This is a genomic window from Paractinoplanes abujensis, from assembly GCF_014204895.1.
Classification (GTDB): Bacteria; Actinomycetota; Actinomycetes; order Mycobacteriales; family Micromonosporaceae; genus Actinoplanes; species Actinoplanes abujensis.
The window spans coordinates 7,675,542-7,731,150 of record NZ_JACHMF010000001.1 but is presented as its reverse complement, the minus strand read 5'-3'; the positions used below and the strand labels follow the sequence as shown (position 1 = coordinate 7,731,150).

Sequence of the window (55,609 nt, the reverse complement as noted above, 5' to 3'; positions counted from 1 at the left end):
CCTTCCCGGCAACGGACGAAATGGAGCCCGAGGAGAACCGTACGGCAACTTCCGGCCGACATTTATAGCCGATCGTCCAGGTCATTCCGATCGACCGCGTACGCCTGCGAACGGTTGTTTCGGGGCCCGTGCACAGACGCATTCATCGGGCTCGGGGAATGCAACGTCGTCATCATATTGATGATTGATTGGGAGGCGCTGTCGTATCCGGTGCGATAAGCCTGATCGCGTTCCCGGCTCCGCTTGTGCCATTGGTGGATCCGGCCGAACGCATAAGCCCTGGACAGGAGGAAACCGAGCGCGAGCGTCAGCATGACACTCTCGTTGCCGGGGGCGATCATCGTTTGCCAGCCATGTGGTGAGCCTTCGATCTTTCTCGGACGGGGACGGGCGAACCGGGTGGTCACCGACGGCGGCGGACGACACAGCTCCGGAGCAGCATCCGGTGGCGGCGCACGGGTTGACGCCGGGGCAGCACGCCGCCCAGCGGGTATTGCCCGCCGCAGTCCGGCCAGACGTCACGGGGGCCGAAGACCGGGCGGCCGGCTGACGGCCGCCGCCGGCTCCGCAGCAATTGACTCAGCGCGACAGCCGACAGCAACAGCGCCAGAATCTCCATTTTGGTCATGAGCCCGCCGTCTTCCTTTCCTGTATGCGCAGCGTGCTGCAACCGGGGGTTCCCTCACGGGGGGACGTCGGGAACCCCCGGCGGGTCCGGCCGGCCATCGATTTCGCCGGCGAGCCACCGGCGGCGCCGCCGGGAACGGGCTGTCGTCCGGCGAAGGAGCATCGACGGCTCGGCGAACCGCTTCTTGCAGGAGATAGAACTCGCGCACGGCGACGCCCGAATTCGGTCTCGGGGATGCCCGTCCCAGCGAATGGATAACGCCCGGCTGACCGATCGGATGAGCGCGGTCGTGGAGAACGAGCCGGTCCGGCCGGGCACCCCGCACTTTCGTGCGAACGTGGGCCCGCACAGTTTCCTCGGAGGTGTCCGGATCGTCACCATACTGAGCCGCCGGGGCCCGTCGTTCGCCCGGCAATCCGAGAAGCTCTGCTGAGGAGTTCCCATGCCGTCCGACACCTTCGCCTCGCGGCGGGTCTTCCTCGTCTGCGCGGTGATCGCCGGCACTTTCTTCGCCGGCTTGATTGCAGCCACCTGGCACTTTCGCGGGCGGATCGACCACCCGGCTCTGCTCACTTTCTGGTGGATCAGCAACGGCGCCGTCATCTACTCCCTGTATCCGCTCGTCAGAGATCGCCGGCGGCCGCCCTCCCCGGCCGCGGTGACCGGCCGCGTGGTCGCCGTCGTCGGTGTGCACGAGCCCGACCAGGCCGACCTGCGGGCCTGCCTCTGGTCGATCCTCGAGCAGAGCCGCGTCGTCGTGGACGAGGTTCACGTGGTCGACGACGGCTCGACCCGAATGCCGGTGCAGCCCTTCGCGCACCCGCGGGTCCGGTGGCATCGAACGGAACACGGCGGCCGGCGCTCGGCTCAGCGCTACGTCCTCGACCGGCTCGACCCGGACGACTGGGACTTCGTGCTGGCCGTGGACGGCGCGTGCGTGCTGGACGAGCACGCGGTGGACCGTCAGCTCCGGGAGTTCGCCGAACCGAACGTCGTGGCGACCACCGCGATGGTGCTGATGCGCAACGCCGGGCACAACCTGCTGACCCGGGTAGTCGACCTCAACACCGGTACCGGCGTCACACGCCCGACGCGCCGGTCGGCGTTGCGGGCGGTGCAGATCAATCCGGGCGCGCTGACCGTCTACCGGGCCGATGTCCTGTTCGAGCACGAGCGTCTGCCGCGGGATCCGGCCGCCGACGGTGACGACCAGTGCCTGGCGATGTATCCGGACCTGGACGGCGAGGTGGTCCCGGTGCCCGAGGCCATCGCCTGGACTGCGGCGCCGGTCGACGTCGCGAGCGCCTACCGGCAGCTGCTGCGCACGGCGACCAGGCGGTGGCGGGCGCTGGCAACGGCTCTGGCGCCGCGGCACCCGCGCCGGACCCGCGCGCTCGTCCTGCTGGGGCTTCTGCGGACGCCGGCCTGGATGGTCTGCGCCGTCGTGTTGCTCGTCGAGGCCGCCGTAGGCGGAACGCCGCAAGCGTCCTGGATCATCCTCTACGCAGCGCTCTACCTGCTCGTGCGTTACGCCGAAGCGGGCCACTACCTGGCCGGTCGGCCGGCCATGAGCCGGTCGGAGAAGCTGAGGACCTGGGTGCTGCTGACTCCGGTGGAGGCGGTCTACAACCTTCTCGGCATCGGCGTGATCAGGTGCCTGGCGCTTCTTCCGTCGCGTGCGTTCCGCCGGGAGGAGCCGTTCCACCGGCCGGCTCCGGAGCCGGCGAGGGCCGACAGCGACGCGGTGGCGCCGGTCGGCTCCAGCACGGTCTACTACAGCGGATACATGTCCGAGAAGACGAACTCCTGATCACCCGGCCCTCTTCTGGGCCGCCCCTATGAACAAACTTCGTTGAAGAATCGGCGTCCGGACTGCGTGATCGCGGTCCGGACGCCACTGTTTTTATCGACCGGCCCGAATTATTGCCGCAGGCTTCGGCGCCGCAGGTCGATCTCACGCCAGTTGTCGGGGATGTGCGCGATGAACAAGGTCTGCACGGGAGAAAGAAGGCCGGCCGCCGCCATCATTTTCTGCTCCCGGATCCACCGGCGCGTGTCGGTTCGCATGCGCTGCACGCGGGCCCGGGCCCGGGCGTCCTGCGGGTCGTTGTAGGGCTTGTCGCTCTCGAGGAGCTCCAGCGCCGCCTTGTACGCCGCTCGCCACCGGCTCGGCAGGGTGATGTTGCTCGTTCTCATCGGGCCTTGTCCTTACTCATTCAACGAAGATCGCGGTCGGGCGGCCCGCGATAAATCGAGCGATAACCGCGGCTCGGGCGACCAAACCTGGTTCCGCTCGTTCCGGCTCAAATTCAGCCGGGCATGCGACAAAAACCGGTCGGCTTTTGGATCTTTTACCGGCAACCGATGCGAACCGGCACGACGCGCTCACTCCGCGTGCGCATCCGGATCCGAATAGCGGGGCGGATGGCCGGCCGCGCCATTCGAGCTTGCGATCAGGTCCGCGCAATGCGGTTCTTCTCGCAGAATCGTTCCGATCGCCGCCGCCGGTCCACCAGAAAGATCAAGGTCGGCAAAGCAGGAATCCGGCCGAAAGACCTTCTGGCATTCGACATGCCAAGGATTTTGCCAGAAACGTCCGACGGAACCGCCACGCACCGTTGCCGGGATGCAACGACCTGCTATCAGGGCGACCGGCGCAGAGCAATAGGGCGCGGAACCTCGTCGGCAATCATTTCGAGGGAGGAGCTACAAGAATGGTCGACCGGCGGCCAGGGAGCGCATCGGTCGTTTGCGTCCGGCGAGGGCTGATCGGCTCGCGCGGAGACATCCGAAGGTTTGCGCCGATGAACCCGTCGCACTAACCCGAAGGAGTGCCGGCGAGGCAGCGGCCCCGACGCCCGGCCGGCCGGTGCCGCCGACTTCCGGGCGAGCGACCGAAGCGGCGTACGGGACCGGAAGCGGCGACCAATTCGATTTAGCGCAGGCAAAGCCGCCCGCGGCCACGGCCTGGCCCGCTCCAAGCACTCGGCCCGGCCCCGTCCATGCCGTCCACTGAGGCGCCGGAACGCCCGGACACGGTGCGCGACGCCCCGGCCGCTCTGGGCACACAGCGCCGGGCCGGAGCCGGTCACCTTACGTGCCCCCGAGTTGTCGCGGTGTCGCCGGAGCGGAGCCGTCGAACCGGCCCACCGGACACTTGCCCAGCGTCCACCCGGAAATTCATCGACTCCCGTTCTCGCAATGGTTCCGGGGTTCTGTGCCGGGCCCTCAAGAAAGGTCCGCCGAACGGCCATCGGGCGACCGTCATTCCGGCGCACGACGACATACGCGCGTTCGACTTCCGGCGTAGGCGGAAAGCGGTTTTCCATTCCGTAAGTCACCGCGCAACACGGTACGAAAGGAAATGCGATGAAGAAGCTCACCCGCGCCCTGACCATGGGAGGGTTCGGCGTACTCGCCGCACTGGCCGTCGGCACCGCTCCGGCCCAGGCGTCGGCCACCGCCGGCCCGGCCGTGGAGAGCAAGTCCGGGGCCGGCCACGTCGCTCAGTGGCGCGATGGCACTCAGGTCGTCGGCTTCTACCGGTCGCTGCGGGCCTGTGAACTTGCGGGACAGTTCGGCGAGCGGAGCGGCGCCTGGGACGACCACGACTGCGACCTGGTGCAGCTCGGCGTGCGCCGGGGCGCCTGGGCCCTCGAGGTCGAGAGCGAGGACGACTGGGGCCCCGGCGGTTTCAGCCGTCCGTTCGCGCTGACCCGCGGCTTCCCGGTCCAGTTCCGGCCGGGCTGGTGGGGCCAGATGCGTCCGGGGCACCGGGGCATGTTCCGCCACGGCCACCCGCGTCCGTTCTTCCGTCCGGGTCACCCGGGCCCGATCATGCGCCCCGGTCACCCGGGCCCGATCGTCCGTCCCGGTCACCCGGGCCCGATCGTCCGCCCCGGTCACCCGGGCCCGATCGTGCGCCCCGGCAACCAGGGTCCGATCCCCGGCAACCAGGGCCCGATCGGCCGCCCCGGTCACCAGGGCCCGAATGGCCGGTAACTGAGTACGGGCCGGCGGATGCCGAGATTTCCTTGCCGTCATCGGATGTGGGTCAGAGACCGGTAGGGAAATCGCCGCGCAACCACGGCCCTGATCGTACGGATTGTTTGGGCTGACCGGCCTTGCTTTACCCCTGTGGTGCCGCTGGGTTACGCCTTTCGCCCGGCGGCACCACCCCTTGAGAGGGACGGGAGACACCCGTGAACGACAAACCCGTGACCGGACGCGTCCGGTTGCTGCTCGGCCGCGCCTCCGTCGACAGCGTGACCGCGATTCATCCCGTCGTCTCCTCGATATCCCCGGAAGACCCGGCCCCGCCGGCATCAGCCGAGCTGCCCGGTGAGGCCCTGCAGGTTCTGACCTTGGCGCAGCGAACCGCCGAGGAGTACGTCGCCGCGGCGAACCGGACCGCGCAGACGGTGCGGGAAGAGGCGGAGAAGAGCGCGGAACACTGCCGCGCCGAAGCTCGCGAATACGCCGAGCGGATGCGCGCCGAAGCGGACGCATTGCTGACCGCGGCCCGCGCCGAGGCGGAACGCATCATCGCCGACGGCAACGAAACCGCCGAACAGCTCGCACAGCGGGCACAGCGCCGCTACGAGGACGCGGTCGGCGGGCTCGCGGTCAAGCGGAAAGCATTACAGGAACAGATCGAGACGCTCGAAGTCTTCGACGCCGAATACCGCCGGCGGCTCATGGCCTTCCTGCAGGGTCAGCTGCGCGCGCTCTGGGCCGACCAGCCGCAGCCCGTCGAATTCCCTTCGGTGGAGTTGCAGCTGCCGGGCGGGCCGTCCTGATCAGCCCTGGATGATGGCGATCAGGTCGCCTTCCTGCACCACGTCGCCCTCGTGCACGGCGAGTTCGGCCACCGTGCCGTCGGTCTCGGCGACGACCGGGATCTCCATCTTCATCGACTCGAGGATCACCAGGGTGTCCCCCTCGGCCACGGTGTCGCCGCTCGTGGCCACGACCTTCCACACGTTGGCTACCATCTCGGCCCGGATCTCGTCGGCCATGGGGAACCCTCCTCGGTCTGTCGGTACCGGTATCAAACCACGGATCCTGGTCGGGCGAGTCGGAGCCGAGCGGACGCGCCGACTACCATCGGCTCGGGAAACACGGCACGAACAAGGAGTCACTCGATGGCGAAGAAGGCCCGCAAGAAGAAGGCTCGCAAGAAGAGCAGCGCGAACCACGGCAAGCGGCCCAACAGCTGAGCTTGTGCTCGAACGAAGAAAGGCCCCGCTCGCGCGGGGCCTTTCTTGTCGCCGTACACGTGCCTCAGGGCAGGTATTCCCTGGTTTCGACCTGCACCTCGAGCTGGTCGAGCTTCACCCGCAGCCGCTCACGCAGCTCCCGGGGCGCCTTCTCGTCGCCGCAGCAGCGCGACACCAGCGCCTTGACCTCGTGCTCGATGCCGTACTCGCGCAGGCAACCGTCGCAGTCGTCCAGATGCTTCTGGATCAGCGTGCGGCGGTCCTCGCTGCACTCCAGATCGAGGTAGAGATAGACCTCGCTGATCACGATGCCGCAGTCGGTTTCGTGATCCTCGCCGTTCAGGCCGCTCATCTGGGTCAGGCCTCCTGCGGTTCCGAAGCGGTCCGGGTGATCCCCCGGTCGGCAGCGTACTGCTCCAGGGTCTTGCGCAGGTTGCGCCGGCCGCGGTGCAGCCGGGACATGACGGTGCCGATCGGCGTGCCCATGATGTCGGCGATCTCCTTGTACGAGAAACCCTCGACATCAGCGAGGTAGACGGCCAGACGGAAGTCCTCGGGCAGAGCCTGCAGGGCTTCCTTGATGTCGCTGTCGGGCAGCCGGTCGAGCGCCTCGGTCTCGGCCGAACGCAGGCCGACCGACGTGTGCGACTCCGACGAGGCGAGCTGCCAGTCGGTGATCTCCTCGGTGGGAGCCTGCACCGGCTGACGCTGCTTGCGCCGATACGAGTTGATATAGGTGTTCGTGAGGATGCGGTAGAGCCACGCCTTGAGGTTGGTGCCCTCCTCGAACTGGTGGAACGCGGAGAACGCCTTCAGATACGTCTCCTGCACCAGATCCTCGGCATCGGCCGGGTTGCGCGTCATGCGCAAGCCAGCCGCGTACAGCTGGTCCACGAAAGGCAACGCGTCCCGCTCGAAGCGCGCCCTGCGCTCCTCGGTCCGTTCTGTTTGGGCCACCCTGAGATCTCCCCTCGACCGCCCCGCCGAGGATACGGGTAGTGCCCCTTCAACGCCTTTGAAAACCGCCGGTGTGCTGACACTCACCGATGGCGACACTTTTGTGGTCTCGGTGGCCGGCCACTCGGGAGAACCCAGCAAGTTCCGCACCCGGTCGACATCCCGGCCCTCACGCTCGAGGCTCTCGGTTCCGGCTCGCACCAGTAAAACCCCTTCCGACTTACAAGCTCCGGGGCTTACAACCACGCAGGCGCAAGTTGCATTCCTGCCAGCCGCCCCGTGCTCCGCTTCACGTGGCCCACCCGTGCCGCCGCAGCCACCCCACCGCCAGCGTGGCCGTCTCGGCGACACCTTTACGCAGGTCGTGAGTCGCGCCCGGCCGCACCAGCACCTCGACGAGGCCCGAGCCGGTGGGCACCCCGAACGCGTCCCGGTCCCCGTTGAGCACGACCGTCGGCACCTCGGTGGGCAACTCGGCGGCCCGGCTCTTCTCGGGCTTGCCCGGCGGATGCAACGGGAAAGCCAGTGCCAGCACCCCCACGGCCCCCAGCTGCGCTGCCGTCCGGCACGCCACGCGCGCCCCGCTCGACCGCCCGCCCACGATCAAAGGAGCCTCTCCCCGTACGGCTGCCGCCACGACCGACCAGGCCTCATCGAGCTGGGCGGCCGGAGCGGGCGCACGCCGACCGGCCACGCGGTAGGGCTGCGTCACCAGCACGACCCGTACGCCGGCGGCCACCGCGGCATCGTGCACGGCCTGGAGGTCGGGCGCGTCGACCCCACCGCCGGCACCGTGCCCGAGCATCAACGTGCTGACAGGGTTGCCGGCGGGCTCACTGATGCGCACCTGGGCCGGGCCGCGGGGCGTCTCGATCTCGGTCACGCCCTATTTCACCAGGTCGCGCCTTCACCGGGCCGCCTTTGTCCGGCCGCTCGCCTCTTCACCGGGCCGCTTTGCTTGGCCGTCTGCTCTTCACCGGCCCGCTCCTGCGCCGGCCCGCTCTGCTCGGCGGCCCGCTCTGCTCGGCGGCCCGCTCTGCTCGGCGGCCCGCTCTGCTCGGCAGCCCGCTCTGCCTGGCCGGCCCGCCCTTGCGAGCGTGCCGGCCGGCGGACGACGAGCGGGTCAGCGGCTGATCGGTGTAAGGCTGAGCAACCTGCGGTCTTCTTCGTCGGTTTCGTCGTCGACGGTCTCGCCGTTGGGACCGACGCGTTCGCGCCAGGCCACCAGCATCGCCCGGCGTTCGCGCGGGGTCGTCCCGCCCCAGACACCGTGACAGTCGCCGACCTGCAACGCCCAGGCCAGGCACGGCCCTTGGACTGTGCATGAGCCGCACAGCGAAACCGCACCTTCGGACGGTTCATTTGGCGCCGGAAAGAACGTCTCCGGATCGACCGAACGGCATGCGCCGCGGGTCCGCCAAGCCTCGTCGCTGCGACGTTCGCTGATCGCTTCGAGCAGGCGCGGATCCCTCCGCGCGATGGCTACCTCATGTGGACGCGGCATACGAGCCCGTGTCATCAGCCCACCTCCCCCGTGGGACCGGTACTGCGTGTGGCAACGGGCTCGCACCGTGCGAACCTGCACCACTCCGGCGCAGTTTTGTATCGCAGGGTAGGAGATCAGAACAAGGGGCTTATCTATCTTGAAACAAAGTTGCCAATATAAAATGCGGACATCCATTGACAAAACCCAGTCTTGATCTTGCCGCAGCTCAGCCCGATGGCCCACGGTCCAGCCACTCGCGAGCCCGACCGCCCACACCCGAGCCGCCACCCGCCACGACTCACAAAACGGCCCAAATGACGCCGCGGACGGCGGTCGCGACGACACAGCCACCACGGCGGCGCAGCGCGCCGCTCAGTGCCCTTCACGATCGTCGGCACTCACGGGAACGCTCGACGGAACCACCCCGCACATAAGCCCGTCAGCGAAGCGCGAGGAACGTAGCAGAGCCCTTCCCATCGCTCAGCGCCGGGAGCACAACTCCCACACGCGCATTACCCGCCCTCCCAGGGGGACCCCCACCGCCGACGATTGTGTCGGAATCCGCCGATCTTCGATGTCCCGGCGACGCCGCCCCTGTGGACAGCACTCGATTGTGGATAACTCTCCACCGGACGGATCGGCCCTGAGCTGCGGAATCATGACGATCTCACGACGGTCGATGCCGACCCGACGGCTGAAGTTGGCACATCCGAGACAGACCGGGTCGTGGTTGGACGGCACGCGACGGCAGGGCGGATGGATGGGCGTCGTCGCTGAGGCGACATCGTTCGGGTCCTCGCCGCGGGCCGCGCGCCGATGGGAGCCGACAACGCTAAGGCCCCCGCCGGTGGGGACGTCACCGCCGGAGGGCGTTGCCGCTGGAGGGCGTCACCGCTGGAAGGCGTTGCCACTGGAGGACCAAGCGGTGGGTGAAGACACGCGGCCGAAAGGGCGGGCAACGGCAGGGGCACGCGATGGTCGAGGCACGCGGCCGGCGGCGGCAGGAGCACGCGGCCAAAGGGGCGAGCGCGACAGGAACAAGCGGTAGTTGAAGCACGCGGGGGGCGGCAGAGGGAAGCGGCCAAAAGGACCGGCGCCAGCAGGGCAAGCGGTGGGTGAGGGCGGGCTCGGCGTCAACAGCGCGAAACGGCGCCGGCCCGGTGTTCAGAAGAGGGTGGCGGGGGTGACCTCAGGGCTGGCTGGGGGTTCCAGCAGATGCGGCCCGTTGTTGCGGACGTTGCCGACTTCGGGGCGGACCGGCCGGATCTCGATGGCTTCCAGTTCGGCCGGGCTGAGCGGGGTCAGCAGTTCCGCCGGGTCGCCGCCACCGGCCAGCCAGGTGGGCCAGCGGGAGGCGGGCAGGATCAGCGGCATGCGGTCGTGGATGCGGGCCAGGCCGCCCACCGCCGCCGTCGTGAGGACGCTGCAGGTCAGCACCGCGTCGGGGCCCCACGTCGTCCAGATGCCGGCGAAGGCCAGCACCGAGCCGTCGGCCGGGGTCATGTAGTGCGGTTTGCGCTCCACCCACTCGAACCAGCCGTCGGCGGGTACGAGGCAGCGGCGGCGGGCGAAGGACGGGGCGAACGCCCGCGAGGTCGCCACGGTCTCGGCGCGGGCGTTGATCATGCGGGCGCCGGTGCGAAGGTCCTTGGCCCAGGGTGGCACCAGGCCCCAGCGTGCCCGGTCGACGACCCGGGCCTCGTGCGTGGCCGACACGCGGATCACCGGGACGGGATCCGTCGGCGCCACGTTCCAGCTCGGGGCCGTCTGCTCGGCCACACTCACGGCCTCGAACAGGTCTTCCAGGTCGGCCTCGCTCCTGGTGGTCGCATAACGCCCGCACATGCGGTCAACGCTACCGGCGGACGCGCCGTCCCGGTTGCCGGGAAACGTCCGCAAAACTGTCAGCCCCCTTCGGCACAATGGCCCCCGTGACAGCAGAACCCCGCCCTTGGCTCGCCCCGTCCGCGTCCGGCCCGGTCGGCGCCACCGTGCGGCTGCCGGGCTCCAAGTCGATGACCGCCCGCGCGCTCGTGCTGGCCGCCCTGGCCGACGGGCCGTCGGTGGTCGAGCGGCCCCTGCGGGCCCGCGACACCCAGCTGATGGCGGCCGGCCTGCGTGCGCTCGGCGTCGCGATCGACGCCGGCGACGACGAGCGGTGGCTGGTCGAGCCGGGTCCGCTGCGCGGTCCGGCCCGGGTCGACGTGGGCCTGGCCGGCACGATCATGCGGTTCCTGCCGCCGGCGGCCGCGCTGGCCGAGGGCATTGTCGAGTTCGACGGCGACCCGCATGCGCGCAACCGGCCGCAGCGCCCGATCGTCGAGGCGCTGCGGTCGCTCGGCGTGTCGATCGACGCCTCGGCCACCGGCGGGCTGCCGCTCACCGTGCACGGCAGCGGGCTGGTCGAGGGGGGCGAGGCCGTGATCGACGCGTCCGGGTCCAGCCAGTTCGTCTCGGGGCTGCTGCTGTCCGCGCCGCGCTTCACCAAGGGGCTCGTGCTGCGTCACGAGGGCCCGCCGGTGCCGTCCGCGCCGCATCTGCGCATGACCACCCACATGCTGCGGGCGGCCGGTGTGGGGGTCGACGAGTCGGTGCCCGACGTCTGGGTGGTCGAGCCGGGGCCGATCAGCGGCCGCACGTGGGTGATCGAGCCCGACCTGTCCGGCGCCGCGCCGTTCTTCGCCGCCGCCGTCGTCACCGGTGGCGCCGTCACGCTGGGCGGCTGGCCGGCCGAGAGCTGGCAGCCGGTGGGCCGCCTGTCCGAGCTGCTGACCGCGCTCGGGGCCGAGGTCACCCAGTCGGCCGACGGTCTCACCGTCCGCGGCACCGGGCAGATCCACGGCATCACGGCCGACCTGTCCGAGGTCAGTGAGCTGACGCCGGTGCTGGCCGGGCTGGCCGCGCTGGCCGACGGGCCGTCCGAGCTGCGCGGGGTCGAGCACATCCGTGGCCACGAAACCGACCGCATCGCCGCGCTGGCGGCCGAGCTGACCAAGGCCGGCGCCGGGGTCACCGAGTTCCGTGACGGTCTGCGCATCGAGCCGCGCCCCCTGCGGGGAAGCACCTGGGAGACGTACGCGGATCATCGAATGGCGCACGCCGCCGCGGTTATCGGACTCGCCGTCCCGGGCATCACTCTGACCGACGTAGGTTGTACGTCGAAGACGTTGCCCGAGTTCCCCGAACTCTGGGCGGGACTCGTGGCGAGGAGTTAGACCCTGCCAGCACGCAAGCGGGAGTACGACGAGGACGACGTCCGGATCCGGCCGGGTCGTTCGTCGCGCCCACGCACCCGGACGCGCCCGAAGCACGACGACGCCGTGGACGCCCTGGTGATCACGGTGGACCGGGGGCGGTACGGCTGTGTCCGCGAGGAAGCGCCGCCCGACAGCCCGGTCATCACCGCGATGCGCGCCCGCGAGCTGGGCCGCAAGTCGGTGGTCGTCGGCGACCGGGTGGCCCTGGTGGGCGACGTGACGGGTGCACCGGGCGCGCTGGCTCGCATCGTGCGGATCGGCGAGCGCACCTCGGTGCTGCGCCGCACGGCCGACGACGACGACACCACCCCCGAGGGCCGGCTCGAGCGGGTGGTCGTGGCCAACGCCGACCAGCTCGTGATCGTCAGCGCGTTGTCCGACCCACCCCCGCGTACGGGGTTCATCGACCGCTGCCTCGTCGCGGCGTACGACGCGGACATCGAGCCGCTGCTGTGCCTGACCAAGGCCGATCTGGCCGGCCCGGAGGAGATCCTCGGTTACTACGCCGAGCTCGACCTGCCCTACGTGGCGATCCACCCCGGCAGCGATCTGACCGAGCTGCGCAAGCGCCTGGCCGGCAACATCTCGGTCATGGTCGGCCATTCCGGGGTGGGCAAGTCCACCCTGGTCAACCGGCTGGTGCCGGACGCGCTGCGGGCGGTCGGGGTGGTCAGCGCGGTCGGCAAGGGCCGGCACACGTCGACCAGTGCTGTGGCGCTGCGGCTGCCCGCGGTCGGCAAGAGCCGCAAGGACCCGGGCTGGATCATCGACACGCCCGGCATCCGCAGTTTCGGGTTGGCCCATGTGAGCGCCGAGAGCCTGCTGCACGGCTTCCCCGACCTGGTCGAGGGCACGCTGGAGGATCAGCCCAACTGCGGGCACACGGCGGCCGACGTGGGCTGCCGTCTGGACGCGTGGGTGGCCGAGGGCAAGGCCGATCCGCGGCGGCTGGAGTCGTACCGGCGCCTGCTGGCCTCGAGAGCCGGCGACACCGACCCGCGCGAGAGCGAACGCGAAGCCGAACGAGCCGACGAAGCCGACCGGCGCGAAAGCGACTACGAAGCCGAGCGGGCGAACGAAGCCGACCGGCGCGAAAGCGAGAGCGCAGGAGAGGCCGAGAGCATGGGCGGCGAGGCGGAAGAGGACAGCGCGATCGGCTAGCGTTCGGGCATGGCCGGTTACGCCGACGATCTTTCCCTCGCCCACCTTCTCGCCGACACCGCCGATTCGATCTCGATGGGCCGGTTCCGGGCGCTCGACCTGCGGGTCGAGAGCAAACCCGACCTGACCCCGGTCTCCGACGCCGACACGGCCGTCGAGCAGGCGATCCGGTCGACGCTGGCCCGGGCCCGCCCGCGTGACGGGGTGCTCGGCGAGGAGTTCGGCGCGACCCGCGCGGCCGCCGGCCCGGGCACCCGGCGCTGGGTGATCGACCCGATCGACGGCACCAAGAACTTCGTGCGCGGCGTCCCGATCTGGGGCACGCTGATCGCCCTGCTCGAGGGCGACACCCCGGTCGCCGGCCTGGTCAGCGCGCCCGCCTTGGGCCGCCGGTGGTGGGCCGCGCGCGGCCACGGGGCGTACGCGGGGAAGCATCAGCACGCGGCGACACGGATCCAGGTGTCCGGTGTCGGCCGGCTCGCGGACGCCAGTGTCTGCTACGCCAGTCTCGAGGGCTGGCAGCAGGTCGGCCGCCTGCAGCAGATCGTGGATCTGAGCCTGGCCGGGTGGCGGAGCCGGGCGTACGGGGATTTCTACGGCTACATGCTGCTGGCCGAGGGTGCGCTGGACACGATGGTGGAGCCGGAGTTGTCGCTGTGGGACATGGCGGCGCTGATCCCGATCGTGCAGGAGGCCGGCGGCACCATCACCGACCTGACCGGGCGCCCGCCGGCCGACAAGTCGTCGGTGATCGCCACGAACGGGCTGCTGCACGAGACAGTACTGACGGCCCTGAGCCGGTAAACGGACAAAAGCCCCAGAAGTCATAGCGCTGCGTAATCGGACAAACACCCCGCGACAACCGTGTCCCCCGAAGCGCTGATGCCGGGCCGAGGCTGGTCTATCGTGCGTCACGTGGTGTCCTCGGGCTGGTGCTTCCTCGCCGCCATGATTCTGGCGTACGGGGTGGCGAACCTTCTGCAGTCGGCGGCGGCGGCTCGCACGACGGTGCACCACACCTTCGACCCGAGTCTGCTCGTGCGGCTGGCCGGCCAGCGGACCTACCTGTTGGGCCTGGGCTGCCAGGTGCTCGGCTTCGTGCTCGCCTTCCTCGCCCGTGAAGAGTTGCCCCTGTTCCTGGTGCAGGCCAGCGTGGCCGCCGGGCTGGGCGTGACCGCGGTGCTGGGCGTGCTGCTGCTCAAATGGTCGCTGCCCGCGGCCGAGATCGTGCTGCTGGCCCTGCTCATGGTGGGCATCGCCGCGTTGGTCAAATCGGCCCAGCCGGCCGTCGCGCGCCCACTGGGGGCGGCCGCGATCGCCGGCCTGACCCTGGCCCTGCTGCTCATCGGCGGTCTGGGCGTTTTCGCCGTACGACTGCAGGGCGCACTGGGTTCGGTGGTGCTCGGCTCGCTGGCCGGAGTGGGGTTCTCCGCGGCCGCGATCGCCGCCCGTCCGCTGGCCAACGAGCACTCGGCGGCCGGCTTCTTCGCCAACCCCCTGCTCTACCTGCTGATCGTGCATTCGCTGGTGGGCCAGTTGCTGCTGGGGCTGGCGATGCAGCGCGGTTCGACGACGGCCGCGGTGGCGGCGATGGACGCGGCGGGCGCGGTTCCGGCTGCGATCGTCGGCCTGCTGTTGCTCGGCGACCGGATCGAGCCGGGCAAGGAGTGGCTGGCCGGGGTGGGCTTCGTGGTCACGCTGGCGTCGGTGATCGCGCTGACCCGGTACGCCGAGCCGCAGCACCACCAGGCCCCGGCCACACCCCCGTCCGCCCGCCGCCCCGAGCCGGCCCCGCTCCGCACGGCCCCCACGAGCCACTGAGCCCCGCCACCCGAAGGCCGCCCCGGCGGGAAGACGCTCCGACGCTGGAAGTGCGCCTCGCCTGAAGAAGACGCCCGCCGCGAATGGGAACGCCAACGTTCCTGGGATACCCGGCATTTCCCGGGACCGCGGGGGCATGAGTCATCCGCCGCCGGGTATCTGCTGACCATGACCCCCGGGATGGTATGTCCCGTTTGGTTCCGTACGGCTCTCGACGGAAGGCGGTCCCGGTTCCCCCGAGTGCGTGGGAAATGCGAAAAGGGGGCGCGTTATGCACAATGGAGCGATCATGGCGAGCGAGCTGCGGCACCGGGTCGATCGCGGGTCGGATTATCCCCTGGTCCATCTGACCGGGGTGCTGAACTCCGACGCCGCTGAGGCCCTCCGTGCGGCCCTGCTGGACGTGCTGGCCGAGCAGCCCGAGGCGCTGCTGGTCGACACGGGCGAACTGACCCTGCCCGCGCCCGCCACGCTGGCCGTGCTGCGCCGGCTGCGTGACGAGACCGCCGACTGGCCCGGCGCCCACCTCGCGCTGTGCGACGCCCGCGGCGGTGCGGCCTGGCCCGGTCTCGGCTGGCCGATCTGGCCGAGCGCCGCCGACGCGATCGCCGAGCTCGGCCGGCCCGACCCCAGCCACCGCTTCGGCCTCGAGCTGGAGCCCGCGCTGGGCGCCGCCCGCCGGGCCCGTGAGCTGATCACCGAGGCCTGCGCGCGGTGGGACCGGCCCGAACTGGCCGGCCCGGCCTGCATCGTGGTCACCGAGCTCGTCAACAACGTCGTCGTGCACGCCCGGACGCCCATGGTCGTGCTCGTCGCGGCGCACGGCGACGGGCTCAGCGTGGCCGTGCGCGACCAGTCGGACCACGTGCCCACGTTCTCGGGCAGCCCGGTGCCGCCCACGGCGTACGGGGGCCGGGGAATGCTTTTGATCGACTCGGTGGCCTCCCGCTGGGGCAGCCTGCGCCTGGACGACGGCAAGGTGGTGTGGGCGCTGCTGGCGCGGGCGGACGGGGACGAAAACGACGCCCCGGCGGCAAGCATGCAAGCCCCGGCGCGCGGGTAGATTGCCGTCATGCGAGACAACGACTATCCCACCGAGGTGTCCGACCCGGAGGCCTCCGGCCTGCCCGACACCGCGGATGACGATTCGACCGCGTACGACGAGGTGGAGACCGGGCGGTGGGCCGACGGGCCCGACCCCGCGGCGCTCGCCGGTGTCGGGCCGGGCGGCTCGAACCGTTTCGGCGACACCGCGGAGGAGCAGCGTGAGGGCGAGTCCCTCGACCGCCGGCTGCGTCAGGAGGAGCCCGACTTCGGCGCGGAGGATCAGCTGCCGCCGAGCCGTGACCCCAACGACGAGACCGTCGACAGCTCCGAGCAGCGCAACTTCGACGCCGACGTGTGGGGCGCGAGCCCGACCTCCGACCCCGACTCGCAGGTGTCGCTCTACGACGACGGTCAGCTCGACGACGACAGCCCGCAGCCGGTGGGTCGCCTGGTAGCGCCCGACGAGGGCTACGGCTTCGACGACGAGGCCGACAGCGTGGCCTACGACGCGGGCGCGTCCGGCGGTGGTGCGAGCGCCGAGGAGCTCGCCATGCACGAGACGAACGCCCCGCGCTACGAGTGAGTCAGTCGAGCCCCTGCTCGGATTCGGCCCGTCGATGTCGAGGGCGTCGGAAATGACGAGGCGCCGCCGAAGTTGTTTTCGTCGTCCTCGACATCGACCTCATGGGGCCGGATCCTCGTCGAGCGGAGCGAGACCATTCTGCAGCGCATATCTGGTCAGTTCCACGCGGTTGTGCAGCTGGAGCTTGCCGAGCGTGTTCTGAACGTGGTTCTGCACCGTGCGATGGCTCAGCACGAGCCGTTCGGCGATCTGCTTGTACGACAGGCCCTTCGCCACCAGCCGCAGCACCTCGGTCTCGCGCTCGGTGAGCTTCGGCGCCGCCTCGTCGGCCCCGGCCGGCTCGGTGACGGCAAGCCGCCGGAACTCCCCCAGCACCAGCCCGGCCAGCCCCGGGGTGAAGACGGTGTCACCGGCGGCCGTGCGGCTCACCGCGTCGAGAAAATCCGCCTGGGCGGCCGACTTGAGCAGGTAGCCCGTCGCGCCGGCCTTCATGGCGTCCAGCACGTCCTGCTGCTCGCCGCTGGCCGAGAGCATCAGGATCCGTACGCCGGGAATCTCGCTCTGCAAACCGTTGATCACCTCGACGCCCGACACGTCGGGGAGCTGCAGGTCGAGGACGACGACGTCGGGCCGGGCCGCGGCCGCGATGCGCACGGCCTGCCGGCCCTCGCCGCTGGTCGCCACCACGTCGTAGCCCGCCGCGGTCAGGTCACGGCTGACGCCGTCACGCCACATCGGGTGGTCGTCGACCACCATCACCCGGATCGCTGCGGTCATGTCCGTCACGATATCGGCCCGCGCGGCACGGTCATCTCGACCTCCGTCCCCTGACCGGGCGCGGAGACGATCTGCACCCGGCCGCCCAGGTCACCGATGCGCCCGCGGATCGACTGGGCGACGCCGAGCCGGCCCTGCGCCTCGGCCTGGGCCAGCCGGTCGGGCTCGATGCCGCAGCCGTCGTCGCGCACGGTCACGACCACCTCGTCCGGGTCGTCCTCGACGAACAGGTAGACCTTCGTGCCGGGGTCGCAGTGCCGGGCCACGTTGTCGAGGGCGGCGGCCACCGCGGCCCGCAGCTCGCGGGCGGCGTGCGCGGGCAGGGGAACGGCGCCGGCCGGGCCCGAGACGGTGACGTCAGCGGTGGCGTACGGATGCAGCAGGGCCATCAGGTCGAGCTCGTCGGCCACCGGGTCGACCGCGGCCTGCCGCCCGCCGACCAGGGTGCGCAGCGCGGCCTCCTGCTCGCCGGCCAGCCGGGCCAGCTCGCCGGCCTCCCCGTCGAGCCCGGCGCCCCGCCGTTTGACCAGCGCCAGCACCTGCAGCACGGAGTCGTGGATGTCGCGGGCCAGCCGTTCCCGTTCGCGGGTGGCCGCCTCCAGCTCGACAGCCCGCTCCAACCGCTCCTGGGCCACCTCGGCGATGCGGACGAGATAACCGACGGCGATGGCGGCCAGCAGCATCAGGACCGAGCCGGTGAGCGCGGACTGGTCGTAGTGGGCGCGGACGAGCAGGTCGGTGGCGCCCATGGCGAGCGCGGCCGCGATGCCACCCCGGCGGCCGAACCGCACCGCGCAGCACAGGACGGGCGCGACGTGCCAGGCCACCGCTAGCGTGGGCCGGCCCGTCTCGAGCGAGTGCCGGCCCACGACCTCGATGCTCGAGGTGAGCGCGGCCATCACGACGAGCATGTCGGCGATCAGCAGCGGGGCGCGGCGACGGGCCGGGTCGGCGTACGCGTACGTGGTGAAGACCGTCCAGGCCGCCATCGCCACCAGCACAGGCCAGGCCAGCATCGGCCGCTTGTAGTCGCTGATGTTGCCGATGACCAGGATCGTCGCGTACGTCAGGGCAGCGATGCGATAGACCGCGATCGCCCGCCACAGCGGCGCCTCGAGCCCGCTGTTCCGCGCGTCCGGCATGCGCCGACGATCCCACATGAGATGCGCCACCCGTAGCCCGCCCTGCGCGAAGATCAGGCGTGGCCTACGGTCGAAGGCATCACCACTGAGATTTTGCTCTCCGAGACCTTCGACCGCGACGCCATCACGACGTTGCGGCACTCCGTCGCGACTTGTGCCGGGTCGGCCGGCCTGCGCGGTGACCGTCTCGACGATTTCGTGGTGGCGGTCAACGAGTTGCTGACCAACGCGGTGCGGCACGGTGGCGGCGCCGGGCGTGTCGTCATGTGGTCGTCCGGCGGCGAGGTGGTCTGCGAGGTGAGCGACTCCGGGGGCGGGTTGTCGGCACTGCGGCCCGAGCCCGCGGTGCGCCCGGCGGCCGATCAGCCCGGCGGGTGGGGGCTGTGGCTGGCCGAGGAGCTGACCGACACGTTCCGCCTTACGACCGGGGCCGAAGGCACCACCGTACGGGTCTCCAGCCGACTTCCTTAAGCGAGTCTTAAGAACGTCGCGCTGATCTTGCGAGAAGCTCTCACTTTTATGAGGGTGTGCCTGCTGTTACGTACAGGGGGCAACGGTGAGCAAGGCTGGATGGCTGATCAGACCACGTGCTGCACTCGCCCTGGTGGTCGCCGGGGCCGGGCTGGCGGCGGCCGTGTTCTTCACAGGTCAGGGCGGCGTGGCCGTCGCGGCCGAGCACCGTCCGGTCTTCGACGACTCGTTCGACGGGCGGCGCGGCGAACCCCTCGACCCGGCCCGGTGGCTGCTCGACGGCGATGAGCGCCACGGCCGGCTGGACGGCGACGGCAACCTCGTCGTGGACCGGCTGATCAGCACGCGCCAGGCGTTCGCGGAGCCGTACGGGCATGCGGAGGCGCGGATCAAGGTGCGGCGCTCGGCGGGGCCGTGGCGCGCGTTCGGAGCCGTCGACAAGTTCGGCCGGGTGCTGCGGGGCGACGTCGAGGTGCTCGACAAGAACGCGGACCCGGTGTCGGGCCGCCGGTTCCACACGTACGCGATCGACTGGTCGCCGGAGGCCGTGATCTGGTCGGTCGACGGCAAGCCGAGCCTGAAGCTCACGCCGGAGGAGCCGCTGCCGATCGCGCTGGTGCTCAACCTGGCCACCGACGGCCGCCGGCCGGGGCGCATGGAGGTCGACTTCGTCAAGGTGACCGCGGGCTCGAAGCCGATGCCGGCACCCACCGCCCCGTCGGCCACCCCGACCTCGGCCACCCCGACTTCCGCGGCGCCGCCGCCGGCCAAGCCCACGACACCCCCGCCGGCCAAGCCCACGACGCCCCCGCCGGCGAAGCCCGCCGCGTGGAAGGCGTTCACCGACTACCAGGCCGGTGACCGGGTGACGTTCGAGGGCGCGACCTACGAGGTCAAGGAGGCGCACACCGCGCTGCCCGGGTGGGAGCCGTCCGCGCTGCCCAATCTCTTCAAGAAGGTGTAAGAAAAGGCGTTATCCGGGGTTCCGGAACCAGTCTCCCTTGACCGTAGGTCGTCATCTTTAAAGACTGTTTCCGATACGCACCTCTTCCCCCGGAGGCATCCCCCATGCGTAAAGCCAGAGTGCTTCTCGCCGCGGCAGTGATCGCGACAACCCTCACCGGCGGCCTGTTCGCCGCCGGTCGCAACGACACCGCCGAAGCCGCGGTCGGAGCCGTCACCTGGTCCGACGAGTTCAACGGCGCCGCCGGCTCGATCGACTCCAGCAAGTGGAAGTTCGACATCGGCGGCAGCGGCTGGGGCAACAACGAGCAGCAGTACTACACCAACTCGACGAGCAACGTCCGGGTCAACGGCGCGGGCCAGCTCGAGATCACCGCCCGCCGCGAGAACCCGGCGAACTACCAGTGCCACTACGGCACCTGCCAGTACACGTCGGGCCGCATCCTGACCGCGGACAAGTTCGCCCAGACGTACGGCAAGTTCGAGGCCCGCATCAAGATCCCGAAGGGTCAGGGCATCTGGCCGGCGTTCTGGATGCTGGGCGGCAACAACTGGCCCACCACCGGCGAGATCGACATCATGGAGAACGTCGGCAAGGAGCCCAACACCCTGTACGGCACGGTGCACGGCCCCGGCTACTCCGGCGGCGCCAGCATCGGCGGCAACCGGGTGAACGGCGCGCCGCTCGGCAACGACTTCCACAACTACGCCGTGGAGTGGTCGCCCAACCTGATCCGCTGGTTCCTCGACGGCTCCGAGTACTTCCGGGTCACCCCGGCCAACCTGCCCGGCCAGTGGGTCTTCGACCACAACTTCTTCATGATCCTGAACGTGGCGGTCGGCGGTTACTGGCCCGGCTACCCGGACGGCAGCACGCAGTTCCCGCAGACCATGCTGGTCGACTGGGTGCGGGTCAACGCCTGGAACAACGACGGCGGCGGCACCACCCCGCCCCCGTCGACCGGCGGCACGATGCTCAAGAGCACCTTCAGCGGCCGCTGCATCGACATCCCGAACGCCAACGCGACCGACGGCGTGCGGCTCCAGACGTGGGACTGCAACAACAGCGGCGCCCAGAAGTGGACCTTCAACTCCGACGGCACGCTGACCGCACTGGGCAAGTGCTTCGACCCGGCCGGGGGCGCGCTCACCAACGGCACGCCGATCCAGCTGGTCACCTGCAACGGCAACCCGGTGCAGCGCTGGACCCTGTCGGGCGCCGGTGACCTGGTGAACCTCTCGGCCAACCGGTGCGTCGACATCAAGGACTGGAACGCCAACAACGGCGCTCAGCTCCAGCTGTGGGACTGCGGCGGCACGACCAACCAGAAGTGGACCAAGGCGTAGACGTCAGCCCGCCAGACGGTAGGCGTCTCCGTAGACCTTCCAGTTGAGCGGCGTGGTCAGGTCGAGATTGCTCCGGCGGAGAAACATCCGCTGGGCGGTCTCGACCCGGCTCACGTCGGAATGAGCTTCCTCCGTACGCATCTCCGCCACCCGGGCGTTGAGGAACGCGTTCAGATAGGCCAGCTCGTCACCGCCCTGGGCCGGCGTCTTGGCCGTCCGCAGGGCCGCGGCCCGGATGGCCCGCATGCCCGACACCCCGTGCATCACGGCCGCGTCGAAATACGCGAACTGGCCGAGCGCGCGCAGCCCGTCGGACCGGGCGAACCGCAGGGCCGGGTTGAAGTAATACGTGTCCCGCGCGTTCTCCTGCACCCGCTGCATCACCGGGTCGGCCGCGGCGGCGCGCCAGGCGGCCGGGAAGCCCGGATCGAGGCCCGCGTGCGAATCGGAGCCGTTGACCGCCCGCAGCGCGGGCAGGTACCGGGCCAGGGCGTTGCCGGGCTTGCGGCGGGTGTACTCGGTGACGACGGCCAGCAGGTCGGACGTGCCCGACGTGAAACCGACGATCCCGGCCGTGTAGCCGCGGCCGTCCCCGATGTCCTCGATGTAGGCGAACTGCCGCCGCCAGCTCAGCGTCGAGTTCTCCGCGCTGGAGATGAGCTGCAGCGCCCGCTCCTTCTTGCGGCCGTCCTCCAGCCCCGACACGAGCGAGCCGGTCGCGGGGGCCGTGGCGGGCAGCACCTTGGCCGCGGGCCCGTACGCCCGCACGTCGGCCAAGGCGTAGCCACCGCTGCTGCGGCCGCGCTGGGTGGCCAGCACCCGCAGGTAACGCCCGGTGCCCTCGAGCCGCTTGAGGTCGTCGGCGCCGCCGTTGCCCGCGCGCGTCGTGTACAGGTCGGTCCAGTTCGAGCCGTCGGCCGAGGCCTGCACCCGATACGTCTTGGCGAAGGTGGACGCCCAGCTTAGCCGGACCCGCTCGATCCGCTGCACCGAGCCCAGGTCGATGCGGACCCACTGGGTGCCCGGCCCGGCCACGCTGACCCAGCGGGTGACCGTGCTGGCGTCGTTGGCCCGGGCGGCGACCTCACTGCCGGTGTTGGACGACGCGATCGCCGGGCGGCCCCGCGAGATCACCACGTTGTCGTCGGCCCCGGCGGCCACCGAGATGGCCAGCGGGACGCACAGGGTCGCCGAGACCCCGGCGCCCAGCGCGGCCGACCGGACGTGGTGCGCGCGGATCCGCATCCTTCAACGCTAGGTCGCGGCCGCCCATGATCACCGGAGTTCGGGAAAACCCCTACTTCCGCGGGGAGCCGTCGTCGCGTCGCCGGCGGTTGCGGCCCACCATGACGATCACGAGGATGATTGCCGCCACCACGAACAAGCAGCACAGGGCGCCGAAGATGCCGAAGAACCCGAAACCGCCGCGCCGCCGGGAGCGCGCCGCCTCGACCGCGATGTCGGTCACACCGGTGCTCGCGGCCCAGGCGTGCACGGGCACGACCAGGGCCAGCGTCGCCCCGAGGACGGCGGCGGACAGGCGCGACCAGAACTTCACCACTGCAGACATGTGACCCATCTTGACCGATCCTCGCAACGACATCTCCCCGGACTACCCCCGTATCGGGCAGGGTATGAGCAGCGAAGTGAGATGAAAGGGGGCCGGATGGACGCCGAACTGGCGGAACTGGCGACGGCACACGGGGTGGCCACCTGGTACGAGGACTGGCACCGCGAGCGCAAGGACGTCGCCGACGAGTCGGTGGTGGGGGTCCTGGGCCTGCTGGGCGTCGACGCGACCAGCCCCTCGGCGATACGTGAGGAGCTTTCCGCCGTACGGGAAAGGGAAGCTCTCGGTCTGATGCCGGGCACAGTGGTCGTGCGTGAGGGCGCCTCGCGGGATCTGCCCGGGCCGGCCACGATCACGCTGGAGGACGGGGCCACCCGCGAGGTCCGCGACATCCCGGCCGATCTGCCGCTGGGCTGGCACCGGCTGCACGTCGGCGAGCAGGACGTGACGCTCGTCGTGGTGCCGGCCGAGCTGCCCGAGCCGCCGCAGACGTGGGGCTGGATGCTGCAGCTGTACGCGCTGCACTCGGAGCGCTCGTGGGGCATCGGTGACCTGGGTGACCTGCGCGAGTTCCTGACCGTCTCCGGCCACCCCGGTCTGGTGCTGCTCAACCCGCTGCACGCGATCACCCCGACGCTGCCCGTGGCGACCTCGCCGTACTCGCCGTCCAGCCGTCGCTTCGCCAACCCGCTCTACCTGCGGATCGCCGACACCGACGAGTACCGCCGGGCCGATCCCGACGTGCGCGCCGCGATCGACCGGCTCAAGCCCGCGCCGACCGCCGACGGTCTGATCGACTACAGCGCCGTCTGGCAGGCCAAACGGGCCGCGCTGGACCTGCTGTGGCCGATGGCGGGCGAGGTCGACCTGGAGTCCGATCCCGGCCTGACCGACTTCGCGCGATTCTGCGCGCTGGCCGAGCGGCACGGGCCGAACTGGACGGAGTGGCCGGAGGAGCTGCGCCGGCCCGACTCCCCCGCCGTACGGGAGTTCCACAGCGACCGGATCGCCTACCATGCCTGGCTCCAGCGGCTGCTCGGCGCCCAGTTGGAGGCGGCCAACGACGCCGCCCGGGCGGGTGGGATGCCGGTGGGCGTGGTGCACGACCTGGCCGTGGGCATCGACCCCAACGGCGCCGACGGCTGGCTGCTGCAGGACGTGCTGGCCGCGGGCGTGCACACGGGCGCCCCGCCGGACGCGTTCAACCAGCTCGGCCAGGACTGGGGACTCGCCGCCTGGCGGCCCGACCAGCTGATCGCGACCGGATACGCGGCGTACCGGGACATGCTGCGGCGCATCTTCCAGCACGCGGGCGGCCTGCGCGTCGACCATGTGGCCGGGCTGTGGCGCCTGTGGTGGGTGCCGCCGGGCATGGGCCCCGCCGAGGGCACCTACGTGCACTACGACCCGGAGGCGATGCTCGGCATCCTGGCCCTGGAGGCCTCGCGTGCCGGTGCGGTGGTGATCGGTGAGGACCTCGGCACGGTGCAGCCCGCGGTGACCGAGACGCTGGAGCGGATGAACATGCTCGGCTCGGCCGTCCTCTACTTCACCCGCGAATGGACCGAGGAGGACCAGCCGTTCGTGCCGGCCGAGGAGTACAAGCGCAACGCGCTGGCCTCGGTGTCGACCCACGACCTGCCGACCGCGGCCGGGTTCCTCACCGGCGAGCAGGTGCGGGTGCGGGCCGAGCTGGGCCAGCTGGCCGGGCCGGTCGAGGAGGAGCGGCGCAACGCCCGGCGTGACCGTGACGCCCTGGTCGCCGTGCTCGAGGGCGACGGCTTGATCGCCCCGGGCGCCTCGGACGACGAGATCATCGTGGCCATGCACGAGTTCCTGGCCCGCACGCCGTGCCGATTCGTCACCGCTTCGCTGTACGACGTGCTGGGTGAGCTCGCGCAGCCCAACCTGCCAGGCACTATGAACGAATACCCGAACTGGCGGATGCCGTTGGCCGCCAGTCTCGAGCAGATAGCCGAGGACCCGCGCGTGCGCACGGTCGCCGCGATCCTCGCCGAGCGAAAGGCACCGAAGTGAGCTTCCTGGACAAGGCCAAGGACTTCCTGGAGAAGCACGACGACAAGGTCGACCAGGCCCTGGAGAAGGTCGGTGACGAGGTCGACAAGCGCACCGGCCACAAGCACAGCGCGCACATCGACCGGGCCGTCGACGAGGCGCAGAAGCGCACCGGCCAGGGCGACACCCGCCCCTGACCGAGCTAGATGGCGAGCGGCGGGGGCGGCGGGTCGTCGTCCACCGCGAACAGCATCGGGTGCGGCGGCATGTAGGTGTCCCGCTGCCGGCACAGCAGCGGCGGAAGCAGCGACGAGCGGTGCTCGGGGTGCTCCGTGCAGTGCCGGGTGGCCCGGTTGATCGCGTCCGAGTGGTGCCGGCCCCCGCCGTACTCGCCGCAGTTGGCGCAGTCCCAGCGCCAGAACGCCGGGCCCTCCTCGGACAGGTGCCGCCGGATCTTCAGCGGCGGGCCCGCCTCGACCTGCGCCGCCGCGATGATCGCGGGCATGTCCCCGGCCGGCGGGGGTGTCGGCTGGCGTCGCTGCTGCTCGCCGATGATCTGCGCCAAGACATTGCTCGTGGACACGGCTGTACCTCCTCTGTCGCGCAGCCCAAGTCTTGAGTATCTTTTCGGCCGGATGAGTCGTTTTCCCCCAAATAGCCCCGATAGGGCGTTCCGGGGGCCGTGGATACTTGCTGCGTGGCGCTGCGCAAGAGGTCGGAACGGCTGGTCGAGACGGTCGCGTCGGGGGTCGCCGAACTGCTGCCCGATCCCGACCGCGACACCGCATACACCCTGCTGCTCGACGGCGCCCCGCAGTCGCACGTCGACCTGGCCGATCCCCAGCATCTGCAATTCGAGTACGTACGCCGGATGGCCGCCGCCATCGACCTGCTGGCCCCGCCCGGGCAGCCGTTGCGGGCGCTGCACCTGGGCGGTGGCGGCCTGACGATCCCGCGCTACATCGCGACCACCCGCCCCGGCTCGGCCCAGCGCGTGGTCGAGATCGACGGCCCGCTGGTCGAGTTCGTGCGCAAGGCCCTGCCGCTGCCGGCCAAGGCGAACATCCGCGTACGGGTGGGGGACGCGCGCGCCGCCCTCGAAGGCATGCGCGACAGCGGATACGACTTGATCGTGCTCGACGTCTTCGCCGGCGCCCGCACCCCGGCCCACCTGACTTCGGTCGAGTTCGCCCGCGAGGTGGCCCGGGTGCTCGATCCGGCCGGTCACCTGATCGCCAACGTCACCGACGGGCCCCCGCTGCGCTACGCCAAGGCACAGGTGGCCACGATCCGCGCCGCGCTGCCCGAGGCGTGCCTCGTGGCCGACGCGTCGGTGCTGCGCGGCCGCCGCTACGGCAACCTCGTCGTGATCGCTGGGCGCACCCCGCCGCCGGTGGCCGGGCTCGCCCGCCGGGCCGCCGGGGACTGGTTCCCCGGGCGCCTCGAGACCGACCTCGACCGCTTCGCCGGCGGAACGAAACCCGTCACTGACAGTGTTGCCGTGGCGTCACCTTCTCCGCCGACCGGCCTCTTCGGTAACCGTCAGTAACATCCTGTCGGCCGAATGTGCAAGTATTTTCGGCCTGTCGTGTTGTCGTCAGGAAATCCGGTGTGATTCGCGGCTGCCGACTTGTTTGAGCGAGGTCACAAGGTTGTAATCGGTAACGGTCGCGTTATCGGGGCGCGGCGACAGTGGGGGGAACACGTATGCCCGAGCACTACGCTGCGCTGCGCGACACGATCTCGGCCGACTCCGAGCGCATCCTGTGGAGCGGCCACACCGCCGTGGCGGAATACGCGTTCGACGAGCCCGCCTCGCTCCCCCGGTGGACCCTGCCCGAGGAGACCGAGGTCGTCGTGACCGACCAGCGTGTCCTCTACCGTGGCCCCGGCGCCGCCGACACCGGCGAGCTGCGCTGGCCCTGGCCGCAGCACCTGCGCGTGCAGCCCGGCAGCCGCGACACGGGCCGGCAGGCCACCGTGACGCAGATCCAGCTCGTCTGCGCGGGCCCCGGCGGCAGCTTCCCCGCGCTGGTCTTCGCGGGTGGCGAGCTGACCACGGTGGGTGACGCCGACCGTCTCGCCAACACGCTGCGGCAGGCCATCGCCCGTTACCGCGTGGAGCACGCGACCGACCTGGGCATCGCCCCGCCGCAGCTGCGCATGCTGAGCCGCCTCGTGATCGGCCCTGAGTTCACCAACTTCCCGGGAGGCGAGGGCCAGACGGTGTCGCTGATCGGCGCGGTGTCGGTCGACACGAGCAAGCCCGTCTCGAGCACGCCCGTCTCCGCCGCGCCCACATCGGCCGCGCCCGCCTCACCCGCGCCTTCCTACGATGCGCGGCCCGGCTACGCCACGGTGGCTCACCCGTCGTCCGAGATCCCGGCGGTCGACCGCTCGTACGACCTGCGACCGCCCGTCATCGTGCCGGCGCCCTCCGACATCAGGCCCGCGCTCGACGACCTCCGCCCGGCCGAGACCGCCCGGCCGCCGATCGACGTCCGCCCCGAGGTGCCGCCGCGCCGGGCCTGGTCGGCGCGGCCGGCTGACGACGCCACCCTCACCGGGCAGCCCGACCTCGACACCCGCGCCGCCGACCTCGCCGCCCGGGTGGCCAACCTGGTCGCCGGGGGCGCGAACGGCGCGAGCCCGATGGTCGAGTTCGAGAACCAGACCAACCTTTCCGCCTATCTCGACGTCCCCTCCACCACGGCTCCGCGGCCCCGCGCCGCGACCGAGCAGTGGGCGGGGCAGAGCGAGCCCGGCGACCGGGCCGAGTCGGTCCGGCGCACGGCCGCCCGTTTCGCCGGCAACGCGGCTCGCGTGCGCGGCGGCGGCACCGGCAGCGGCGCTCGCCAGGACGACGAGGTGGGCAGCAGCGGACGGGGCAGCCACCGCCAGGGCTGATGAAGACCGGGCCGTCTCGGGGCGGCCCGGTCTTCCCGCGCGCCAGTTCCCTACTGCCCGGCGCTCTCCAGCCGCGACTTGTCACTGCTCAGCGTTTTCAGCGGCGACCTGTCACTGCTCGGCCCCTCAGCGGCGACCTGTCACTGCTCGGCGCTTTTCAGCGGCGACTTGTCGGTGAGGGGCGCGCCCGCCGGCACGAAGCAGGTGCCGTTCGCGACCCGCTCGTCGTGCATCCGGTGCGCCTTCTGCAGCAGCCCCATCAGCTCGTCCTCGGCGCGGATCCGGGCCCGGTACTTCTCCGGCAGGCTCTTGAGGTGCGCCTCCTCCACCAGCAGACGGTGGAAGATCTCGTCGCAGTACGCCGGGTCCTTCTCGATGTCGAGGAACTCGTTGGCGTGCCGGCGCGCCGCGGCCACGTACGTCTGGGCCCGGCCCTTGGGGCTGAGCAGCGACGCCACCACCGTGACGAACAGGATGCCGATGATCAGTGAGAGCGAGAGCGCCGTGGAGATCTCGACGACGTCGATGTGCTCGCCGCCGTTGATGAACGGCACGTTGTTCTCGTGCATGGCGTGCAGGATGAGCTTGACGCCGATCAGGGCAAGGATGGCGGCCAGCCCGTACGAGAGGTAGACCAGCCGGTCGAGCAGCCCGTCGATCAGGAAGTAGAGCTGGCGCAGCCCGAGCAGCGAGAACGCGGTCGCCGTGAAGACCAGGTAGACGTTCTGGGTGAGGCCGAAGATGGCCGGGATCGAGTCGAGCGCGAACAGGATGTCGGTGCCGCCGATCGCCACCATCACCAGCAGCATCGGGGTGAGCACGCGCTTGCCGTCCTGCACGGTGAAGAGCTTGTCGCCGTCGTACTCGTCCGAGGTCCGCAACAGGCGCCGGGCGATCTTGATGACGAAGTTGTCCGGCGCCTCGTCGTCGTTGCGCTGCTCGCGCAGCAGATTGCCCGCGGTGATCAGCAGGATCAGCCCGAACAGGTAGAACACCCAGGCGAACGAGTTGATCAGGGCCGAGCCCAGGAAGATGAACCCGGTGCGGGCCAGCAGCGACACCACGATGCCGACGAGCAGCACCTTCTGCTGGTCGGCGCGGGGCACCTTGAAGCTCGAGAACAGCAGCAGGAAGACGAAGAGGTTGTCGACCGACAGCGCCTTCTCGGTGACGTAACCCGCGAAGTACTCGGCGCCCATGTCACTGCCACCGAAGATCCACACCCCGACGCCGAAGAGCACGGCGATCGAGACGTAGACGATCGTCCAGCGGGTCGCCTCACCCAGTGACGGGATGTGCGCCTTGCGCACGTGGAAGAAGAAGTCATACAGCAGCAGACCGACGATGCCGAGAACAGTCAGCAGCCAAACCACACCCGACACATCCTGCATCAGGTCATCCTAGGGCTCACAGGTTTCTATCCGCTTCAGGAGATCGCTGCTCGGCGCTGCGAGTCGGTGAGGAAGAGCACTCCGGTGAGGTCGGCGCCCCGCAGATCGGCCCCACGCAGGTCGGCTCCGGTGAAGTCGGCCCGGCGCAGATCCGCTTCACGCAGATCGGCTCCGATCAGCAGCGCGCCCCGGAAGCTGGCCCCGCGCAGGTCGGCGCCGCGCATCCGGCGGCCGATCAGGTCGGCCCCGCGATGGTCTTTCCGTCCCTTGATGCCGGCTCGCGCCAGCTCGCTGGCCCGTTGCAGCAGCGGGTTGACCCGGTGCCGGTGCGCGTCGAGGTCGAGGGCGCGCAGGTCCGCCGGCGAGCCGGCGGCGAGGTGGTCGGTCCGGGCGAGAGCGTCCCGCAGTTTTCCCCGTACGGGTTGAGCCTCGTCCAGCGTGAGAGCCTCGGTCAGATACCACATCAGCTCGTGCAGCTGCCGCATGATCGGCAGGGCGGCGAACATGTCGGGCCGCTCGCGCCAGTCGGCCCCGCCGAACGTCTCCTGGGTCAGGCGCTGGCCGGCCCCGAAGCAGTCGAAGACGACGCACCCGTGGAACCCGCTGGCGTCGAGCCGCTCGTGAATCGTGCAGCGGAAGTCGTCGCCCAGGTTGCGACACGGCGTGCCGGCCGGTTTGTTGATCGCGAAATCGGACGACTTGGCGAAGGCGGGCGCCACGCAACACAATCCGGAGCACCGCGCGCAGTCGGCGCGAAGATCTCGCTCGGCCATTTCTCCCACTTGTTTCGACTGATCCAAACCGAGGACGCCTCTTTCCGCCGTCCGAAATATCACCGTATCCGACGGGCCCTCCGACGGATTCTCCTCCCGTTCTCGATGTCGCGACCAAATCGTTATATCGCGAGGTTGTGGCCAAGATCGTAGCCACCTGCAACCGGCCGGGCACACTGCGCCGACATCCGGGCCGATCCAGCGGAATGACCGGCGCATAAAGCACCCGCTACGCGCCGGAACCCACCGGCTAAAGGCCTCCTCGCCGGGGACCTGACAGTTGTCCGTAATTGTCCGTCCGGGCCATCCATGAGTCTGCAGACATCACTACACTGCTGCGAATGATCTCCAGGCTCGTGACCAAGGCCGTCGTGATCGGGGTCGCGGCGACGTTCGCCATTGCCGCTCCCGCCTCGGCCGCCGCTACCCCCACCCTCTCCGGCCCCGAAGAAGTCGTCGGCTACCGCGAGTTCCAGATGACGGGCACCGCCGACCCGGGCACCACCGTCGAGCTGTGGGAAACCTCCATCGGCTGGAACACCTGGGAGCGCGCCCGCGACTGGGCGACCGCCGACGGTTTCGTGACCGCCACCGCCGACGCCAACGGCCGCTTCACGATCGACCGCTACCTCGACTCGGGCTTCTACTTCCGGGTGCAGCAGGGCAGCGTCCAGTCGGCGCCGATCACGGTCTACAGCCGGATCAGCCCGACCTTCTGGGTCAACCGGAGCACCGCCACCGGCCAGGCCATCGCCGGCATCAGCGTGCTGCCCAACCAGCCCGGCCTGGGCGTGCAGGTGCAGCGCAAGTCGGGCAGCAGCTGGGTCAACGTGAAGTCCTTCGACACCGACCCCGACGCGGCCGGCAACACGACCAGCACGCTCACCGGCCAGCCCGGCGGTGACCAGACCTTCCGCGCGGTGGTCAGCGGCGACGCCTCGAACGGTGTCCGCGGCGCCACGTCGGCCGAGGCCTCGCAGTGGATCGTCGGCACCAGCGGCCCGACCACCCCGCCGCCGAGCCCGGCCGTCGGCACGGTCAAGTTCACCGGGATTCAGTACGACTCCCCCGGCACCGACACCGGCAGCAACGGCAGCCTCAACACCGAGTGGGCCAAGCTGACCAACACGACGAAGTCCGCCATCAACCTCAAGGGGTGGACCGTCCGCGACCAGGCGAAGATCATCTACACGTTCCCCAGCTACAGCCTGGCTGCCGGCGCGTCGGTCTTCATCCGGAGCGGCAAGGGCACCAACGCGGGCAACCAGCGCTACTGGGGCCGTGCGGGCAAGGTCGGCTACGTCTGGAACAACGACGGTGAGCAGGCCACCCTGCGCAACGCGGCGGGCGCCAACATCGACGCCTGCGTGTGGAAGACCGTCTCCCCGGGCTACACCGCCTGCTGATTTCTCCAACTGAACGAGAGGCCCGGCCCCGACAGGGGGCCGGGCCTCTTTCAGTTCGCCCGCAGGCCCGCGGCGTCGCACAGGGTCTCCGCCATGCGCAGGCCCTCCTCACCCAGCCCGTCACCGTGCATCACGGCCCACGCGCTCGCCCCGTCGAACGTCATCGTGAGCTGCCGGGCCAGCCGCTCGGGCTCGGCCGCCCCACCCACCGTCGCCTCGTGCCGGAAGAAGGCGGTCAGCCCGTCCTTGTAGCGCCGCGCGACCGCCCGGGCCGGGTGATCGGGCGCCTTGATCTCGATCGACGTGGCCACGAACGGGCAACCGTGAAAGCCGGGCCGGTCCGCCACCTCGTCGAGCACCCGGAACACGTGCAGGATCCGTTCGCGGGGGCCCGCGACGTCGTCACCGGGCAGCAGGCTCGCGTTGAAGCCGGGCCCGATGCGGTCGAGGCTGGCCGCCACCACCTCGTCCTTGCTGCCGAAGAGCTGATACATCGAACGCTTGGACACCCCGGCCGCCTTGGTCAGCGCCTCGACGCCCACGCTGAGACCCTCGCGGTAGAACAGGTCGGCCGCCGCGTCGAGAAGCCGGTCACGAGTATCGGTCACGCCGACCAGACTACCCGGTCAGGAAACTGATCGGTTTCATTCGTCACATCACCTTGCCGCGCAGAAACCGATCGGTTTACGGTTCTGAAAACCGATCAGTTTCCCGTGCGAGGAAAGGCAGCTCATGACTGCGATCAAGGACTCCGTCGTGCTCGTCACCGGCGGCAGCCGCGGCATCGGCAAGGCGCTGGTGGACGACCTGTTCGAGCGGGGCGCGGCCAAGGTCTACGCCACCGCCCGGGACCCGCGCACGGTCGCCCACCCCGGGGCGATCCCGCTGCGGCTCGAGGTCACCGACGAGGCGTCCATCGCCGCCGCGGCCGACCAGGCCCCCGACGTGACAATCCTGATCAACAACGCGGGAGCGTCGGCCGGTGCGTCGTACCTCGACTCGCCGATCGGCGACGTGCGCCGCGACCTGGAGACCAACTTCTACGGCCCGCTGCTCGTGACCAGGGCCTTCGTGCCGGTGCTGGAACGCAACGGCGGCGGCCACATCCTCAACGTGCACTCCGCGCTCTCCTGGCTGGCCGACGGCGGCCCGTACAGCGCCTCCAAGGCGGCCCTGTGGTCGCAGACCAACTCACTGCGGCTCCGGCTGCGCGAACGCGGCATCAAGGTGACCGGCCTGCACGTCGCGTACGTCGACACCGACATGACCGCGCGGATCGACGCCCCCAAGTCCGACGCCGCCGACGTGGCCGCGGCCGCCCTGGACGGGATCGAGACCGACGCGTACGAGGTGCTGGCCGACGACGTCACCCGCGGCGTCAAGTCGGCCCTGGCGGGCGACCTGACGCTGCTGTATCCCCAGCTCGTGAGCTGACCAGGATTTTGTCGGGGGGCGTTGCTAGGGTCTCGCCCGTGACGATCAGTTCGAAGATCAGCACGTTCGCAGGCCTGCCCATCGTGGCCTGGGACGCGGACGAGACCCCCGACGATCCGGCCGCCGTGGCGTGGCGCCTCGAGGTCGAGGAGTTCGACGCCGCCGAGGAGGAGATCGAGCAGGCGCTCGAGGCTCTGCTCGGACGCACCGGCGAGGGCGGCCCCGTGGCGCTGGTCGTCGGCGAGTGGGGCGAGGCCTACGAGCGCAGCTTCCCGGTCGACCTGCTGGTGCGCAACGCGCCGCGGCTGAGCCGGCTGCGGTCGCTGTTCGCGGCCGAGCTCACCTTCGAGCAGTGCGAGATCTCCTGGATCAAACAGGCCGACCTCACCCCGCTGCTCGAGGCTTTCCCGCGCCTCGAAAGGCTGTGGGTGCGCGGGGCCGACGGTCTCGAGCTCAAACCGGTGCGGCACGAGGGCCTGCGCGAGCTCGCCTTCGAGTCGGGCGGGCTGCCCGCCGAGATCGTCCGGGCCGTGGGCGCGTCCGACTTCCCCCACCTGACGCATCTCGAGCTGTGGCTCGGCGTCGACAACTACGGCGGCGACGCCCGCGCCGATGACCTGGCGCCGATCCTCTCCGGTCGGGCCCTGCCCGCGCTCACCTCGCTCGCCCTGCGCAACGCCGAGATCGCCGACGAGGTGGCCGGGGCGCTGGCCGCCGCGCCGGTGGTGGCCCGGCTCAGCGCGCTCGACCTGTCGCTGGGCGCACTGTCCGACACGGGCGGCGAGGCGCTGCTGGCCGGTCAGCCGCTCACCCACCTGACGTCGCTCGGCCTCAGCCACCACTTCCTCAGCGAGGAGCTGGCGCAGCGCCTGGTCGAGGAGCTGCCGGGCGTGCGGGTCGACGTCTCCGACCGGCAGCAGGAAGAGGAGTGGGGCCGATACACGGCGGTGTCGGAGTAATGCGGCTCGCGGTCGTGGGCAACCCGGGCAACCGCCGGGTCGCCCTCTTCGCCGAGGCCGTGACCCGGGCCGGGCTGCCCGCGCCCGCGATCTATCCGTGGCGTGACGTGCTCACCGACGGCCCGGTGCCGGGGCCTGGCGAGACCGTGCGCATCGACTCGCCGGGCGAGGACTCCGAAGTGGACGTCCTGCTGCGCGGCGGCTCTTCGCCCGCCGGCCCTTTCCCCACTGACCTTTCACTCGCCTGTCCTTCGCTCGTCGACCTTTCACCTGCCGTTCCTTCGCCCGTTGGCCTTTCGCTCGCCGGTCCTTCGTCCGCTGCCCTTTCCCTCGCCGGTCCTTTCGCCGGGTCCCCGCAGGCTTTGCCCGCGGCGGCCCGGCCGGGTGAGATCGTCGGAGCGGCCGCCGCCTATGCGGGGTTGGGCCGCGCCCTCGAGCGCGTGGCCGCGGGCGGTGGACGGCTGCTCAACCCGGTCGGCGACATCCTCACCATGAACGACAAGCGGCTCTGCCACGCGCGGCTGCTCGACGCCGGCATCCCGGTGCCGCCCGCGCTGCCGCCGGTCGCGAGCTTTGCCGAGCTGCGCGCGGCCATGACCGCGTACGGGTGGGGAAGGGTCTTCGTGAAGCCCCGGCACGGGTCGTCGGCCTCGGGCGTGCTCGCGCTGACCGTCTCGGGCCGGCGGATCATGGCGATGACGTCGGTCGAGATCGGCGCCGACGGGCGGCTCTACAACAACCTGCGCGTCAGGCGTTACGACGACGAGGCCACGATCGCCGGCATCGTCGACCGGCTCGCCCCCGACGGGCTGCACGTCGAGCGCTGGTTCCCCAAGGCGAGCCTGGGCGATCGCGTGCTCGACCTGCGCGTCGTCGTGATCGCGGGCGAACCGGCGCACGTCGTGGCCCGCACGAGCCGCACCCCGCTGACCAACCTGCATCTGGGCAATGCCCGCGGCGAGGTGGCGGCCGTGCGGGCGGCGGCCGGCGGCACGGCCTGGGCGGCCGCCATGCGCACCTGCACCGAGGTCGCGCGCTGCTTCCCGCGCAGCCTGCACGTGGGGGTCGACCTGATGTTCCGGTCGGGCTGGCGCACGCACGCGGTGGCCGAGGTCAACGCGTTCGGCGACCTGCTCAACGGCCAGACGACGTACGAGTCGGAGGTCGCGGCCCTGCTCGACGGGCACTACGAGAGCTGGGCCGGCGCGTGCGTGAGCTGATCGGGCGCCACGACCTGCTGTTCGTCACGCTGGACACGCTGCGCTACGACGTGGCGGTGGCCGAGCTCGCCGCCGGCCGCACGCCCACGCTGGCCCGCCATCTGCCCGGCGGGCGCTGGGAGCGACGGCACACCCCGGCCAGCTTCACCTACGCGGCGCATCACGCGTTCTTCGCCGGTTTCCTGCCCACGCCGGTGACTCCCGGCCCGCACGAGCGGCTGTTCGCGGCCCGGTTCGGCGGCAGCGAGACCAGCGGCCCGTCGACGTTCGTCTTCGACGCGCCCGACCTGCCGACCGGGCTCGCCGCGGCCGGCTATCACACCGTGTGCCTGGGCGGCGTCGGCTTCTTCAACCCGGCCACGCCGCTCGGGCGGGTGCTGCCGGGGCTGTTCGCCGAGTCGCACTGGGAGCGCGAGTTCGGTGTCACCGCGCCCGACGGTCTCGGCGCCCAGATCGCCCGGCTGGCCACGATCATCGACGGCCTGCCCCCGGCCCGGCCCCTGTTCACCTTCGTCAACGTGGCCGCGTTGCACCAGCCCAACAAGCACTATCTGCCCGCCGCGATCGACGACACCCTGGCCAGCCACGCCGCCGCGCTGGCCTATGTGGACAGTCGGCTGGGCGACCTGTTCGCCCTGGTGTCGAGCCGCGGCCGGCCGTGCCAAGTGATCATCTGCTCCGATCACGGAACGCTTTACGGGGAGGACGGCCACGTCGGGCATCGCGTCGCCCACGAGGCGGTCTGGACGGTGCCGTACGGGAGCTTCGCCCTGTGAAGATCGACGAATCGCCCTACCAGGGCTACCTCTACGCCTATCCGCACAAGACCGCCTACCGCCGCCTGGAGCCGCGCCGGCCGCTCCCCGACGTGTGGGCCGGGGAACGGCAAGACGCGCTCTTCGGATACGTCCACCTGCCGTTCTGCGAGATGCGCTGCGGCTTCTGCAACCTGTTCACCCGGGCCAACCCACCCGCCGACCAGGTGACGGCCTACCTGGCCCAGCTGCGCCGGCAGGCCGTCGCGGTGCGCGGGTCGCTCGCCGGTGACGCGTCGTTCGCGCAGCTCGCGATCGGCGGCGGCACCCCCACCTATCTGACCGCGCCCGAATTGGCGGAGCTGTTCGAGATCGTCGAGCTGGCGTTCGGCTCCGACCGGCGGCCGATGTCGGTCGAGACCTCGCCCGCGACCGCCACCGCCGACCGGCTGGCGGTGCTGGCCGCGCACGGCACGACCCGGGTCAGCATGGGCGTGCAGAGCTTCCTCGACGCCGAGGCGCACGCGGCCGGCCGCCCGCAACGGCTCCCCGAGGTGCTCACCGCGCTCGAGACCATCCGGACGGCCGAGATCCCGGTGCTCAATGTGGACCTGATCTACGGCATCGACGGGCAGACCGCCACGACCTGGCAGCACTCGCTCGACGAGGCGCTGAAATGGCAGCCCGAAGAGCTCTATCTTTACCCGCTCTACGTGCGGCCGCTGACCGGGCTGGGCCGGCGCGCGAACGGCCGGGCCGGCTGGGATCAGCAGCGGCAGGAGCTCTACCACCAGGCCGTCGACGTGCTCACCACGGCCGGTTACGAGCAGCGGTCGATGCGGCAGTTCCGCCGGGTGGACGCGCCGGTGATCGACGGCCCCGACTACTGCTGCCAGGACGACGGGATGGTCGGGCTGGGCTGCGGCGCCCGGTCCTACACGACATCGCTGCACTACTCTTTCGACTACGCGGTCGGCGTCTCCCAGGTCCGGGCCGTGCTCGACGACTATCTCTCCCGGCCTTCGAGCGATTTTTCGTACGCCGAGATCGGCTTCGACCTCGACGAGACCGAGCAGCGACGGCGGTGGCTGCTCAAGTCGCTGCTCCGCACGGACGGGGTCGACCCTTCGCTCTATCTGTCGCGTTTCGGCCGCTCCCACGTGGACGACTTCCCCCAACTCGGCGAACTGGTCGACCGGGGCTGGCTGCACGACGACCGGTGCGTGCTGACACCGGCCGGACTGGCCCAGTCCGACGCCGTCGGCCCCTGGCTGGTCTCCGGCCCGGTGCGCGACGCGATGGGGGCGTACGTGCCGCGATGAACGATCTCTACGTGCTCTATCGCGGCCCGCTGGCCAGCTGCAACTACGACTGCCCGTACTGCCCGTTCGCCAAGCGGGTCGACCCGCCCGCGCTGCTGCGGGCCGACCAGGCCGACCTGCTGCGCTTCGCGTCGTGGGTCACCGAGACGGCCGACCGGCGGCTGTCGATCCTGTTCACGCCGTGGGGCGAAGGGCTGACCCGCAGCTGGTACCGCGAGACGATCGTGCGCCTCTCGCACCTGCCGCACGTCGCCCGCGTGGCGATCCAGACCAACCTGGCCGCGCGGGTCGACTGGCTCGCGGCCGCCGACCCGCGGGTGGCGGCGCTGTGGGCGACCTACCACCCGGGCCAGGTGACGGCTTCCCGATTTCTCGACCGCTGCCGCCGCCTCGACGCGCTCGGGATCCGCTACTCGGTCGGGGTGGTCGGGCTGCCCGCGCACTACGACGCGGCGGTGGCTCTGCGCGCCGCTCTGCCGCCGTCGGTCTACCTGTGGATCAACGCCGCCGAGGGCCACCTCTACACCCCCGACGAGGAGCAGCTCTGGACCACCCTGGACCCGTTGTTCGGTGACAGCGTGCGGCCGCATCCCTCGCTGGGCCTGCCGTGCCACGCGGGCGAAACGGCGATCTCGGTCCTGGGCGACGGCACGGTCCGCCGCTGCCACTTCATCCCCACCCCGCTCGGCAACCTCTACGACGGCTCGTGGCAGAGCGCGCTGCGCCCACGCCCCTGCACCAACACCCTGTGCGACTGCCACATCGGCTACGTGCACTTGAAGCCCCTCGGCCTCCGTGACGTCTACGCGGACGGGCTGCTCGAACGCATCCCAGCCGCATTCCCCGTACGGCCGTCGCTCGAGCCCACCTCACCGTCCTAGCCCCCGCCTCCCTTTCGTGCGGCCATCGACGGCCGGACGGTGCTCACCCCTTCCGGCACCTCTTTCTTGCGGCTGCCGACCGCCGGCCCGCACCCACCATTTCCCGGGCCTCTGCCCGCACCGATCCCTCCCCTCCTTCCCCGCATCCCTTTCGCGCGGCCGCCGACGGCCGACGGCACCCACCCCATCCCCGCCCGGCACCCGCCTCGGGAGCGCGGAAATGTCGTACCCGGGCGATACGGTTCTGCCGACTCGACGACCTCGGGAGGGCTGATGTATCGGCAAGGCGACGTGTTGATCGTGCCGGTGGCCGAGGGTGATGTGCCGTCCTGCTCGGCGGTGCCGCGCGACCGTCAGGGCCGCATGGTGCTGGCCCGCGGCGAGGCCACCGGCCACGCCCACGTGATCGGCGGCCCCGGCCTGCAGTTATTGGCCGACGTCGACGACCCGTCGAGCATGTTCGTCGACGTCCCCTCCTACGGCCGGGTCACCCACGAGGAGCACGGCCCGATCTCGCTCCCCGCGGGCCACTACCGAGTCGTTCGCCAGCGCGAATACATTCCCGGCTCGTTCCGCCCGGTGGCCGACTGACATGAGACTGACCCCCGAGCAGGAAGCCCTGGCCGCCGCGATCGAAGACCAGTGGCTGGCCGCCGCGGTCGACACCACCCCGGCCGACCGCCCCGCCGCCGAAGCCGGTGTCCGCGAGGCCTACCGCCGGGCCGGCCTCACCGCGCCCGAACGCATCTTCTGGCTGGGCTCACCTCGAGCCGGCGCCATTGCCGCGGCCCTGCTTTCGGCAGGCGCTTCTCCCTCACCAGATCAAGCTCCGACCGGCCCGGCCCCAGACACCCTCGCTTCGGGCGTTGATGGGCCGATTGTGCAGCAGGTGCGTGACGCACTGCTGAGTCAGGGCTGGCGGCCGGGCCCGGGCATGGGCGCTTCGGTCCGGCGGCAGGTTCGCACCGAGCCGTGGGCCGCCGCCCGCGAACGCGCCTCCGGTGTGCTCGGCCCCGAGGGCTGGGCCCAGTTGGGCGCCGCGGCCGGCCGGCGTTCGTGGGCGCTGGTGATGGACAGGGTCGCCGGGCGGATCCGCCTGCGGCTGGGCGAGGATCTGGCGGCCGAGTTCCCCGCGGCCCGGCCCCGGCTCCTCGATGCGATCTACGGTCAGCACGACGGCGTGTGGCTGTCCACTTTCGAGGCCGCCGACCGCCTGCACCCGGGCTCCGGCCTGCTGGACGGTCTCACCGGCCTGACCGCGGTGGCCCGGCACTGCGGCTGGTGGTGGGCCGGTTCACGGTTCGCGATCCTCACTGAGCGCCCCTCCCTGCTGGCCCGGGACAACGTGGGCCGCCTGCATCGTGGCGAGGGCCCGGCCATCGGCTACCCCGACGGATACGCCTTGTGGGCCTGGCGCGGCATGCCCATTCCCACCGACCTCGCGGCGGAACTACCGCACTTGACGGCCGACCGCATCGGCGCCGAGTCGAACGCCGAACTGCGCCGGGTCATGCTGGAACACTTCGGCTACGAGCGCTACCTGCAGGAGGCCGGCGCGCGAGCCCTTCACCAGGACGAAACCGGCACACTGTGGCACCTCCCGCTCACCGGCGACGAACCTCTCGTCATGGTCGAGGTCGTCAACGCCACCCCCGAGCCGGACGGCACGAGCCGCGTCTACTGGCTCCGCGTGCCACCCGGCACCCGCACCGCCCGGGCCGGGGTGGCGTGGACGTTCGGGCTGACCGCCGACGAATACCACCCGCTGCTCCAGACGTAGCTCCGGCAAACGGGCGGCACACGACGTTTCGCGCGCCGCCCGTCGCGTATCTCAGACCCGGGCCATGTCGGGCAGCTGCTGGTCGGTCTGGGCAACCTGGGTCAGCTTGGCGGCGACCGGCTTGAACAGCGACGACGTCAGGGCCTTGTCGACCACGCTCCGCACCGCCAGCCCGAAACGGGTCCGCGGATAGGCGAAGTGCTGAATTCCGGGCGGCAGCTTCTGCACGTCCTCGACCAGCGGCCGCATCCATTCCTCGTACGAGGTGAGGGCCGCCCGGCGGTCACCCGGCTGCTGAGCAAAATAGGCCGCCAGCACGTATCCGCTGGTCAAGGCCAGTGAGGCCCCGCCCCCGCCGAGCGGAGTCACACACCACCCGGCGTCGCCCGCGAGCACGACGCGTCCCCGATGCCAGGTGCTCATCCGAATCTGGGTGAGGTGATCGATGTAGATGTCGTCGGAGGTGTCGAACGCGTCCAGGATCCGCGGCGCCTCCCAGCCGGCGTCCGCATACCGTTCCCGCAGTCGCGCCAGCGCTTCGGACTGATCGAGTCCACTGAGGTCGTCGTCACCGGCGTACGAGAGGATCGCGCGGGTGGTGCCGTGGTTGTCGGGCCGCAGGTGGATCTGCCGCCCGCCGACGGTGTTGTACCACCGCCACCGGTTGTCGTCGGTCGGCGTACGGGGAATGGTTCCGAACACCATCGTGATACCCAGCTCGCGCCGGTCGACCGTGCTTCCGAAGAGCATGTTCCGGGTCGTCGAACCCACGCCCTCGGCGATGACCAGCAGATCCGCGTGCAGAACGTGCCCTGACGACGTGGTGACGGCCACCTCGTCCACCCCGTCGGTCACCTCCGCAATGGTTTCGCCATAGCGGAACTCGATCCCGTCGGGCAGGTGATCGCGGATCGTGCGCGCCAGGTCACCGCGTAGCACTTCCAGTTCGGCAGTGGCGCTGTCCGGGCCGTCCGACGGCAGCTCGGCCCGCACAGCACCCGCCGAGTCGACCAGGACGGTTCCGGTCTCGGTGGTGTTCTGCGCCTTGACCGCGTCGAACAGGCCCATCCGATCGAGCACTTCGCGAGCCACGCCGCGCACGTCGACGTTCTGCCCGCCGTCCCGGAAACTCCGGGCACGCTCGATGACGATGACTTCCCAGCCCGTACGCCGAAGCCAGTAGGCGGCCGACAATCCCGCGATGCTCGCCCCGGAAATCACCACACGTAAGGCCATGGTCTGCTTCACTCCCCTCGCACAACGCCCGCCATGCTTTACAGTGAAGCTACTTCACACTGAAGGAATCAGCATGACTCCCGCCGATCCGTTGACCGACACCTGGTCCCCCGACCAGACGGCCGCGATGCAGCACCTCCACGACTGGACCGTCGGCTTCATAGAGCTCAACCAGCACCTGGCCGCCTGGATGGCGTTGCCCACCTCAGACGCGAGCGCCCTCAGCAACATCGTCTGGGCCGCGGAACAGGACACCCCGCTCTCCCCCGCCGACCTTTCCCGCCGCATAGGCATGACGTCCGGCGCCACCACAGTCCTGCTGAACCGCCTCGAAGCGGGCGGCCACATAACCCGAACCCGCGAACACCCCGACCGCCGCCGCGTAACCCTGCGCCCCACCCCGCAGTCCCGCACCCGGGCCCGCACGTTCCTGGCCCACGCCGGCGCCGAGGTAGCCGAGGTGCTGCACCACACCACCCCCGAGGACCTGCGCCGCATCACGACGTTCCTGGCCCGCCTGACCTCCGCCACCGCGAAAGCCAACACCCGCCTGCAAGCCCACCCCACACCCCCAGCCGGTGACCGACCCCCGCCGGACCACCCCGCGGACACAACTGCGGTCGCCCCCGGCCCCGTCAGGCGCAGCACGCGCCTCGGCGTAGTCGGCCCATGAACGAGCCGGCGACACTTGGGGGGTGGTTCAGTCGGCCCCGGACGGGCGCGGTAAGCTCTACCTACCGACGCGGGGTGGAGCAGCTCGGTAGCTCGCTGGGCTCATAACCCAGAGGTCGCAGGTTCAAATCCTGTCCCCGCTACAAACAAGAGGCCCCGTTTCGCCACTACGCGAACCGGGGCCTCTTCGCGTGCCCACCGCGCGGAATCGGAAGCACCCGGCCAACGGCCACTACGCGGGACACGCACAAGCCCAAAGCCTGACCCTCGCCACCGCGACCACCGTGGCGCGGCCGATGCGGGCGGTGATGGCGTGCAACCCCGGCCAGCAGAGCGCAAGCCACGGCTATTCGCAAGCCGCTACCCAGCCGCGGCCGATCGCGAGCCGCCACCCAGCCGCGGCCGATCCCAAGCCGCGACCGATCCCAAGCCGCGACCGATCCCAAGCCGCGGCCCATCGCGAGCCGCGACCCAGCCGCGGCCGATCGCGAGCCGCGACCCAGCCCGTGCCGACCCTGGACGACGCCCTAAGCCGAGCTGGCGCCGAGGCAGGACCCCCACGAACGAAATCCAAGCCCGGGCTGCCCGCGCTGCCCGCGCTGCGTAAAACCGACCCCTACGACACACGATTTCCAGGTCTCGCCGCCGTGGTCAGATTTCAGCGCCGTTGACACGCGCCGCACCGCGGCTGAATTAGACCGAAAACCCTGATCGCGACGGCCAGGGCCGAGCCGTGCCGGGCTGGAGTGGGACACCAACACTGGAGTGAGACACCAACAAGCACGGAGGCCAGGCAGACGCGCAGACCGCGCCCAGGCAGAGGCCAGGCCAAGACGACAGCCAAGCGGACGCGCAGACCGCACCAAGACGACGACCGGACCAGGCGGCAACCGGACCAGGCGGCAACCGGCCTAGCAGCGAACCGGCCAGGCAGCGAACCGGCCAGGCAGCGAACCGGCCCAATACGGCGACCGGACCAAGACGGAACTCAAGCGCAGACGCGCAGACGGCGCCAGGCGGAGGCAGGCGGAGGCAGGCGGAGGCCAGGCTAAAGCCAAGCTGACTCGGAGACCCCGCCTAACAAAGGCCAGGCTAAGGCCATGCCGACTCGGAGACCGTGCCAAGACGAGGACCCGGACCAAGGCGGCGACCGGACCACGACGAGGACCGGGCCAAGCGGAAGCCAACCAGACGCGCAGCCCGCGTCAAGGTGAGGACGGGGCCAAGCCGGAACTCAAGCAGACGCGCAGACCACACCAAGGCGAAGACCAAGCAGACGCAGAGGCCGGACCAAGCCGAATACCGCGCTTAAAGCCAAGCCCAAGCAGACACAGAAGCCAGCCCAGGCCGTGGAGGGCGGTCATTTGCCGTACGAAGACCAGGTCGGTGGTGCGCGGTAGCCGGCCGGGCAGGCATTGCTGCACGACGCTGCGCTAGCAAAAGTCGTGGAGGCGGGTGACAAGAGCGGCGACGAAGTCGCCAACCCCAACCGCGACGAAGTCGCAGGACCACCCGCAACCAACGCACCCCCGCCCCCACCGGAACGTGGGGTCTGGGGGCTCGGCCCCCGGGCAGAAATGCGAAGAGTCCCCGGTCCGCGCACAACAGCGGACAGGGGACTCCTGACTCGTAGCGGGGACAGGATTTGAACCTGCGACCTCTGGGTTATGAGCCCAGCGAGCTACCGAGCTGCTCCACCCCGCGTCGGCCTGTTAACACTAGCGCAACCCTGACGTCGGCTGCAAAACGGGTCCCGGTGACCCGCGACACGGCGGGTCACCGGGGTCCCAGGAAGGTCAGCCGCTCGGGGTGGGCGATGGTGCGGCCGCCGAGCCGGACGGGTTGGGGGTTGCTCCGCCGGCGGCGTTGCGGGCGTTCTCGAAGTTGGTCATCGCGGTGTCGAGGGCCTTGAGCGCTTCGCCGTAGCGGGCGAAGTCGCCGGACTGCTGGGCCGTCCTGACGTTGGCGATGGCCTGGTCGAGCGCGGTCGCGGCGGCGGCCAGTTCACCGGTGAGGCTGTCCGGCGGCGGCGGGGTGGTGCCCGTACCGCCGGAATTGTTGTTGTTGCCGGTGTTGTTGTTGCCGCTCTGGGCCGCTTTGCCCTTGTCGACCAGTTGTTTCAGACCTTCGCTGAGGCTGTTGGCGAGCACCACGTACGTGCCGCCGTCGCCGTACGACATGAGGATCTTCTGCAGCTGGGGTGCCGCGTTCTCCTGGTTGCTGGGTCTGACGTAGACCGGCTCGACGTAGAGCACGCCGCCTTCGACGGGCAGGGTTATCAGGTTGCCGTAGAGCACCTGGGACTGCGCGTTGTTGGACAGCAGGGTGATCTGTTGCCGCACGTCGGCGTTGGCCGTCATCTTCTGGTGCACCTGCACCGGGCCTGGTGTGACTGTCTGGTCCGGTAGTTCGAGCACTTGCAGCACGGGTTTGTTGTCGACGTACGAGCCGGAGATCAACGCGGCCAGGTTTTCGCGGTTGGCCGGTGTGACGCCGGCGGTCAGCTGGAACCGGGTCTGGTCCTGCTCGGGCAGTTGCACGTTGAGGTAGAACGGCGGCTGCTTCTGGTTGTTCGACGGCGAGTCGGGCGCGTTCGGCACCTGCCAGAAGTCCTGCCCGGAGAAGAACGCCTGCGGGTCGGTCACGTGGAACCGGGTGAGCAGGTTGCGCTGCACCTTGAACAGGTCCTGCGGGTAGCGGAAGTGGTCCTCGAGGGACTGCGGCGTCTCGGCCTTGGGGATGATCAGGTCGCCGCCGAAGGCCTTGTTCCACGCCTTGAGCACCGGGTCGTTGTCGTCGAACTCGTACAGCTTGACCGTGCCGTCGTACGCGTCGACGGTCGCCTTGACCGAGTTGCGCATGTAGTTGACGTCGTCGCGGGCCAGGGCGAACTGCCCCTGACCGGTCAGTTCGTCCTGCGTCTCGGTGGCCAGGTTGATCTTCTGCGAGTACGGGTAGGAGTTCGACGTCGTGTAGCCGTCGAGGATCCACACGATCCGCCCGTCCACGGCGGCCGGGTACGGGTCGCCGTCGATGGTCAGGAACGGCGCGACCTTCTCGACCCGGGCTCGCGGCTCACGGATGTACATGAGCTTGGAGTCGGAGTTGACCGCGTCGGAGAGCACGAAGTTGCTCTCGGTGTTCTTGATCGCGAAGACCAGCCGGCGGAAGAACGAGCCGATCGAGACGCCGCCCTCACCGGTGTAGGTGTAGAGCTCCTCGGCGTTGTTGTTGTCCTCCTGCGGGCGGTCGAACTCGACCCGGCGGTTCTCGTCCTCCTGGCCGACGATCGCGTACTCGGTCGACTGCTCGCCGTAGTAGATCCGCGGCTGGTCGACCTCGATCTCTTCCTTCGTCGCGGAGCAGTTGCTCGGGCGGTCGTCGCCGAGGAAGCCGGAGACGAAGTACGGCAGGCCGCCGCAGAACTGGTTGGCCGGCGCCGCCACCAGGCCGTAGCCGTGGGTGTAGACGGTGTGCCGGTTGAGCCAGTTGCGCTGCTGCGGGGTCAGTTTGTCGTCGTTGATCTCACGTACGCCGACCACGTAGTCGCCGGTCTTGTTGTTGATCGAGTAGCGGTCGACGTCGAGTTTGGCGCCGAAGTCGTAGAAGCCGCGGGACTGCTGCGACTGGGTGAACGCCTGCGAGACCAGCTGCGGGTCGATCAGGCGGGCGTTCTGAGCGCTGGCGTTGGTGGCCAGCCCGCTGGGCGGGACGACAGTGGTCGCGCGGTAGGGATCGACCTGGGTGTCGCCGAGGCCGAAGGCCGCTCTGGTGGCGTCGATCGAGCGCTGGATGTACGGCGCTTCCTTCTCGCTGAGGCTGGGCTTGACCGAGAAGTTCTGCACGGCGAGCGGGTAGATGCCGCCGATGGCCACGGCCGAGATCGCCAGCAGGGCCAGCGAGACGCCGGGCCATACCAGGTTCCGCATGCCCGCGTTGGAGAACACGATGATCGCGATCGCCACGACGATCGAGATGTACGCCAGTATCTCCTTGGCCGGCATCAGCGCGTTGACGTCGGTATAGCCCGCGCCGTAAAGGCCCGGCGAGACGTGCTGCTCGAGCAGCAAGGCGCGCCGGTCGAGCACGTACGCCACGGCCTTGAGCAGCACGAACAGCGCGACCAGGGAGGTCAGGTGGGCCCGGGCGCCGGTGGTCATCCGGTCGCCGACGCCCTGCAGGCGGACGCCGCCGAAGATGTAGTGCATGGCCAGCGAGCCGAGCACCGAGAGCACCACGGCGGTGAAGGCGACACCGAGCACGTAGCGCAGCATCGGGTAGTCGAAGACGTACCACCCGACGTCCACTTTGTGCTCCGGGTCCTGGATGCCGAAGCTGCCGCCGTTGCGGAACAGCATCCAGTCCTTCCACCGGCCCTGCGCGGACAGGCCCGCGAAGAAGCCGATGATCACCGTGAGGACGGTGATCCAGGTGCCCAGGCGCGGCGCGAGGATCATGCGGTAGCGCTCGAGCGTCGCCTGTTCGGCGGAGTGCGGCCGCAGCAGTGGTCGCAGCCGGTAGGCCAGGTAGAGGTTGCCTGCGATGATCAGCGCGACCGCGAGGCCGATGACCAGGAACAGCAGGAGCCGGGTGAGCAGAACACCGGAGAAGACGTTGACGAAGTCGACCTCGTTGAACCAGAGGTAATCGGTGTACGCGTCGATGCCCCACCCGAGCAGCGTGAAAAGAAGAAAGACCCCGACCAGGACGCCGACGGTGACGCGACCGCGCCGGCTCATCCTCGGCAGAGGGCTGTTACGCATTACCAACGGAGGCTCCACATTTCAGTCGGGCCGGTGTCTCACCGTACGTCATCTGTCACGCGGCCGAGCATGGCTTGGGGGTGCCACCACCCGTGAAGGTCTTGAGCGCCGTGAGCGCGTCGTCCACGGTGGCCACCTCGGCCATCGGAAGCCCCTCGACCGTGTTCCGTAGTGCTTCGGCGCAGTTTCCCTTGGGCACGAGGAACAGCTGAGCGCCGGCTTTCTTGGCGCCGACGAGCTTCTGCGGGATCCCGCCGATCGGACCCACGTTGCCGTCGTTGTCGATCGTTCCCGTACCCGCAATGATCTTTCCGCCGGTCAGGTCGGCCGGCTCCAGCTTGTCCATGATCCCGAGCGTGAACATCAGGCCGGCGCTCGGCCCGCCGATCTTGTCGAGATCGATCTCGACCTTGAACGGGGCGTCCTGTTTCGGGGCGATCTCGATTCCCAGCCGCGGCGTGTTGTCGTCCGCGGAGGCCTTGGTGGTGATCTTCGCGGTCGAGGCCTTGCCCGCCCGCTGGTAGGAGATGGTGAGCGTGCTGCCGGCCGGTTTGGCCCGCACGAGCTCGGTCAGCTTCGACGGACCGTCGACCGCGGTGCCGTCGACGGCTGTGATGATGTCGTCCTTCTGCAGAATGCCGGTCGCGGCGCCGCCGTCGGTGACCTTGTTGACCGCCGCGCGTACGGGGTAGCCCAGTTTGGTCAGTGCGACCGTGACCGCGCTGTTCTGCGACTCGGTCCACTCCTCGGCGTTCTGCTGTTCGACCTGCTTCTCCGTACGGTCCGGGGGGTAGATCAGTTCCCGCGGGACGACCGCGTCGGACGAGCTGAACCAGCTGCTGATCGCCCACACCAGCTCGACCTGCGACTGCACGTTCACCGTGGTCAGGCGGAGCTGGCCGGCCGACGTCGTGGTCTTCGCATCCGTCACCTGGATCACCTCGGTGCCGTTGTCCGATCCGAGCGTGTTCACGGTCGGGCCGGGCTTCAACACCACGTACGGCAGGGGTGCGGCCATCACACCGACTGCCAGCAGGGCGGTGATCAGGGCGCCGAGGATTACGGTGACACCACGACGTCTCATGCGCGTGAGACTATCGCCCCTCCCTGAGTTCTCTCTGAGCTGACACCGCCATCGGTCCGGAGCGGGCGTTTCGCGCGTACGGTTGGACACGTGCCTGATATCCCGTTCGGCTTCTCCTTGCCGGGGGCCCAGCCGCCCGACCCCTCCGACCCGCAGCAGATGCAGCAGTTCATGGCGCAGCTGCAGCAGATGTTCGCCGGGCCCGGCAGCGGCCCGGTGAACTGGGACCTCGCTCGCCAGGTCGCCCAGAGTCAGCTGTCCGCCGCCGGTGACCCCGCGGTGAACATGTTCGAGCGTCACCAGGTGGAGGAGTCGCTGCGGCTCGCCGACCTGTGGCTCGACCCGGCCTCCGCGCTGCCCAGCGGCATCCGCCTGGCCGCCGCCTGGAACCGCAACGAGTGGATCTACAACACGCTCGAGGTCTGGAAGAAGCTGTGCGACCCGATCGCGGGCCGCATGGTGGGCGCCATGGGCGACCTCGTGCCCGACGAGGCGAAGGCCCAGCTGGGCCCGATGCAGTCGATGGTGGCGACACTGGGCGGGGCGCTCTTCGGCGGGCAGCTCGGTCAGGCCCTGGGTCAGCTCGCGGCCGAGGTGCTCTCGGCGGGCGACATCGGTCTGCCCCTGGGCCCCAGCGGCACGGCCGCGCTCGTCCCGGCCAACATCAAGGCGTACGGGGACGGGCTGGAGGTCGGAGAGGATCAGGTCCGGCTCTACGTCGCCCTGCGCGAGGCGGCCCACCAGCGGCTCTTCGGGCACGTGCCGTGGCTGCGCGCGCACGTGCTGAACGCCGTGGAGACGTACGCGAACGGCATCACCGTGAATCGTGAGGCCATCGAGGAGGCGATGAGCCGCGTCGACCCCGCCGACCCGGAGTCGATGCAGGCCATGGCGCTCGAAGGCATCTTCACGCCGGAGGACACGCCGCAGCAGAAGCAGAGCCTGGCCCGCCTCGAGACGGCGCTGGCGCTGATCGAGGGCTGGGTCGGCCACGTGGTCGACAACGCGGCCGGCGACCGGTTGCCGTCGGTGGTGCAGCTGGGTGAGGCGTTCCGGCGCCGGCGCGCGGCGGGCGGCCCGGCCGAGCAGACGTTCGCCGCGCTGGTCGGCCTCGAGCTGCGGCCGCGCCGCCTGCGCGAGGCCGGTGTGCTGTGGGCCGCGGTCCTCGAGCACCGCGGCGTGCAGGGCCGCGACGCGCTGTGGGGTCACCCCGACCTGCTGCCGACCGACGAGGACTTCGCCAACCCGCAGGTCTTCGCCCAGGGCACCGCCGACTGGGACATCAGCGAGCTGGACAACCTGGGCCCGGCCGGCGACAAGAACGACGACGAGAAGGAGTGACTCGCCGGCTCGTAGCGGCACTGCTGGTGCCGGTGACGTGGAGCCCGCCCGGCGTCGACCTGACCGCCTGGCGGGCCGCTCTGGCCGAGGACGTGGTCGACCTGCTGGCGCGGCTGGCGCAGGCCGAGGCGGCCATCGCGGCCACGAGCGACGATCTCGCGCTGGCCCAGGAGATCGCCTGGCCCGGCATGCGCCTGTACGAGGTGCCGACGGCGACATATCTGCCGGTGCTCGAGGCCGCCGCGGCCGACGGGTTCGACCAGGCCGCCGTGCTGGCCGCGGACGCCCCGGACGTGCCCGGCATGATCCTGGGCAAGCTGCTGCGCCCGCTGGAGAACAAGGCGGTGGCGGTGGCCTCCGGCGGCCCCGGGAACGGCCTGCTGGGCCTGGCCACGAGCCTGCCCGCGCCGCCCTGGCTGGCCGACCACGACCTCGACACGGCGACCGCCCAGCTGCTGCGGCGGGACGCGCCGAACCCGGGTGACGTCTCGTCGACGCCGGAGTGGCGGCGGTTGCGCGGGCCGGCCGAGCTGGCGGCCCTCGATCCGGCCCTGGAGGGCTGGGAGAACACGCGGGTGCTGCTGGGCGGCTGAGCCTCAGTCGTCGGCGAGCACGAGGCCGGTGGCGGCGGAGATGCCCTCGAGGTAGCCGCGGGCCCGCTCGGCCTTGCCGAAGCGGTTGACCAGCTCCCAGAACTCGGCGTTGTGGCTGGGCACGACCAGGTGGGACAGCTCGTGCAGCAGCACGTAGTCGATCACCCAGTCGGGCATCTCCTGGATGCGGTGGGAGATGCGGATCGTGCCGTCGTCGGGGGTGCAGGAACCCCAGCGGCCGTTCTGGTTGGTCACCCAGCGCACGCTGGCCGGGCGGACCTGCTCGGCGTGATCGGCGAGGTAGCGGTTCGTCAGCCGCCGGGCCCGGGTCTGCAACTCCTCGTCGGTGCGCTGGATGCGTTCCTCGCGCGCGGCCAGGCGGGCCAGCATCCGCTCGACCCACTCGGTCTCCTCGGCGCGGGAGAACCGGTCGGGGATGAGCACGACCACGCGCTCACCATCGCGGTACGCGGACACTGTGCGCCGACGGCGCTGGCTGCGCCGCACTTCCACGACAGGCTTGCGCGTCCGGGCCATTACCGGCTCGCGCGGCCCAGATTCGGGTTCACGTTGAGACGCTAATCCGTGAGACCCATGTCACCGCAAGAGTACGCCGGATGACACCCGGGGGATATGTGTACTTCGTCCAGGTAATACCGAAAAAATTTTCCGTGGCGCAATACTGCGGCCGGTCCGCCAACCTAGCTCATCGCCGGAATGGCGCCCACCATCGCGCCCCACGTCCGATTTCTGCCCGTTTGATGGCACAACACGGCGTGTTGCGGCACAACATCCCAAAAAGGGCGATTCGGACCGGCACACTCAGCGTCGTCGGCGAGACCGCCGACGCCGCGCTGACATGGAACAGGTCTGGCCTGGGTAGTTGTCGCCCCGACGGGTGGCCACATCCGCGTGGTCGGAGCGGTCCAGCGCCGAACACAGGTCGCGGCCTGCCACCGCGAGCAGGCATCGGGGCCGACCCGGCCGACAACATGAACGAGGAGGAACCGTGGCCGACAACACGTACAACGGCTACTGCGTGAAGTGCAAGGAGAAGCGCGACTTCCAGGGCACCGTCGAGGTCTCGAAGACGGGCATGAACATGGCCAAGGGCAAGTGCCCGGTGTGCGGTACGACCGTGAACCGCATCCTGGGCAAGGCCAAGGTCTGAGCCGGACGGCCTCGCAGGCTTCGCCCCACTAGGCCATCGTCAAGCCTGCGACAAGGCCGTTCACCCACCCGGGGAGGGCGAGTCGCCCTCCCCGGTGCATCACCTTCGCGGGGCGTTTCCGCTTTCGCCCCCGCACGTTGAGTGAGGTTGTGGACAACTCCCACAGCCTGTGGATAACTTTCCCGTGCCTGTGGACAAAGCGCGTCGCGGGCCGTCAGTGCCTGTGGACAACTTATTCGCTCCGCATCGCTGCGGTGACATCCTGTAACGCGTGAACCGTCCCACGCTCATCCCCGGGCTCGCCCGCGTCTGGCGCAACCGCTTCGAGTTGCAGCTGGGGTCCGATCCCGCCCGCGCCGTGGTGCTGCGCCTGCCCGATCCCCGCGCGGCCCGGGTGCTCGACCTGCTCGACGGCAGCCGTCCCGAACGGGTGGTGCTGCTCGAGGCCGTGGCCGACGGCGTCCCGCCCCAGGAGGCCAGGGCCGTCCTCGACGCGCTGGGCGAGGCGGGCCTGACCGTGCCCGCCACGGCGCTTCTCCCTCCCGTACGGTGTGCCGACCGCCTGGCCGGCGAGGCCGCGGTGCTCGCCCTGCGCAGTGACAACTCCCCCACCCCGGCCACCCGGCTGCGCCGCCGGGGTGCGGCCCGCGTGGTGGTGAGCGGGCACGGCCGGCTGGGCGCCCCGATCGCCGTGGCGCTGGCCGAGGCCGGTGTCGGCCACATCCACCTCGACCTGCCCGGCCTGGTGCACCGAGGCGAACTGGCCGGTGGCCCGCTCCGCGCGTCCGACATCGGTAAGCCGCGCGCCGAGGCGGTCCAGCGCGCCGTCACCCGCACCGTGGAGCACGTCGACACCAGCGGTGTGCGTGGTCAGCCCGCCACCCTGGTCGTCCAGCTCGACCCGGAAAGCCCGATCACCGTGGTCGCGGCGGCCCACGCGAGCCGCCGGCAGCCCCACCTGGCCGTGACGATCCGGGACGGTACCCCGATGATCGGTCCCCTGGTCCTGGCCACCGGCGCCCCGTGCCTGGCCTGCCTCGACCTGCACCGGCGGGACCGCGACGCCGCCTGGCCGGGCCCGCCGCCGCACACGACGCCCGAGCCCTGCACGGTGTCCACGCTGCTGGCCGCGACCGCGGTGGCCGCCGAGGAGGCGCTGATCTTCCTGGACGGCGGCACCCCCGAGACCCTGGGCGCCTCGATCGAGCTCACCACGCCGTCCCGCCAGCGCCGCCGCACGTGGCCGCCCCACCCCGACTGCGATTGCGCACGCCGCGGACCCCGCCGCCCGGCTGTGGACGGCGCCCGCCAACACTCCTGAAAAGGGACGCAACGGCTGTTACGTGTCTTGACGGACCACGTCGGCGGAGAGCCGCCCGGTCGGGAACGACGCGCTGTGGATGAGGAGATTTGGTGTCAGGGTTGGCGGACTTTTCGGGCGTTGTGGGGACAACCCGGCTCAGGCGGGCAGTTCGGCGCCCGAGAGTCGGTCACAATGATCTGGTGAGCGACATACCGAGGCGTGCGGCGGCCCGCACGGCCAAGCTGGCGGCGCTTCCGCTGGGGTTCGCCGGGCGCACCGCGCTGGGCCTCGGCAAGCGCGCCGTCGGGATCGCGTCCGATGTGATCTCGGAGGACATCCAGCGGCGCACCGCCGAGCAACTGTTCAGCGTCCTGGGCCAGCTCAAGGGCGGCGCCATGAAGTTCGGGCAGGCGCTGAGCGTCTTCGAGGCCGCCATGCCCGAGGAGATGGCCGGCCCCTACCGGCAGGCGCTCACCAAGCTTCAGGAGGCCGCGCCCCCGATGCCGGCCGCCAGCCTGCACAAGGCGCTGGCCGAGCAGCTCGGCGAGGACTGGCGCGACAAGTTCGCCGAGTTCGACGACGTCCCGGCCGCCGCGGCCAGCATCGGCCAGGTGCACCGGGCCGTCTGGAAGCTGCCCCCGGCCCGCAAGAACGCCAAGCCCAAGACCGTCGACGTCGCGGTCAAGGTGCAATACCCGGGTGCCGGCGAGGCGCTGCTGGCCGACCTGAAGCAGCTGTCCCGCCTGGCCCACATGTTCAAGATCATCCAGCCCGGCATGGACATCAAGCCGCTGCTGGCCGAGCTCAAGGATCGCATCACCGAGGAGCTCGACTACGCGATGGAGGCGGAGACCCAGCGGGCCTTCGCCGCGGCGTACTCCGATGATCCGGACATCTTCGTGCCGAGGGTGATCGCGTCGGCCCCGCGGGTGCTCGTCACCGAGTGGGTCGAAGGCACGCCCCTGGCCAAGGTGATCAGCGACGGCACCACCGAGGAGCGCGACGAGGCCGGCCGCCTCATGGCGACGCTGCACTTCTCCGCGCCCGCCCGAGCCGGCCTGCTGCACGCCGACCCGCACCCCGGTAATTTCCGGATGCTGCCCGACGGCCGCCTCGGCGTGATCGACTTCGGCGCGGTGGCTCGCCTGCCCGAGGGACTGCCCGAGCCGATCGGCCGGTTGGTGCGCCTGGCACTCGACGGCGACGCCCTTGGCGTGGCCGACGGGCTCCGCGAGGAGGGCTTCATCAAGCCCGACGACGAGATCGACGCGCAGGCCGTGCTCGACTTCCTGCGCCCGATGATCGAGCCCGTCGCGGTCGAGAAGTTCCAGTTCACCCGGGCCTGGCTGCGCGGTGAGGCGACCCGGCTGAGCAGCCCGCGCTCCCCGGCCTATCAGCTGAGCCGCAAACTCAACCTGCCCCCGTCCTACCTGATGATCCACCGGGTCACGCTGGGCTCGATCGGTGTGCTGTGCCAACTGGAGGCCGAGGCGCCGTACCGCGGGATCTTGCAAGAGTGGCTGCCGGGCTTCGCGCCGCCCATGACCTGACGAGGCACCCATGATCTGATGGGCCGATGGAAGCCGCTGCGCACATCGATGACCTGGCCGCCTTCGTCTCCGCGGCGCCGAGCTCCTACCACGCGGCCGCCGAGGTGGCCCGCAGGCTGGTCGAGGCCGGCTACGAGACGCTCGACGAAACGGCCGACTGGACCGACGCCGTACGCCCCGGGGCCCGCCTGCTGATCGTCCGCGACGGCTCGGTCATCGCGCTGGCCGTGCCCGCGACGGCCGGCCGCGGCACCCCGTTCCGGATCCTCGGCGCCCACACCGACTCGCCCGGCTTCAAGCTCAAGCCGAAACCGTCGACGGTCAGCTTCGGCTGGTGGCAGGCGGGCGTCGAGGTGTACGGCGGCCCGGTCGTCCCGTCCTGGTTCGACCGTGAGCTCGAGTTCGCGGGCCGGGTCGTGCACCGCGACGGCACCGCGCACCTGGTCCGCACCGGCCCGTTCGCGCGCATCCCGCACCTGGCGATCCACCTCGACCGTGCGGTGAACGACTCCTTCGCCCCCGACAAGCAACGCGAACTCCAGCCGATCTGGGGTGTGGGCAACGCGGAAGCCGACGTCGTGGGCCACCTGGCCGACCTGGCCGGCATTCCCGCCACCGACCTGGCCGGCTACGACATCGTGACCGTCGACTCGGCCGCCCCCGCCCGCTTCGGCGCCGACCGGAAACTGTTCGCCTCGGCCCGCCTCGACAACCTGTCCTCGGTACACGCCGGCGTGGCCGCGCTGCTGACGGCCGAACCGTCCGACGCGATCGCCGTGCTGGCCGCCTTCGACCACGAGGAGATCGGGTCGGAGAGCCGGTCCGGCGCGGCCGGGCCGTTCCTGGCCGACGTACTGGAACGCGTTACCGCGGGGCTCGGCGGCGACCGCACCGACCTGGCCCGCGCGATCGCCGGCTCGTGGTGCCTGTCGTCCGACGCCGGGCACGCCGTGCACCCGAACCGCCCCGACCGCCACGACCCGGTCAACCGTCCGGTCGCCGGCGCCGGCCCCCTGCTGAAGATCAACGCCAACCAGCGCTACATGACCGACGGCCTCGGCGCGGCCCTGTGGAGCCGCACCTGCGCGGCGGCCGGCGTGCCGTATCAGGAGTTCGTCTCCAACAACTCGGTGCCGTGCGGCTCGACGATCGGCCCGATCACCGCGGCCCGGATCGGTATCCCGACCCTGGACGTGGGCGTGCCGCTGCTCTCGATGCACTCGGCCCGCGAAATGTGTCACGTAGACGACCCGGCCCACCTGAGCAGCGCGATTCGGGTCTTCTTGTCCTCCGCCGCCTGACGACTCATCGGCCCCGGTTGCGCTGATCATGTAACCATGGTTACTTTCCTCGTGTGGAGGGCACGGGGACCTGGGTCATGCTCGTCTATCGGATACCGCGGGAACCGTCCCGGCCGCGGATCGCGGTGTGGCGCCAACTGGAACGCCTCGGGGTGGCGCGACTCGGTGACGGCGTCGTCGGGCTGCCCGCCGACGCTCGGACCCGGGAGCAGTTCGACTGGATCGCCGACGAGATCCTGGCAGCCGGCGGCGCCTGCACGGTGTGGCTGTCGCAGCCGGCCAGCCCTGCCCAGGAACAGCAGGTCGCCGCGGGAATGCGCGCTGCGCGCGCCGCCGAGTACCAGGCTGTCGTCACCGAGGCCGAAGCCGCGATCTCGGCTGAACCGGGCGAGCGGGCCCGGGTGGTGCGCCGGCTACGCGCCGAGCTGCGGCGGATCCGGCGGCGGGACTTCTTTCCCCCCGCCGAGCGCGACACCGCCCAGGTCATGGTCGACGCCTTGGCCGTCAACGACGATCGGAGCCCGGCATGAAATGGGCCACCCGCCCCGGCGTGCACATCGACCGGGCCGCCTACGCTTGGCTGATCCGCCGGCACCTCGACTCCGATGCCGTGTTCCTGTTCACCGATCCGGCCGCTGTTCCGGCCGACGCGACACCGTTCGACATGCGTGGCGCCGAACTCGGCCATCACGGCCGGGACTGCTCGTTCGAGACGATCCTGCGCCGTTACGACCTCGACGACCCGGTCCTGTGGAAGATCGCCGAGATCGTGCACGAGGCCGACCTCGACGACGAACGCTTCGACGCCCCCGAGGCGCCGGGCCTCGACGTCCTGCTGCGCGGCCTGTCCATGACCCTCACCGACGAGCAGGTCCTCACCGTCAGCGGCCCGCTCTTCGACGGCCTGTACGAATACCACCGCCGCGCCCTGCTGCTGGACCGCCCACCCGCCTGAGGAAGTGCCATGACCACAACCGAACCCCGCCCCGACGTGGTGCCGTTCGGCCAAGCCGTGCGCGCCTGGTTCACCATCTCGCTGCAGACCTTCGGCGGCCCGGCCGGACAGATCGCCGTCATGCAGCACCACCTTGTCGACGAGCGCCGCTGGATCGGGCAGAAGCGTTTCCTGCACGCGCTCAATTTCTGCATGCTGCTGCCCGGTCCGGAGGCCCAGCAGCTGGCCATCTACGTCGGTTGGCTGCTCAACGGTCTGCGCGGCGGCCTGGTCGCCGGCACCTTGTTCGTCCTCCCCGGCGTCGTGGCCCTGCTCGTCCTGTCCGGTGTGTACGTCGCGTACGGCGACACCACCGTCGTGACGGCCC

The 55,609-nt window shown here is 70.5% G+C and carries 56 protein-coding genes, 2 tRNA genes and 1 pseudogene (1 of these 59 running past the window's edge); 37 read left to right on the top strand and 22 right to left on the bottom strand.

Annotation, left to right across the window (positions count from 1 at the left end):
* Positions 1-62: 62 nt before the first annotated feature.
* Together BKA14_RS35605 and BKA14_RS35600 are read right to left on the bottom strand one after the other, a co-directional pair.
* Positions 63-314: a hypothetical protein gene (locus BKA14_RS35605; protein WP_184955144.1), complete on the bottom strand. Its 252-nt coding sequence runs from the start codon at positions 312-314 to the stop codon at positions 63-65.
* An 89-nt stretch (positions 315-403) separates the two neighbouring features.
* A complete protein-coding gene (locus BKA14_RS35600) occupies positions 404-628 on the bottom strand; it encodes a hypothetical protein (RefSeq protein WP_184955143.1) in 225 nt (74 codons plus the stop codon).
* 442 nt (positions 629-1,070) lie between these two features.
* Here BKA14_RS35600 and BKA14_RS35595 point away from each other — a divergent pair, with 442 nt between their 5' ends.
* Complete coding sequence (locus tag BKA14_RS35595) at positions 1,071-2,438, top strand: glycosyltransferase family 2 protein (RefSeq protein ID WP_184955142.1); 1,368 nt, start codon at positions 1,071-1,073, stop codon at positions 2,436-2,438.
* Positions 2,439-2,548: 110 nt separating this feature from the next.
* Here BKA14_RS35595 and BKA14_RS35590 read toward each other — a convergent pair whose 3' ends face one another.
* A complete protein-coding gene (locus tag BKA14_RS35590; RefSeq protein ID WP_184955141.1) occupies positions 2,549-2,824 on the bottom strand; it encodes a hypothetical protein in 276 nt (91 codons plus the stop codon).
* A 1,173-nt stretch (positions 2,825-3,997) separates the two neighbouring features.
* Here BKA14_RS35590 and BKA14_RS35585 point away from each other — a divergent pair.
* Together BKA14_RS35585 and BKA14_RS35580 are read left to right on the top strand one after the other, a co-directional pair.
* Positions 3,998-4,630, top strand: a complete 633-nt coding sequence (locus BKA14_RS35585) for a hypothetical protein (protein WP_184955140.1) — start codon at positions 3,998-4,000, stop codon at positions 4,628-4,630.
* Positions 4,631-4,830: 200 nt separating this feature from the next.
* On the top strand, positions 4,831-5,427 hold the full coding sequence (locus BKA14_RS35580) for an ATP synthase subunit B family protein (protein ID WP_184955139.1): 597 nt from the start codon (positions 4,831-4,833) through the stop codon (positions 5,425-5,427).
* Here BKA14_RS35580 and BKA14_RS35575 read toward each other — a convergent pair whose 3' ends face one another.
* Entirely contained in the window at positions 5,428-5,646 is a 219-nt protein-coding gene (locus BKA14_RS35575) for a biotin/lipoyl-binding carrier protein (protein WP_184955138.1), read from the bottom strand.
* A 126-nt stretch (positions 5,647-5,772) separates the two neighbouring features.
* Between BKA14_RS35575 and BKA14_RS45750 the strand changes: the two genes are divergently transcribed.
* Positions 5,773-5,847 (top strand): 50S ribosomal protein bL37, encoded by a 75-nt coding sequence (locus BKA14_RS45750; protein ID WP_369752275.1) that lies wholly within the window; start codon positions 5,773-5,775, stop codon positions 5,845-5,847.
* Positions 5,848-5,911: 64 nt separating this feature from the next.
* Here BKA14_RS45750 and rsrA read toward each other — a convergent pair whose 3' ends face one another.
* The 5 genes from rsrA to BKA14_RS35550 all read right to left on the bottom strand — a co-directional run bounded on the left by rsrA (position 5,912) and on the right by BKA14_RS35550 (position 10,135).
* Positions 5,912-6,199, bottom strand: a complete 288-nt coding sequence (gene rsrA, locus BKA14_RS35570; protein WP_184955137.1) for a mycothiol system anti-sigma-R factor — start codon at positions 6,197-6,199, stop codon at positions 5,912-5,914.
* Positions 6,200-6,204: 5 nt separating this feature from the next.
* On the bottom strand, positions 6,205-7,005 hold the full coding sequence (locus tag BKA14_RS35565; RefSeq protein WP_184955136.1) for a sigma-70 family RNA polymerase sigma factor: 801 nt from the start codon (positions 7,003-7,005) through the stop codon (positions 6,205-6,207).
* An 88-nt stretch (positions 7,006-7,093) separates the two neighbouring features.
* Positions 7,094-7,687 (bottom strand): alpha/beta hydrolase family protein, encoded by a 594-nt coding sequence (locus BKA14_RS35560; protein ID WP_184955135.1) that lies wholly within the window; start codon positions 7,685-7,687, stop codon positions 7,094-7,096.
* Between the two features lie 240 nt (positions 7,688-7,927).
* Positions 7,928-8,323, bottom strand: a complete 396-nt coding sequence (locus BKA14_RS35555) for a WhiB family transcriptional regulator (RefSeq protein ID WP_184955134.1) — start codon at positions 8,321-8,323, stop codon at positions 7,928-7,930.
* A 1,131-nt stretch (positions 8,324-9,454) separates the two neighbouring features.
* Positions 9,455-10,135: an SOS response-associated peptidase gene (locus tag BKA14_RS35550; RefSeq protein ID WP_184955133.1), complete on the bottom strand. Its 681-nt coding sequence runs from the start codon at positions 10,133-10,135 to the stop codon at positions 9,455-9,457.
* A 77-nt stretch (positions 10,136-10,212) separates the two neighbouring features.
* Here BKA14_RS35550 and aroA point away from each other — a divergent pair, with 77 nt between their 5' ends.
* The 6 genes from aroA to BKA14_RS35520 all read left to right on the top strand — a co-directional run bounded on the left by aroA (position 10,213) and on the right by BKA14_RS35520 (position 16,159).
* Entirely contained in the window at positions 10,213-11,505 is a 1,293-nt protein-coding gene (gene aroA, locus BKA14_RS35545) for a 3-phosphoshikimate 1-carboxyvinyltransferase (RefSeq protein ID WP_184955132.1), read from the top strand.
* A gap of 3 nt (positions 11,506-11,508) precedes the next feature.
* Positions 11,509-12,708, top strand: a complete 1,200-nt coding sequence (gene rsgA / locus BKA14_RS35540; protein WP_184957153.1) for a ribosome small subunit-dependent GTPase A — start codon at positions 11,509-11,511, stop codon at positions 12,706-12,708.
* A 9-nt stretch (positions 12,709-12,717) separates the two neighbouring features.
* A complete protein-coding gene (gene hisN / locus BKA14_RS35535; RefSeq protein ID WP_184955131.1) occupies positions 12,718-13,512 on the top strand; it encodes a histidinol-phosphatase in 795 nt (264 codons plus the stop codon).
* Between the two features lie 111 nt (positions 13,513-13,623).
* A complete protein-coding gene (locus BKA14_RS35530; protein ID WP_184957152.1) occupies positions 13,624-14,529 on the top strand; it encodes a hypothetical protein in 906 nt (301 codons plus the stop codon).
* A 289-nt stretch (positions 14,530-14,818) separates the two neighbouring features.
* Positions 14,819-15,592, top strand: coding sequence for an ATP-binding protein (locus BKA14_RS35525; RefSeq protein WP_239092564.1), 774 nt, complete (start codon positions 14,819-14,821; stop codon positions 15,590-15,592).
* A gap of 9 nt (positions 15,593-15,601) precedes the next feature.
* The gene (locus BKA14_RS35520; RefSeq protein ID WP_184955129.1) at positions 15,602-16,159 is read left to right on the top strand and encodes a DUF5709 domain-containing protein; all 558 of its coding nucleotides are present in this window, start codon (positions 15,602-15,604) and stop codon (positions 16,157-16,159) included.
* 99 nt (positions 16,160-16,258) lie between these two features.
* Here the strand turns inward: BKA14_RS35520 and BKA14_RS35515 are convergent, their stop codons facing one another.
* Both BKA14_RS35515 and macS read right to left on the bottom strand, forming a co-directional pair.
* On the bottom strand, positions 16,259-16,936 hold the full coding sequence (locus BKA14_RS35515; protein WP_184955128.1) for a response regulator: 678 nt from the start codon (positions 16,934-16,936) through the stop codon (positions 16,259-16,261).
* Positions 16,937-16,941: 5 nt separating this feature from the next.
* Entirely contained in the window at positions 16,942-18,078 is a 1,137-nt protein-coding gene (gene macS, locus BKA14_RS35510; RefSeq protein WP_184955127.1) for a MacS family sensor histidine kinase, read from the bottom strand.
* Positions 18,079-18,168: 90 nt separating this feature from the next.
* On the opposite strand from macS, the gene BKA14_RS35505 reads away from it, so the two are divergent.
* From BKA14_RS35505 to BKA14_RS35495, 3 genes are all read left to right on the top strand, one after another.
* Positions 18,169-18,549, top strand: coding sequence for an ATP-binding protein (locus BKA14_RS35505; RefSeq protein WP_275412376.1), 381 nt, complete (start codon positions 18,169-18,171; stop codon positions 18,547-18,549).
* A gap of 85 nt (positions 18,550-18,634) precedes the next feature.
* On the top strand, positions 18,635-19,513 hold the full coding sequence (locus tag BKA14_RS45345; protein ID WP_184955125.1) for a carbohydrate-binding protein: 879 nt from the start codon (positions 18,635-18,637) through the stop codon (positions 19,511-19,513).
* Between the two features lie 104 nt (positions 19,514-19,617).
* Positions 19,618-20,859: a glycoside hydrolase family 16 protein gene (locus BKA14_RS35495; RefSeq protein WP_184955124.1), complete on the top strand. Its 1,242-nt coding sequence runs from the start codon at positions 19,618-19,620 to the stop codon at positions 20,857-20,859.
* Positions 20,860-20,862: 3 nt separating this feature from the next.
* Here BKA14_RS35495 and BKA14_RS45340 read toward each other — a convergent pair whose 3' ends face one another.
* Together BKA14_RS45340 and BKA14_RS35485 are read right to left on the bottom strand one after the other, a co-directional pair.
* Positions 20,863-22,104 (bottom strand): chitosanase, encoded by a 1,242-nt coding sequence (locus tag BKA14_RS45340; RefSeq protein WP_184955123.1) that lies wholly within the window; start codon positions 22,102-22,104, stop codon positions 20,863-20,865.
* A 52-nt stretch (positions 22,105-22,156) separates the two neighbouring features.
* Positions 22,157-22,429 carry a hypothetical protein gene (locus BKA14_RS35485; protein WP_184955122.1) on the bottom strand — a complete coding sequence of 91 codons (273 nt, stop codon included), beginning with the start codon at positions 22,427-22,429 and terminating at the stop codon, positions 22,157-22,159.
* A 96-nt stretch (positions 22,430-22,525) separates the two neighbouring features.
* Here BKA14_RS35485 and malQ point away from each other — a divergent pair, with 96 nt between their 5' ends.
* Together malQ and BKA14_RS44555 are read left to right on the top strand one after the other, a co-directional pair.
* Complete coding sequence (gene malQ, locus BKA14_RS35480) at positions 22,526-24,466, top strand: 4-alpha-glucanotransferase (RefSeq protein ID WP_184955121.1); 1,941 nt, start codon at positions 22,526-22,528, stop codon at positions 24,464-24,466.
* Positions 24,463-24,642: an antitoxin gene (locus tag BKA14_RS44555; RefSeq protein ID WP_184955120.1), complete on the top strand. Its 180-nt coding sequence runs from the start codon at positions 24,463-24,465 to the stop codon at positions 24,640-24,642. The genes malQ and BKA14_RS44555 overlap by 4 nt, the downstream gene beginning before the upstream one ends.
* 5 nt (positions 24,643-24,647) lie before the next feature.
* Here BKA14_RS44555 and BKA14_RS35470 read toward each other — a convergent pair whose 3' ends face one another.
* On the bottom strand, positions 24,648-25,028 hold the full coding sequence (locus BKA14_RS35470; protein WP_184955119.1) for a hypothetical protein: 381 nt from the start codon (positions 25,026-25,028) through the stop codon (positions 24,648-24,650).
* Between the two features lie 114 nt (positions 25,029-25,142).
* Here BKA14_RS35470 and BKA14_RS35465 point away from each other — a divergent pair, with 114 nt between their 5' ends.
* Together BKA14_RS35465 and BKA14_RS35460 are read left to right on the top strand one after the other, a co-directional pair.
* Positions 25,143-25,994, top strand: coding sequence for a spermidine synthase (locus tag BKA14_RS35465; protein WP_184955118.1), 852 nt, complete (start codon positions 25,143-25,145; stop codon positions 25,992-25,994).
* A gap of 158 nt (positions 25,995-26,152) precedes the next feature.
* The gene (locus BKA14_RS35460) at positions 26,153-27,352 is read left to right on the top strand and encodes a translation initiation factor 2 (protein WP_184955117.1); all 1,200 of its coding nucleotides are present in this window, start codon (positions 26,153-26,155) and stop codon (positions 27,350-27,352) included.
* A 407-nt stretch (positions 27,353-27,759) separates the two neighbouring features.
* On the opposite strand, the pseudogene BKA14_RS35455 reads toward BKA14_RS35460, so the two are convergent.
* Positions 27,760-28,743, bottom strand: a pseudogene (locus tag BKA14_RS35455) (TerC family protein); the annotation flags it as partial.
* A gap of 35 nt (positions 28,744-28,778) precedes the next feature.
* Positions 28,779-29,516, bottom strand: a complete 738-nt coding sequence (locus BKA14_RS35450; protein WP_184955115.1) for a pentapeptide repeat-containing protein — start codon at positions 29,514-29,516, stop codon at positions 28,779-28,781.
* Between the two features lie 341 nt (positions 29,517-29,857).
* Between BKA14_RS35450 and BKA14_RS35445 the strand changes: the two genes are divergently transcribed.
* Complete coding sequence (locus BKA14_RS35445) at positions 29,858-30,922, top strand: lamin tail domain-containing protein (RefSeq protein WP_239092565.1); 1,065 nt, start codon at positions 29,858-29,860, stop codon at positions 30,920-30,922.
* 50 nt (positions 30,923-30,972) lie between these two features.
* Here the strand turns inward: BKA14_RS35445 and BKA14_RS35440 are convergent, their stop codons facing one another.
* Complete coding sequence (locus BKA14_RS35440; RefSeq protein WP_203722081.1) at positions 30,973-31,530, bottom strand: TetR/AcrR family transcriptional regulator; 558 nt, start codon at positions 31,528-31,530, stop codon at positions 30,973-30,975.
* A 124-nt stretch (positions 31,531-31,654) separates the two neighbouring features.
* Between BKA14_RS35440 and BKA14_RS35435 the strand changes: the two genes are divergently transcribed.
* The 8 genes from BKA14_RS35435 to BKA14_RS35400 all read left to right on the top strand — a co-directional run bounded on the left by BKA14_RS35435 (position 31,655) and on the right by BKA14_RS35400 (position 39,273).
* A complete protein-coding gene (locus BKA14_RS35435) occupies positions 31,655-32,356 on the top strand; it encodes an SDR family oxidoreductase (protein WP_184955114.1) in 702 nt (233 codons plus the stop codon).
* A gap of 38 nt (positions 32,357-32,394) precedes the next feature.
* Positions 32,395-33,315, top strand: coding sequence for an STM4015 family protein (locus BKA14_RS35430; protein ID WP_184955113.1), 921 nt, complete (start codon positions 32,395-32,397; stop codon positions 33,313-33,315).
* Complete coding sequence (locus BKA14_RS35425) at positions 33,315-34,535, top strand: STM4014 family protein (protein ID WP_184955112.1); 1,221 nt, start codon at positions 33,315-33,317, stop codon at positions 34,533-34,535. Before BKA14_RS35430 ends, BKA14_RS35425 begins: the two co-directional genes overlap by 1 nt.
* Positions 34,523-35,311 carry an STM4013/SEN3800 family hydrolase gene (locus BKA14_RS35420; protein WP_184955111.1) on the top strand — a complete coding sequence of 263 codons (789 nt, stop codon included), beginning with the start codon at positions 34,523-34,525 and terminating at the stop codon, positions 35,309-35,311. The genes BKA14_RS35425 and BKA14_RS35420 overlap by 13 nt, the downstream gene beginning before the upstream one ends.
* Positions 35,308-36,612, top strand: coding sequence for an STM4012 family radical SAM protein (locus BKA14_RS35415; protein WP_184955110.1), 1,305 nt, complete (start codon positions 35,308-35,310; stop codon positions 36,610-36,612). The genes BKA14_RS35420 and BKA14_RS35415 overlap by 4 nt, the downstream gene beginning before the upstream one ends.
* Complete coding sequence (locus BKA14_RS35410; RefSeq protein WP_184955109.1) at positions 36,609-37,493, top strand: STM4011 family radical SAM protein; 885 nt, start codon at positions 36,609-36,611, stop codon at positions 37,491-37,493. The genes BKA14_RS35415 and BKA14_RS35410 overlap by 4 nt, the downstream gene beginning before the upstream one ends.
* A gap of 273 nt (positions 37,494-37,766) precedes the next feature.
* Positions 37,767-38,084 carry a DUF8820 family protein gene (locus tag BKA14_RS35405; RefSeq protein ID WP_184955108.1) on the top strand — a complete coding sequence of 106 codons (318 nt, stop codon included), beginning with the start codon at positions 37,767-37,769 and terminating at the stop codon, positions 38,082-38,084.
* 1 nt (position 38,085) lies between these two features.
* Positions 38,086-39,273, top strand: coding sequence for a DUF6745 domain-containing protein (locus BKA14_RS35400; RefSeq protein ID WP_184955107.1), 1,188 nt, complete (start codon positions 38,086-38,088; stop codon positions 39,271-39,273).
* Between the two features lie 51 nt (positions 39,274-39,324).
* Here BKA14_RS35400 and BKA14_RS35395 read toward each other — a convergent pair whose 3' ends face one another.
* Positions 39,325-40,509, bottom strand: coding sequence for an FAD-dependent oxidoreductase (locus tag BKA14_RS35395; protein ID WP_184955106.1), 1,185 nt, complete (start codon positions 40,507-40,509; stop codon positions 39,325-39,327).
* Between the two features lie 73 nt (positions 40,510-40,582).
* Between BKA14_RS35395 and BKA14_RS35390 the strand changes: the two genes are divergently transcribed.
* On the top strand, positions 40,583-41,182 hold the full coding sequence (locus tag BKA14_RS35390; RefSeq protein ID WP_184955105.1) for a MarR family winged helix-turn-helix transcriptional regulator: 600 nt from the start codon (positions 40,583-40,585) through the stop codon (positions 41,180-41,182).
* 68 nt (positions 41,183-41,250) lie between these two features.
* Positions 41,251-41,324, top strand: a tRNA-Met gene (locus BKA14_RS35385).
* A 1,487-nt stretch (positions 41,325-42,811) separates the two neighbouring features.
* On the opposite strand, the gene BKA14_RS35380 is transcribed toward BKA14_RS35385, so the two are convergent.
* The 3 genes from BKA14_RS35380 to BKA14_RS35370 all read right to left on the bottom strand — a co-directional run bounded on the left by BKA14_RS35380 (position 42,812) and on the right by BKA14_RS35370 (position 47,028).
* Positions 42,812-42,885, bottom strand: a tRNA-Met gene (locus tag BKA14_RS35380).
* A gap of 92 nt (positions 42,886-42,977) precedes the next feature.
* Positions 42,978-45,920 (bottom strand): UPF0182 family membrane protein, encoded by a 2,943-nt coding sequence (locus BKA14_RS35375; RefSeq protein ID WP_184955104.1) that lies wholly within the window; start codon positions 45,918-45,920, stop codon positions 42,978-42,980.
* Between the two features lie 79 nt (positions 45,921-45,999).
* Positions 46,000-47,028, bottom strand: a complete 1,029-nt coding sequence (locus tag BKA14_RS35370) for a YlbL family protein (RefSeq protein ID WP_184955103.1) — start codon at positions 47,026-47,028, stop codon at positions 46,000-46,002.
* Between the two features lie 159 nt (positions 47,029-47,187).
* On the opposite strand from BKA14_RS35370, the gene BKA14_RS35365 reads away from it, so the two are divergent.
* Positions 47,188-48,369: a zinc-dependent metalloprotease gene (locus BKA14_RS35365; RefSeq protein ID WP_239092582.1), complete on the top strand. Its 1,182-nt coding sequence runs from the start codon at positions 47,188-47,190 to the stop codon at positions 48,367-48,369.
* On the top strand, positions 48,366-48,962 hold the full coding sequence (locus tag BKA14_RS35360; protein WP_184955101.1) for a hypothetical protein: 597 nt from the start codon (positions 48,366-48,368) through the stop codon (positions 48,960-48,962). The genes BKA14_RS35365 and BKA14_RS35360 overlap by 4 nt, the downstream gene beginning before the upstream one ends.
* 3 nt (positions 48,963-48,965) lie before the next feature.
* Here the strand turns inward: BKA14_RS35360 and BKA14_RS35355 are convergent, their stop codons facing one another.
* Positions 48,966-49,499: a M48 metallopeptidase family protein gene (locus tag BKA14_RS35355; RefSeq protein WP_184955100.1), complete on the bottom strand. Its 534-nt coding sequence runs from the start codon at positions 49,497-49,499 to the stop codon at positions 48,966-48,968.
* A 472-nt stretch (positions 49,500-49,971) separates the two neighbouring features.
* Here BKA14_RS35355 and BKA14_RS35350 point away from each other — a divergent pair, with 472 nt between their 5' ends.
* From BKA14_RS35350 to chrA, 7 genes are all read left to right on the top strand, one after another.
* Positions 49,972-50,133 (top strand): DUF5679 domain-containing protein, encoded by a 162-nt coding sequence (locus BKA14_RS35350; protein WP_164842208.1) that lies wholly within the window; start codon positions 49,972-49,974, stop codon positions 50,131-50,133.
* A 271-nt stretch (positions 50,134-50,404) separates the two neighbouring features.
* Entirely contained in the window at positions 50,405-51,454 is a 1,050-nt protein-coding gene (locus tag BKA14_RS35345) for a ThiF family adenylyltransferase (RefSeq protein WP_184955099.1), read from the top strand.
* 182 nt (positions 51,455-51,636) lie between these two features.
* Positions 51,637-52,986 carry an ABC1 kinase family protein gene (locus BKA14_RS35340; protein ID WP_184955098.1) on the top strand — a complete coding sequence of 450 codons (1,350 nt, stop codon included), beginning with the start codon at positions 51,637-51,639 and terminating at the stop codon, positions 52,984-52,986.
* A gap of 26 nt (positions 52,987-53,012) precedes the next feature.
* Positions 53,013-54,287 (top strand): M18 family aminopeptidase, encoded by a 1,275-nt coding sequence (locus BKA14_RS35335; protein ID WP_184955097.1) that lies wholly within the window; start codon positions 53,013-53,015, stop codon positions 54,285-54,287.
* 53 nt (positions 54,288-54,340) lie between these two features.
* Entirely contained in the window at positions 54,341-54,817 is a 477-nt protein-coding gene (locus tag BKA14_RS35330) for a Chromate resistance protein ChrB (protein ID WP_239092566.1), read from the top strand.
* A complete protein-coding gene (locus BKA14_RS35325) occupies positions 54,814-55,242 on the top strand; it encodes a chromate resistance protein ChrB domain-containing protein (protein ID WP_184955096.1) in 429 nt (142 codons plus the stop codon). The genes BKA14_RS35330 and BKA14_RS35325 overlap by 4 nt, the downstream gene beginning before the upstream one ends.
* A gap of 9 nt (positions 55,243-55,251) precedes the next feature.
* On the top strand, positions 55,252-55,609 hold the 5' end (the start) of the coding sequence (gene chrA / locus BKA14_RS35320; RefSeq protein ID WP_184955095.1) for a chromate efflux transporter. It continues 1,016 nt past the right edge of the window; only the first 358 of its 1,374 coding nucleotides appear in the window; the start codon lies at positions 55,252-55,254; its stop codon lies beyond the right edge, outside the window.

What these genes read in the sequence shown, in the direction of transcription:
- BKA14_RS35605 (WP_184955144.1), bottom strand. Translation starts at nt 314, where the DNA reads ATGCTGACGCTCGCGCTCGGTTTCCTCCTGTCCAGGGCTTATGCGTTC.
- BKA14_RS35600 (WP_184955143.1), bottom strand. Translation starts at nt 628, where the DNA reads ATGACCAAAATGGAGATTCTGGCGCTGTTGCTGTCGGCTGTCGCGCTG.
- BKA14_RS35595 (WP_184955142.1), top strand. Translation starts at nt 1,071, where the DNA reads ATGCCGTCCGACACCTTCGCCTCGCGGCGGGTCTTCCTCGTCTGCGCG.
- BKA14_RS35590 (WP_184955141.1), bottom strand. Translation starts at nt 2,824, where the DNA reads ATGAGAACGAGCAACATCACCCTGCCGAGCCGGTGGCGAGCGGCGTAC.
- BKA14_RS35585 (WP_184955140.1), top strand. Translation starts at nt 3,998, where the DNA reads ATGAAGAAGCTCACCCGCGCCCTGACCATGGGAGGGTTCGGCGTACTC.
- BKA14_RS35575 (WP_184955138.1), bottom strand. Translation starts at nt 5,646, where the DNA reads ATGGCCGACGAGATCCGGGCCGAGATGGTAGCCAACGTGTGGAAGGTC.
- rsrA (WP_184955137.1), bottom strand. Translation starts at nt 6,199, where the DNA reads ATGAGCGGCCTGAACGGCGAGGATCACGAAACCGACTGCGGCATCGTG.
- BKA14_RS35555 (WP_184955134.1), bottom strand. Translation starts at nt 8,323, where the DNA reads ATGACACGGGCTCGTATGCCGCGTCCACATGAGGTAGCCATCGCGCGG.
- BKA14_RS35550 (WP_184955133.1), bottom strand. Translation starts at nt 10,135, where the DNA reads ATGTGCGGGCGTTATGCGACCACCAGGAGCGAGGCCGACCTGGAAGAC.
- aroA (WP_184955132.1), top strand. Translation starts at nt 10,213, where the DNA reads ATGGCCCCCGTGACAGCAGAACCCCGCCCTTGGCTCGCCCCGTCCGCG.
- hisN (WP_184955131.1), top strand. Translation starts at nt 12,718, where the DNA reads ATGGCCGGTTACGCCGACGATCTTTCCCTCGCCCACCTTCTCGCCGAC.
- BKA14_RS35525 (WP_239092564.1), top strand. Translation starts at nt 14,819, where the DNA reads ATGGCGAGCGAGCTGCGGCACCGGGTCGATCGCGGGTCGGATTATCCC.
- BKA14_RS35520 (WP_184955129.1), top strand. Translation starts at nt 15,602, where the DNA reads ATGCGAGACAACGACTATCCCACCGAGGTGTCCGACCCGGAGGCCTCC.
- BKA14_RS35515 (WP_184955128.1), bottom strand. Translation starts at nt 16,936, where the DNA reads ATGACCGCAGCGATCCGGGTGATGGTGGTCGACGACCACCCGATGTGG.
- macS (WP_184955127.1), bottom strand. Translation starts at nt 18,078, where the DNA reads ATGCCGGACGCGCGGAACAGCGGGCTCGAGGCGCCGCTGTGGCGGGCG.
- BKA14_RS35495 (WP_184955124.1), top strand. Translation starts at nt 19,618, where the DNA reads ATGCGTAAAGCCAGAGTGCTTCTCGCCGCGGCAGTGATCGCGACAACC.
- BKA14_RS45340 (WP_184955123.1), bottom strand. Translation starts at nt 22,104, where the DNA reads ATGCGGATCCGCGCGCACCACGTCCGGTCGGCCGCGCTGGGCGCCGGG.
- BKA14_RS35485 (WP_184955122.1), bottom strand. Translation starts at nt 22,429, where the DNA reads ATGTCTGCAGTGGTGAAGTTCTGGTCGCGCCTGTCCGCCGCCGTCCTC.
- malQ (WP_184955121.1), top strand. Translation starts at nt 22,526, where the DNA reads ATGGACGCCGAACTGGCGGAACTGGCGACGGCACACGGGGTGGCCACC.
- BKA14_RS35460 (WP_184955117.1), top strand. Translation starts at nt 26,153, where the DNA reads ATGCCCGAGCACTACGCTGCGCTGCGCGACACGATCTCGGCCGACTCC.
- BKA14_RS35450 (WP_184955115.1), bottom strand. Translation starts at nt 29,516, where the DNA reads ATGGCCGAGCGAGATCTTCGCGCCGACTGCGCGCGGTGCTCCGGATTG.
- BKA14_RS35445 (WP_239092565.1), top strand. Translation starts at nt 29,858, where the DNA reads ATGATCTCCAGGCTCGTGACCAAGGCCGTCGTGATCGGGGTCGCGGCG.
- BKA14_RS35435 (WP_184955114.1), top strand. Translation starts at nt 31,655, where the DNA reads ATGACTGCGATCAAGGACTCCGTCGTGCTCGTCACCGGCGGCAGCCGC.
- BKA14_RS35425 (WP_184955112.1), top strand. Translation starts at nt 33,315, where the DNA reads ATGCGGCTCGCGGTCGTGGGCAACCCGGGCAACCGCCGGGTCGCCCTC.
- BKA14_RS35410 (WP_184955109.1), top strand. Translation starts at nt 36,609, where the DNA reads ATGAACGATCTCTACGTGCTCTATCGCGGCCCGCTGGCCAGCTGCAAC.
- BKA14_RS35405 (WP_184955108.1), top strand. Translation starts at nt 37,767, where the DNA reads ATGTATCGGCAAGGCGACGTGTTGATCGTGCCGGTGGCCGAGGGTGAT.
- BKA14_RS35400 (WP_184955107.1), top strand. Translation starts at nt 38,086, where the DNA reads ATGAGACTGACCCCCGAGCAGGAAGCCCTGGCCGCCGCGATCGAAGAC.
- BKA14_RS35395 (WP_184955106.1), bottom strand. Translation starts at nt 40,509, where the DNA reads ATGGCCTTACGTGTGGTGATTTCCGGGGCGAGCATCGCGGGATTGTCG.
- BKA14_RS35390 (WP_184955105.1), top strand. Translation starts at nt 40,583, where the DNA reads ATGACTCCCGCCGATCCGTTGACCGACACCTGGTCCCCCGACCAGACG.
- BKA14_RS35375 (WP_184955104.1), bottom strand. Translation starts at nt 45,920, where the DNA reads ATGAGCCGGCGCGGTCGCGTCACCGTCGGCGTCCTGGTCGGGGTCTTT.
- BKA14_RS35370 (WP_184955103.1), bottom strand. Translation starts at nt 47,028, where the DNA reads ATGAGACGTCGTGGTGTCACCGTAATCCTCGGCGCCCTGATCACCGCC.
- BKA14_RS35365 (WP_239092582.1), top strand. Translation starts at nt 47,188, where the DNA reads ATGCAGCAGTTCATGGCGCAGCTGCAGCAGATGTTCGCCGGGCCCGGC.
- BKA14_RS35355 (WP_184955100.1), bottom strand. Translation starts at nt 49,499, where the DNA reads ATGGCCCGGACGCGCAAGCCTGTCGTGGAAGTGCGGCGCAGCCAGCGC.
- BKA14_RS35335 (WP_184955097.1), top strand. Translation starts at nt 53,013, where the DNA reads ATGGAAGCCGCTGCGCACATCGATGACCTGGCCGCCTTCGTCTCCGCG.
- BKA14_RS35325 (WP_184955096.1), top strand. Translation starts at nt 54,814, where the DNA reads ATGAAATGGGCCACCCGCCCCGGCGTGCACATCGACCGGGCCGCCTAC.